This window comes from Devosia sp. Micro-HW1 (assembly GCF_056341075.1).
This window is the reverse complement of the sequence record NZ_CP094375.1, coordinates 1,034,398-1,086,320: the sequence shown is the minus strand read 5'-3', so window position 1 is coordinate 1,086,320 and position 51,923 is coordinate 1,034,398. Positions and strand designations below refer to the sequence as shown.

The 51,923-nt window shown below is 62.3% G+C and carries 68 protein-coding genes, 1 tRNA gene and 1 pseudogene (2 of these 70 only partly in view); 35 read left to right on the top strand and 35 right to left on the bottom strand.

The annotated features are described in order from the left end of the window. From MQW79_RS05010 to purQ, 8 genes are all read right to left on the bottom strand, one after another. Positions 1 to 367, bottom strand: the start of a protein-coding gene (locus tag MQW79_RS05010; protein WP_476587190.1) for an MFS transporter. It extends 863 nt beyond the left edge of the window; the window shows 367 of its 1,230 coding nt (coding positions 1-367); it begins with the start codon at positions 365 to 367; its stop codon lies off the left edge, out of view. A 280-nt stretch (positions 368 to 647) separates the two neighbouring features. Next, positions 648 to 983, bottom strand: a complete 336-nt coding sequence (gene grxD, locus MQW79_RS05005; protein ID WP_476587189.1) for a Grx4 family monothiol glutaredoxin — start codon at positions 981 to 983, stop codon at positions 648 to 650. A 192-nt stretch (positions 984 to 1,175) separates the two neighbouring features. Then, positions 1,176 to 1,805 carry an HAD family hydrolase gene (locus MQW79_RS05000; protein WP_476587188.1) on the bottom strand — a complete coding sequence of 210 codons (630 nt, stop codon included), beginning with the start codon at positions 1,803 to 1,805 and terminating at the stop codon, positions 1,176 to 1,178. Next, positions 1,802 to 2,122, bottom strand: coding sequence for a DUF6665 family protein (locus MQW79_RS04995; protein ID WP_476587187.1), 321 nt, complete (start codon positions 2,120 to 2,122; stop codon positions 1,802 to 1,804). The genes MQW79_RS05000 and MQW79_RS04995 overlap by 4 nt, the downstream gene beginning before the upstream one ends. Before the next feature lie 4 nt (positions 2,123 to 2,126). Continuing rightward, a complete protein-coding gene (locus tag MQW79_RS04990; protein ID WP_183310211.1) occupies positions 2,127 to 2,360 on the bottom strand; it encodes a BolA/IbaG family iron-sulfur metabolism protein in 234 nt (77 codons plus the stop codon). Between the two features lie 91 nt (positions 2,361 to 2,451). After that, a complete protein-coding gene (locus MQW79_RS04985; protein ID WP_476587186.1) occupies positions 2,452 to 3,054 on the bottom strand; it encodes a hypothetical protein in 603 nt (200 codons plus the stop codon). 87 nt (positions 3,055 to 3,141) lie between these two features. Then, positions 3,142 to 5,367: a phosphoribosylformylglycinamidine synthase subunit PurL gene (gene purL / locus MQW79_RS04980; protein WP_476587185.1), complete on the bottom strand. Its 2,226-nt coding sequence runs from the start codon at positions 5,365 to 5,367 to the stop codon at positions 3,142 to 3,144. A gap of 16 nt (positions 5,368 to 5,383) precedes the next feature. Further along, entirely contained in the window at positions 5,384 to 6,052 is a 669-nt protein-coding gene (gene purQ, locus MQW79_RS04975; protein WP_476587183.1) for a phosphoribosylformylglycinamidine synthase subunit PurQ, read from the bottom strand. A 174-nt stretch (positions 6,053 to 6,226) separates the two neighbouring features. Here purQ and MQW79_RS04970 point away from each other — a divergent pair, with 174 nt between their 5' ends. Beyond that, positions 6,227 to 6,382 (top strand): hypothetical protein, encoded by a 156-nt coding sequence (locus MQW79_RS04970; protein ID WP_476587182.1) that lies wholly within the window; start codon positions 6,227 to 6,229, stop codon positions 6,380 to 6,382. Between the two features lie 51 nt (positions 6,383 to 6,433). On the opposite strand, the gene MQW79_RS04965 is transcribed toward MQW79_RS04970, so the two are convergent. From MQW79_RS04965 to purC, 3 genes are all read right to left on the bottom strand, one after another. Further along, a complete protein-coding gene (locus MQW79_RS04965) occupies positions 6,434 to 7,468 on the bottom strand; it encodes an acyltransferase family protein (protein WP_476587180.1) in 1,035 nt (344 codons plus the stop codon). Positions 7,469 to 7,763: 295 nt separating this feature from the next. Continuing rightward, a complete protein-coding gene (purS, locus tag MQW79_RS04960) occupies positions 7,764 to 8,006 on the bottom strand; it encodes a phosphoribosylformylglycinamidine synthase subunit PurS (RefSeq protein ID WP_476587178.1) in 243 nt (80 codons plus the stop codon). 17 nt (positions 8,007 to 8,023) lie between these two features. Further along, complete coding sequence (purC, locus tag MQW79_RS04955) at positions 8,024 to 8,788, bottom strand: phosphoribosylaminoimidazolesuccinocarboxamide synthase (RefSeq protein WP_198875191.1); 765 nt, start codon at positions 8,786 to 8,788, stop codon at positions 8,024 to 8,026. 203 nt (positions 8,789 to 8,991) lie between these two features. Between purC and MQW79_RS04950 the strand changes: the two genes are divergently transcribed. After that, positions 8,992 to 9,315, top strand: coding sequence for a DUF1476 domain-containing protein (locus tag MQW79_RS04950; RefSeq protein WP_476587177.1), 324 nt, complete (start codon positions 8,992 to 8,994; stop codon positions 9,313 to 9,315). A 48-nt stretch (positions 9,316 to 9,363) separates the two neighbouring features. Here the strand turns inward: MQW79_RS04950 and MQW79_RS04945 are convergent, their stop codons facing one another. The 4 genes from MQW79_RS04945 to rpe all read right to left on the bottom strand — a co-directional run bounded on the left by MQW79_RS04945 (position 9,364) and on the right by rpe (position 12,535). Next, positions 9,364 to 9,777 (bottom strand): GNAT family N-acetyltransferase, encoded by a 414-nt coding sequence (locus MQW79_RS04945; RefSeq protein WP_476587176.1) that lies wholly within the window; start codon positions 9,775 to 9,777, stop codon positions 9,364 to 9,366. Continuing rightward, positions 9,777 to 10,328 carry an RBBP9/YdeN family alpha/beta hydrolase gene (locus MQW79_RS04940; protein ID WP_476587175.1) on the bottom strand — a complete coding sequence of 184 codons (552 nt, stop codon included), beginning with the start codon at positions 10,326 to 10,328 and terminating at the stop codon, positions 9,777 to 9,779. The genes MQW79_RS04945 and MQW79_RS04940 overlap by 1 nt, the downstream gene beginning before the upstream one ends. Next, positions 10,325 to 11,656, bottom strand: coding sequence for an adenylosuccinate lyase (gene purB / locus MQW79_RS04935; protein ID WP_476587174.1), 1,332 nt, complete (start codon positions 11,654 to 11,656; stop codon positions 10,325 to 10,327). The genes MQW79_RS04940 and purB overlap by 4 nt, the downstream gene beginning before the upstream one ends. A 195-nt stretch (positions 11,657 to 11,851) precedes the next feature. Next, positions 11,852 to 12,535 (bottom strand): ribulose-phosphate 3-epimerase, encoded by a 684-nt coding sequence (gene rpe / locus MQW79_RS04930; RefSeq protein ID WP_476587173.1) that lies wholly within the window; start codon positions 12,533 to 12,535, stop codon positions 11,852 to 11,854. Positions 12,536 to 13,295: 760 nt separating this feature from the next. Between rpe and MQW79_RS04925 the strand changes: the two genes are divergently transcribed. Beyond that, positions 13,296 to 14,036 carry a cytochrome c biogenesis CcdA family protein gene (locus MQW79_RS04925; protein ID WP_476587172.1) on the top strand — a complete coding sequence of 247 codons (741 nt, stop codon included), beginning with the start codon at positions 13,296 to 13,298 and terminating at the stop codon, positions 14,034 to 14,036. 164 nt (positions 14,037 to 14,200) lie between these two features. After that, positions 14,201 to 15,406 carry a GNAT family N-acetyltransferase gene (locus MQW79_RS04920; RefSeq protein WP_476587171.1) on the top strand — a complete coding sequence of 402 codons (1,206 nt, stop codon included), beginning with the start codon at positions 14,201 to 14,203 and terminating at the stop codon, positions 15,404 to 15,406. Here the strand turns inward: MQW79_RS04920 and radC are convergent. Further along, positions 15,398 to 16,123, bottom strand: a complete 726-nt coding sequence (gene radC, locus MQW79_RS04915) for a RadC family protein (RefSeq protein ID WP_476587170.1) — start codon at positions 16,121 to 16,123, stop codon at positions 15,398 to 15,400. The genes MQW79_RS04920 and radC overlap by 9 nt on opposite strands. After that, positions 16,124 to 16,957 (bottom strand): type I methionyl aminopeptidase, encoded by an 834-nt coding sequence (gene map / locus MQW79_RS04910; protein WP_476587169.1) that lies wholly within the window; start codon positions 16,955 to 16,957, stop codon positions 16,124 to 16,126. Between the two features lie 116 nt (positions 16,958 to 17,073). Here map and MQW79_RS04905 point away from each other — a divergent pair, with 116 nt between their 5' ends. The 6 genes and pseudogenes from MQW79_RS04905 to MQW79_RS04880 all read left to right on the top strand — a co-directional run bounded on the left by MQW79_RS04905 (position 17,074) and on the right by MQW79_RS04880 (position 20,546). Next, entirely contained in the window at positions 17,074 to 17,847 is a 774-nt protein-coding gene (locus tag MQW79_RS04905; RefSeq protein WP_476587168.1) for a competence/damage-inducible protein A, read from the top strand. A gap of 46 nt (positions 17,848 to 17,893) precedes the next feature. Beyond that, positions 17,894 to 18,424, top strand: a complete 531-nt coding sequence (gpt, locus tag MQW79_RS04900) for a xanthine phosphoribosyltransferase (protein WP_476588184.1) — start codon at positions 17,894 to 17,896, stop codon at positions 18,422 to 18,424. 27 nt (positions 18,425 to 18,451) lie between these two features. Further along, a pseudogene (locus MQW79_RS04895) lies at positions 18,452 to 18,814 on the top strand (phage minor head protein); the annotation flags it as partial. A 51-nt stretch (positions 18,815 to 18,865) separates the two neighbouring features. Then, positions 18,866 to 19,384 carry a hypothetical protein gene (locus MQW79_RS04890; RefSeq protein ID WP_476588270.1) on the top strand — a complete coding sequence of 173 codons (519 nt, stop codon included), beginning with the start codon at positions 18,866 to 18,868 and terminating at the stop codon, positions 19,382 to 19,384. Positions 19,385 to 19,437: 53 nt separating this feature from the next. Then, the gene (locus MQW79_RS04885; protein ID WP_476587167.1) at positions 19,438 to 19,842 is read left to right on the top strand and encodes a hypothetical protein; all 405 of its coding nucleotides are present in this window, start codon (positions 19,438 to 19,440) and stop codon (positions 19,840 to 19,842) included. Beyond that, entirely contained in the window at positions 19,839 to 20,546 is a 708-nt protein-coding gene (locus MQW79_RS04880; RefSeq protein ID WP_476587166.1) for a hypothetical protein, read from the top strand. The genes MQW79_RS04885 and MQW79_RS04880 overlap by 4 nt, the downstream gene beginning before the upstream one ends. Before the next feature lie 24 nt (positions 20,547 to 20,570). On the opposite strand, the gene MQW79_RS04875 is transcribed toward MQW79_RS04880, so the two are convergent. Both MQW79_RS04875 and MQW79_RS04870 read right to left on the bottom strand, forming a co-directional pair. Next, positions 20,571 to 21,146 carry a chemotaxis protein CheW gene (locus MQW79_RS04875; RefSeq protein WP_476587164.1) on the bottom strand — a complete coding sequence of 192 codons (576 nt, stop codon included), beginning with the start codon at positions 21,144 to 21,146 and terminating at the stop codon, positions 20,571 to 20,573. Between the two features lie 99 nt (positions 21,147 to 21,245). Next, positions 21,246 to 21,330 (bottom strand) — tRNA-Leu (locus MQW79_RS04870). A gap of 77 nt (positions 21,331 to 21,407) precedes the next feature. Between MQW79_RS04870 and MQW79_RS04865 the strand changes: the two genes are divergently transcribed. Further along, positions 21,408 to 21,788, top strand: a complete 381-nt coding sequence (locus tag MQW79_RS04865) for a RidA family protein (RefSeq protein ID WP_476587163.1) — start codon at positions 21,408 to 21,410, stop codon at positions 21,786 to 21,788. Beyond that, the gene (locus tag MQW79_RS04860; protein WP_476587162.1) at positions 21,788 to 22,072 is read left to right on the top strand and encodes an ASCH domain-containing protein; all 285 of its coding nucleotides are present in this window, start codon (positions 21,788 to 21,790) and stop codon (positions 22,070 to 22,072) included. Before MQW79_RS04865 ends, MQW79_RS04860 begins: the two co-directional genes overlap by 1 nt. Before the next feature lie 163 nt (positions 22,073 to 22,235). On the opposite strand, the gene MQW79_RS04855 is transcribed toward MQW79_RS04860, so the two are convergent. After that, on the bottom strand, positions 22,236 to 22,904 hold the full coding sequence (locus MQW79_RS04855) for an RluA family pseudouridine synthase (protein ID WP_476587161.1): 669 nt from the start codon (positions 22,902 to 22,904) through the stop codon (positions 22,236 to 22,238). Between the two features lie 78 nt (positions 22,905 to 22,982). Here MQW79_RS04855 and MQW79_RS04850 point away from each other — a divergent pair, with 78 nt between their 5' ends. The 8 genes from MQW79_RS04850 to MQW79_RS04815 all read left to right on the top strand — a co-directional run bounded on the left by MQW79_RS04850 (position 22,983) and on the right by MQW79_RS04815 (position 28,620). Then, positions 22,983 to 23,519, top strand: coding sequence for a methylated-DNA--[protein]-cysteine S-methyltransferase (locus MQW79_RS04850; RefSeq protein WP_476587159.1), 537 nt, complete (start codon positions 22,983 to 22,985; stop codon positions 23,517 to 23,519). 32 nt (positions 23,520 to 23,551) lie between these two features. Next, positions 23,552 to 24,391 carry a CHAD domain-containing protein gene (locus tag MQW79_RS04845; protein ID WP_476587158.1) on the top strand — a complete coding sequence of 280 codons (840 nt, stop codon included), beginning with the start codon at positions 23,552 to 23,554 and terminating at the stop codon, positions 24,389 to 24,391. A 3-nt stretch (positions 24,392 to 24,394) separates the two neighbouring features. Beyond that, complete coding sequence (locus tag MQW79_RS04840; RefSeq protein WP_476587157.1) at positions 24,395 to 24,880, top strand: CYTH domain-containing protein; 486 nt, start codon at positions 24,395 to 24,397, stop codon at positions 24,878 to 24,880. A gap of 37 nt (positions 24,881 to 24,917) precedes the next feature. Beyond that, positions 24,918 to 25,694, top strand: a complete 777-nt coding sequence (locus tag MQW79_RS04835) for a MerR family transcriptional regulator (protein ID WP_476587156.1) — start codon at positions 24,918 to 24,920, stop codon at positions 25,692 to 25,694. A 121-nt stretch (positions 25,695 to 25,815) separates the two neighbouring features. Then, positions 25,816 to 26,571, top strand: coding sequence for an SDR family NAD(P)-dependent oxidoreductase (locus tag MQW79_RS04830; RefSeq protein WP_476587155.1), 756 nt, complete (start codon positions 25,816 to 25,818; stop codon positions 26,569 to 26,571). A gap of 110 nt (positions 26,572 to 26,681) precedes the next feature. Next, complete coding sequence (locus MQW79_RS04825) at positions 26,682 to 27,077, top strand: DUF1622 domain-containing protein (RefSeq protein ID WP_476587154.1); 396 nt, start codon at positions 26,682 to 26,684, stop codon at positions 27,075 to 27,077. A gap of 51 nt (positions 27,078 to 27,128) precedes the next feature. Continuing rightward, positions 27,129 to 28,040: a DMT family transporter gene (locus tag MQW79_RS04820; protein ID WP_476587152.1), complete on the top strand. Its 912-nt coding sequence runs from the start codon at positions 27,129 to 27,131 to the stop codon at positions 28,038 to 28,040. 4 nt (positions 28,041 to 28,044) lie between these two features. Continuing rightward, on the top strand, positions 28,045 to 28,620 hold the full coding sequence (locus MQW79_RS04815; protein WP_476587151.1) for a hypothetical protein: 576 nt from the start codon (positions 28,045 to 28,047) through the stop codon (positions 28,618 to 28,620). Here the strand turns inward: MQW79_RS04815 and MQW79_RS04810 are convergent. Together MQW79_RS04810 and MQW79_RS04805 are read right to left on the bottom strand one after the other, a co-directional pair. After that, positions 28,604 to 29,113, bottom strand: a complete 510-nt coding sequence (locus MQW79_RS04810; protein ID WP_476587149.1) for a gluconokinase — start codon at positions 29,111 to 29,113, stop codon at positions 28,604 to 28,606. The two genes, MQW79_RS04815 and MQW79_RS04810, sit on opposite strands and share 17 nt — an antisense overlap. Before the next feature lie 22 nt (positions 29,114 to 29,135). After that, on the bottom strand, positions 29,136 to 29,909 hold the full coding sequence (locus MQW79_RS04805) for an SDR family oxidoreductase (RefSeq protein WP_476587148.1): 774 nt from the start codon (positions 29,907 to 29,909) through the stop codon (positions 29,136 to 29,138). 81 nt (positions 29,910 to 29,990) lie between these two features. Here MQW79_RS04805 and MQW79_RS04800 point away from each other — a divergent pair, with 81 nt between their 5' ends. Continuing rightward, entirely contained in the window at positions 29,991 to 30,458 is a 468-nt protein-coding gene (locus MQW79_RS04800) for an SRPBCC family protein (protein ID WP_476587147.1), read from the top strand. A 160-nt stretch (positions 30,459 to 30,618) separates the two neighbouring features. After that, a complete protein-coding gene (gndA, locus tag MQW79_RS04795; protein ID WP_476587146.1) occupies positions 30,619 to 32,037 on the top strand; it encodes an NADP-dependent phosphogluconate dehydrogenase in 1,419 nt (472 codons plus the stop codon). Between the two features lies 1 nt (position 32,038). On the opposite strand, the gene MQW79_RS04790 is transcribed toward gndA, so the two are convergent. The 6 genes from MQW79_RS04790 to MQW79_RS04765 all read right to left on the bottom strand — a co-directional run bounded on the left by MQW79_RS04790 (position 32,039) and on the right by MQW79_RS04765 (position 36,328). Beyond that, positions 32,039 to 32,503, bottom strand: coding sequence for a DUF2214 domain-containing protein (locus MQW79_RS04790; RefSeq protein WP_476587145.1), 465 nt, complete (start codon positions 32,501 to 32,503; stop codon positions 32,039 to 32,041). A gap of 3 nt (positions 32,504 to 32,506) precedes the next feature. Further along, positions 32,507 to 32,896, bottom strand: coding sequence for a DUF6152 family protein (locus tag MQW79_RS04785; RefSeq protein ID WP_476587144.1), 390 nt, complete (start codon positions 32,894 to 32,896; stop codon positions 32,507 to 32,509). A 90-nt stretch (positions 32,897 to 32,986) separates the two neighbouring features. After that, positions 32,987 to 33,475, bottom strand: coding sequence for an N-acetyltransferase family protein (locus MQW79_RS04780; protein WP_476587143.1), 489 nt, complete (start codon positions 33,473 to 33,475; stop codon positions 32,987 to 32,989). Continuing rightward, positions 33,447 to 34,784, bottom strand: a complete 1,338-nt coding sequence (locus tag MQW79_RS04775; RefSeq protein WP_476587142.1) for a TCR/Tet family MFS transporter — start codon at positions 34,782 to 34,784, stop codon at positions 33,447 to 33,449. Before MQW79_RS04775 ends, MQW79_RS04780 begins: the two co-directional genes overlap by 29 nt. A gap of 104 nt (positions 34,785 to 34,888) precedes the next feature. Then, positions 34,889 to 36,073 carry an FAD-dependent monooxygenase gene (locus tag MQW79_RS04770; RefSeq protein WP_476587141.1) on the bottom strand — a complete coding sequence of 395 codons (1,185 nt, stop codon included), beginning with the start codon at positions 36,071 to 36,073 and terminating at the stop codon, positions 34,889 to 34,891. Between the two features lie 9 nt (positions 36,074 to 36,082). Beyond that, entirely contained in the window at positions 36,083 to 36,328 is a 246-nt protein-coding gene (locus tag MQW79_RS04765; RefSeq protein WP_476588183.1) for a zinc-finger domain-containing protein, read from the bottom strand. Between the two features lie 135 nt (positions 36,329 to 36,463). On the opposite strand from MQW79_RS04765, the gene MQW79_RS04760 reads away from it, so the two are divergent. The 3 genes from MQW79_RS04760 to MQW79_RS04750 all read left to right on the top strand — a co-directional run bounded on the left by MQW79_RS04760 (position 36,464) and on the right by MQW79_RS04750 (position 38,475). Next, positions 36,464 to 37,234 (top strand): alpha/beta fold hydrolase, encoded by a 771-nt coding sequence (locus tag MQW79_RS04760; protein ID WP_476587140.1) that lies wholly within the window; start codon positions 36,464 to 36,466, stop codon positions 37,232 to 37,234. A 78-nt stretch (positions 37,235 to 37,312) separates the two neighbouring features. Continuing rightward, positions 37,313 to 38,146 (top strand): serine O-acetyltransferase, encoded by an 834-nt coding sequence (gene cysE, locus MQW79_RS04755; RefSeq protein WP_476587138.1) that lies wholly within the window; start codon positions 37,313 to 37,315, stop codon positions 38,144 to 38,146. A 110-nt stretch (positions 38,147 to 38,256) separates the two neighbouring features. After that, the gene (locus MQW79_RS04750) at positions 38,257 to 38,475 is read left to right on the top strand and encodes a DUF3126 family protein (protein ID WP_220303588.1); all 219 of its coding nucleotides are present in this window, start codon (positions 38,257 to 38,259) and stop codon (positions 38,473 to 38,475) included. Positions 38,476 to 38,504: 29 nt separating this feature from the next. On the opposite strand, the gene MQW79_RS04745 is transcribed toward MQW79_RS04750, so the two are convergent. Next, positions 38,505 to 39,185 carry a hypothetical protein gene (locus MQW79_RS04745; protein WP_476587137.1) on the bottom strand — a complete coding sequence of 227 codons (681 nt, stop codon included), beginning with the start codon at positions 39,183 to 39,185 and terminating at the stop codon, positions 38,505 to 38,507. 113 nt (positions 39,186 to 39,298) lie between these two features. On the opposite strand from MQW79_RS04745, the gene MQW79_RS04740 reads away from it, so the two are divergent. After that, on the top strand, positions 39,299 to 39,619 hold the full coding sequence (locus tag MQW79_RS04740) for a DUF6949 family protein (protein WP_476587136.1): 321 nt from the start codon (positions 39,299 to 39,301) through the stop codon (positions 39,617 to 39,619). A 107-nt stretch (positions 39,620 to 39,726) separates the two neighbouring features. Here the strand turns inward: MQW79_RS04740 and MQW79_RS04735 are convergent, their stop codons facing one another. From MQW79_RS04735 to MQW79_RS04725, 3 genes are all read right to left on the bottom strand, one after another. Next, the gene (locus tag MQW79_RS04735; RefSeq protein WP_476587135.1) at positions 39,727 to 40,350 is read right to left on the bottom strand and encodes a transglutaminase-like cysteine peptidase; all 624 of its coding nucleotides are present in this window, start codon (positions 40,348 to 40,350) and stop codon (positions 39,727 to 39,729) included. Between the two features lie 155 nt (positions 40,351 to 40,505). After that, positions 40,506 to 41,138 carry a PilZ domain-containing protein gene (locus MQW79_RS04730; RefSeq protein WP_476587134.1) on the bottom strand — a complete coding sequence of 211 codons (633 nt, stop codon included), beginning with the start codon at positions 41,136 to 41,138 and terminating at the stop codon, positions 40,506 to 40,508. A gap of 109 nt (positions 41,139 to 41,247) precedes the next feature. Beyond that, entirely contained in the window at positions 41,248 to 41,892 is a 645-nt protein-coding gene (locus MQW79_RS04725; protein WP_476587133.1) for a PAS domain-containing protein, read from the bottom strand. A 185-nt stretch (positions 41,893 to 42,077) separates the two neighbouring features. On the opposite strand from MQW79_RS04725, the gene MQW79_RS04720 reads away from it, so the two are divergent. Next, the gene (locus MQW79_RS04720; protein ID WP_476587132.1) at positions 42,078 to 42,812 is read left to right on the top strand and encodes a rhomboid family intramembrane serine protease; all 735 of its coding nucleotides are present in this window, start codon (positions 42,078 to 42,080) and stop codon (positions 42,810 to 42,812) included. A gap of 54 nt (positions 42,813 to 42,866) precedes the next feature. Here MQW79_RS04720 and hisI read toward each other — a convergent pair whose 3' ends face one another. The 3 genes from hisI to folE form a co-directional block, all read right to left on the bottom strand. Next, complete coding sequence (hisI, locus tag MQW79_RS04715; RefSeq protein WP_476587131.1) at positions 42,867 to 43,319, bottom strand: phosphoribosyl-AMP cyclohydrolase; 453 nt, start codon at positions 43,317 to 43,319, stop codon at positions 42,867 to 42,869. A 60-nt stretch (positions 43,320 to 43,379) separates the two neighbouring features. Beyond that, a complete protein-coding gene (locus tag MQW79_RS04710) occupies positions 43,380 to 44,216 on the bottom strand; it encodes a helix-turn-helix domain-containing protein (RefSeq protein WP_476587129.1) in 837 nt (278 codons plus the stop codon). Between the two features lie 181 nt (positions 44,217 to 44,397). Continuing rightward, positions 44,398 to 45,018: a GTP cyclohydrolase I FolE gene (folE, locus tag MQW79_RS04705; RefSeq protein WP_476587127.1), complete on the bottom strand. Its 621-nt coding sequence runs from the start codon at positions 45,016 to 45,018 to the stop codon at positions 44,398 to 44,400. Between the two features lie 152 nt (positions 45,019 to 45,170). On the opposite strand from folE, the gene MQW79_RS04700 reads away from it, so the two are divergent. The 8 genes from MQW79_RS04700 to MQW79_RS04665 all read left to right on the top strand — a co-directional run. Continuing rightward, complete coding sequence (locus MQW79_RS04700) at positions 45,171 to 45,623, top strand: iron-sulfur cluster assembly scaffold protein (RefSeq protein WP_476587125.1); 453 nt, start codon at positions 45,171 to 45,173, stop codon at positions 45,621 to 45,623. After that, on the top strand, positions 45,623 to 45,955 hold the full coding sequence (gene yidD / locus MQW79_RS04695; RefSeq protein WP_476587124.1) for a membrane protein insertion efficiency factor YidD: 333 nt from the start codon (positions 45,623 to 45,625) through the stop codon (positions 45,953 to 45,955). The genes MQW79_RS04700 and yidD overlap by 1 nt, the downstream gene beginning before the upstream one ends. A gap of 116 nt (positions 45,956 to 46,071) precedes the next feature. Then, the gene (thrS, locus tag MQW79_RS04690) at positions 46,072 to 48,039 is read left to right on the top strand and encodes a threonine--tRNA ligase (protein ID WP_476587122.1); all 1,968 of its coding nucleotides are present in this window, start codon (positions 46,072 to 46,074) and stop codon (positions 48,037 to 48,039) included. Next, positions 48,039 to 48,263, top strand: a complete 225-nt coding sequence (locus MQW79_RS04685) for a hypothetical protein (RefSeq protein ID WP_198875266.1) — start codon at positions 48,039 to 48,041, stop codon at positions 48,261 to 48,263. The genes thrS and MQW79_RS04685 overlap by 1 nt, the downstream gene beginning before the upstream one ends. Before the next feature lie 13 nt (positions 48,264 to 48,276). After that, positions 48,277 to 48,708, top strand: coding sequence for an alternative ribosome rescue aminoacyl-tRNA hydrolase ArfB (gene arfB, locus MQW79_RS04680; protein WP_476587121.1), 432 nt, complete (start codon positions 48,277 to 48,279; stop codon positions 48,706 to 48,708). A gap of 91 nt (positions 48,709 to 48,799) precedes the next feature. Next, the gene (locus MQW79_RS04675) at positions 48,800 to 50,143 is read left to right on the top strand and encodes a UDP-glucose dehydrogenase family protein (protein WP_476587120.1); all 1,344 of its coding nucleotides are present in this window, start codon (positions 48,800 to 48,802) and stop codon (positions 50,141 to 50,143) included. A 17-nt stretch (positions 50,144 to 50,160) separates the two neighbouring features. Continuing rightward, positions 50,161 to 51,168 (top strand): NAD-dependent epimerase/dehydratase family protein, encoded by a 1,008-nt coding sequence (locus MQW79_RS04670; RefSeq protein WP_476587119.1) that lies wholly within the window; start codon positions 50,161 to 50,163, stop codon positions 51,166 to 51,168. A gap of 1 nt (position 51,169) precedes the next feature. Beyond that, positions 51,170 to 51,923: the 5' portion of a phosphohexomutase domain-containing protein gene (locus tag MQW79_RS04665; protein WP_476587118.1), read on the top strand. The gene runs 650 nt beyond the window's last position; 754 of the gene's 1,404 nt are visible here — the first part of the coding sequence; its start codon is at positions 51,170 to 51,172; the stop codon falls past the right edge of the window.

Here is a 51,923-nt window from a genome sequence, read left to right as displayed (position 1 = left end):
AGATCGCGATGCCGACGCCGGTGACAATGCCGGCGGTGACGGCGAGCATGCTGGCCGAGGGCGAGAAGGCCATGCCGAGCACGCCCAAAGCATAGATTGCCGCACCGATAGCGATGGTCCGGCCGGTGCCGACGCGGTCGGCATAGGCGCCGGCGAAGGGCTGGGCGATGCCCCAAACCAGGTTCTGGATCGCCATGGCCATGCCCCAGCCTTCGCGCGTCAGGCCCAGGTCGGCTGACATGGGCAACGTAAAAAGGCCGAAGCTGGTTCGCACGCCGTTGCCGATGGCCGCTATGAGGCAACCCGCAATGATCAGGGCCAGCAGGGGAACAGCGCGGCGGGCGGGAGCAGCAACGGCAATGGTCATGGCAGAGTCTCAGCGGGACGTGCCCGCAATCTACGCCCGGCTCACCATCACGCAAAGCGATAATAGGTGATGAGGCTGATCAGAATTGGTGATGGGCAAAGCACCACCACCACCGCGTCATTCCCGCGAAAGCGGGAACCCCTGTTCCCTATGCGACACCGCCAACGGAGATTCCGGCTTTCGCGGGGATTTCCGTGCTTGGTAAAAGCAACTGCGAAAAAAGGAGAAGGCCCAGTCGGTTGAGACTGGGCCTTCCAAAACTGATTCACGCGCGAGACGCTCAGGCGCTCTGCTTGACCGCCACGCCAGCCTGCTCGAAATGGGTCTTGAGTTCGCCGGACTGGAACATTTCGCGCACGATGTCAGCGCCGCCGATGAATTCGCCCTTCACGTAGAGCTGGGGAATGGTCGGCCAGTTGGTATAGGCCTTGATGCCATCGCGCAGTTCTTCGCTTTCGAGAACATTGGCGCTGGAATAGTCGACGCCGAGATAGTTCAGGATCTGAACGACCTGGCCGGAAAAGCCACACTGCGGGAAATCCGGCGAGCCCTTCATGAAGAGGAACACGTCGTTGTTCTTCACCTTGTCGTCGATGAAGGCGTTGATATCGGTCATGGGAGGAGCCTTTCAATAAGTCCGGGTTCAAGGGCCGGCTTGAATTTGCCTTTAGATAAGACAGGAAATGGGCGCTGTCGAGGCCAGCATCGTCAGGTTGCGATGGATTACTGTGTGGCTCTGCACCGGTGGCGGTGAACGTGCCGGCGTCGCAGGCCTGCTCGCGAGCGACCATAGCGCCGGACCTTCGCGTCAGGCGAGACGGGACGCGATCCAGGGGTGGTCGAAGAACTGCAGGTTGGTGTCGAATAGCACAGCTTCCCAACCGGCCTTGTGCGCCACATCAATGACCTTGGCCGTATCATCGAAGAAGAGCGGCTTGCCGTCGAATGTGCCCATGCGCTCTTCGGCAAAGGCAAAGAAGCCCTTGTGCGCCTTGGTCATGCCGATGCGGGCCGAATAGAAGATGTCCTCGAATATCTCGCCCAGCCCCAGTGTCTGCCACAGCCATTGTGCCCGCATGTGATCCTGATTGGTGGCAATGAAGAGGCGTACATCGTCACGTAATTTCAGACGGCGGAGGGCCTCAATAAGTTCGGTGTTGAGGTGGCTGTCATTGGCCAGCCAATAATGGGCAAAGGCCATGCTGGACCCACGATAGCCCAAGCCCGGCAGCCGCCTGTCCAGCGCTTCGATCAGCGACGTCTTTCCAGTGACGACGCGTGTGATGAAGATGTCGAAGATGAATTCCTCGCGGAAGCGGTCGGGATCGACACCCAGGTCCGCCAGCAGGTTTTCGTCCCAGCGCCGTTGCCGCTCGGGGCGCGCGTGATAGCCGTGGACAAGGACGCCGTCGACGTCGAAGACAATTGCTCGTGTCATGGGCGCTTTGCGGGCGAGGCCCCCAGTCCGTTCAACACGTCCTGTGGAATCCCGAGGTCGCGGATAACGTCGGCATGCCCGCGGAAACCGAGCAGGTCGCGCTGGACAAAATAGGACCAGACAGCCTGCTGGGCCTCGGCGAGCCAATGTGGACGATTGGCGCCTGTTTTCAGTTCCGCGAGCGACTTGATGACGCGACGTTCCGCAGCGCCGAGCGAATTGGCCTGCTCGGCCAGAATTTCATGTTCAATGGCAGCTGTGCCGGCCTCGGGCCGCACCATGCGGATCAGGTCGAGCGAGTCTCGGAGACCCGACATGCCTTCAGTCCGGAACGCTGGTCTGGAGAGCGAGTGCGTGCAGGGCGCCGCCCATGTCACCCTGCAGGCTGTCATAGACCAGCTTGTGCTGCTGCACGCGCGTCTTGCCGCGGAACTGTTCGGATTTTACCGAGGCGGCCCAATGGTCGCCGTCGCCGGCCAGATCACGAATCTCGATTTCGGCATCGGGCAGGGCGGCCTTGATGCGGCGCTCGATCTCGCTTGCGTCCATGGCCATGTCTTGTCTCCCGATTATCTCAACTGCCGCCCGGACGGCGCCCGGGCGATCTCCTTGATATGGCACGTGGATGAGGCCGCTTCAACCGGCCCTATTGGGCAGGCGCGGTCTCTTCTTCGGTGGCCACTTCGGCACCGATGCAGCAATCCGCATCCGATCGTGTCGCGAAGTTGGCAATGATGAAGTCCACCAGCGGGCGGGCATTTTCTGCCTGTTCGGTGGCGTAGTAGCAGTCGAGCGTGTAGCCGCGACCGTTGGTGACCGCTTCGGTATGCACCAGCGTCAGCGGCATGCCCATGCTCGATTCCGGGCTGCTGCCTTCATAGATGAGAGCGGTCGCGTCCTGATAGGGCGTGGTGCCCTTGGCGCTGAGGGCGAAGCCCGGCATGACTTCGGCCCAGGAGGCGGCGACAGCAGCGTCATCCAGGGCACCGACTGCACTGTCCGCCGTCCAGCTCGTATCCTCGACGGGCACCACGCGCATGTCGCACTGCAACGGCGCTTCGGGGTGGCTGATCGAAGCGCTGACCGGCTCGACACCACTGCTGGTCACGGCCATCGGAGCCGGAAAGATCAGCGTGTATGGGCTGTCGGGCAGGATGGAGCGGGTCAGGTTGACGCTTTGGGCCGAGGCCATGGTCGGGCTGACGACAAGGCTCAGGCCGGCCAGTACTGCGACCAGGGTTTGCTTCATCATCTGCTCCTGTGAAAATGCCGTTCTTCGAGCAGCAAGGCGGCTCAAAGAACGGCAATCATATGGCAGTGGCGTCGAAATGCCAGACTAGCCGTTCATATAGCTGGGGAACCAGCGTTCATGGGCAACCTTGAGAGCCGCAACGGACACGGGGGTCGCGGTACCCAGGGTCAGGGTCGTGCCGCCGGTCGTGCCGATCCATGGGGCAAAAATGCCCAGCGCCTCGGCCTCTTTCCAGAGGGCGGCGATCTCGTCGCCCTGCGGGTCGAGGTTGAGCGTCACGAGATAGCGGCCCTGGTCTTCACCGAAGAAGGTCAGGATCGGGTCATTGCCTTCGACGTCGGTGACGGTGGCGCCGATGTCACCGGCCATGGCCATTTCGGCCAGGCCGACCCCGAGGCCGCCATCGCTGAGGTCGTGGCAGGCGCTGACGACACCCGAACGGATGAGCTTGCGCACGAAGTCGCCGGTCTTGCGCTCGGCGGCAAGGTCCACATGCGGGGCATCGCCATCACGGCGGCCAAAGAGGTCGCGCAGGTAGATGGACTGGCCGAGATGCGTACCGCGCTCGGCGGGTCCGCCAATGAGCAGGATAGGCTGGTTCTCGGCGACAAAGCCGATACCCACGCTCCTGGTCCATTCAGGCAGCAGGCCGACGCCGCCAATGGTCGGTGTCGGCAGGATGCCACGGCCATTGGTTTCGTTGTAGAGGCTGACATTGCCCGAGACGATCGGGAAATCCAGCGCGCGGCAGGCGTCGCCGATGCCTTCCACGGCCTTGACGAACTGCCCCATGATTTCAGGACGTTCTGGATTGCCGAAGTTGAGGTTGTCGGTGGCGGCCAGCGGCTCGGCTCCAACAGCGGTCAGGTTGCGCCAGGCTTCGGCCACGGCCTGCTTGCCGCCCTCATAGGGATTGGCTTCGCAATAGCGCGGATTGACGTCGGAAGTGAAGGCCAGCCCCTTGGTCTCATGACCCTCGACGCGGATAACGCCGGCATCGCCGCCGGGGCGCTGCATGGTATTGCCCTGGATCAGCGTATCGTACTGCTCATAGACCCAGCGACGCGACGAGCACTGATGCCCGCCGACCAGCGCCATCAGCGCCTCGGCCACATCCTTCTGCGGCACGTCGGACTTGACCAGAGCGGCGGGAGCCTTGGGTTCGGTCCAGGGGCGGTCATATTCGGGGGCTTCGTCGCCCAGTTCCTTGATCGGCAGATTGGCGACTTCCTGGCCCTGCCAGAGCACGCGGAAACGCAGGTCGTCGGTGGTGTGGCCGACCGTGGCGAAGTCGAGCTCCCACTTTTCGAAGACCTTGCGGGCAACCGCTTCCTTGTCGGGATGCAGCACCATGAGCATGCGCTCCTGGCTTTCGCTGAGCATCATCTCATAGGCGGTCATGTGGGTTTCGCGCACCGGCACCTTGTCGAGATCGAGCTCGATGCCGAGATCGCCCTTGGCACCCATTTCCACGGCAGAACAGGTGAGGCCCGCGGCACCCATGTCCTGGATGGCGATGACGGCGCCGGTGGCCATCAGCTCAAGGCAGGCTTCGAGCAGGCGCTTTTCGGTGAAGGGGTCGCCGACCTGCACGGTCGGGCGCTTTTCCTCGATGTCGTCACCGAATTCGGCAGAGGCCATGGTCGCGCCGCCGACGCCGTCGCGGCCGGTCTTGGCGCCGAGATAGACGACGGGCAGGCCGACGCCTTCCGCCTTGGAGTAGAAGATCTTGTCGGTGTCCGCGAGGCCTGCCGCAAAGGCGTTGACCAGATTATTGCCGTTGTAGCGGGCGTCGAATTCGACCTCGCCGCCAACCGTCGGCACGCCGAAGGAGTTGCCGTAGCCACCAACACCGGCCACGACGCCGTTAACCAGATGGCGGGTCTTTTCATGGCTCGGATCGCCAAAACGCAAGGCGTTCATGGCTGCAACCGGACGGGCGCCCATGGTGAACACGTCGCGCAGGATGCCGCCGACACCCGTCGCCGCACCCTGATAGGGCTCGATATAGGATGGGTGGTTGTGCGACTCCATCTTGAAGACAATCGCCTGGCCATCGCCGATGTCGACGACGCCGGCATTTTCACCCGGGCCCTGGATGACGCGCGGACCCTTGGTGGGCAACGTGCGCAGCCACTTCTTCGAGCTTTTGTACGAGCAATGCTCGTTCCACATCGCCGAAAAGATGCCCAGTTCCGTATAGGTCGGCTCGCGGCCGATCAGGTCGAGGATCTTCTGATATTCGTCAGGCTTGAGGCCGTGGCTGGCGACCAGATCGGGGGTGATGGCGGGTTCGTTGCGAAGAGTCATCAGTGATCTGGTCCGATTAGGCGACTTGCTGGAGGGCCGTGGCGAAGAGGGCGCGTCCGTCTTCCCCGCCGTGGGCGGCCTCGATGAGGTTTTCCGGGTGCGGCATCAGGCCCAGAACGTTCTTGCCCTCGTTGAACACGCCGGCAATGTCGTTGAGCGAGCCATTGGGGTTGGTACCCTCGGCATAGCGGAACGCCACCCGGCCTTCGCCTTCTATGCGCTTGAGTGTTTCGGCATCGGCAAAGTAGTTGCCGTCATGGTGGGCGACGGGGCTGCGGATAATCTGCCCCTTGGCATAGCCACGGGTGAAGTCCGTCTCGGCGTTGACGACCTCGAGCTTGACTTCGCGGCACACGAATTTCAGCGAGGTATTGCGCATCAATGCGCCAGGGAGCAGGCCCGCTTCGATGAGGATCTGGAAGCCGTTGCAGACGCCGAGCACTTTGACGCCCCTGGCGGCGCGTTCCCGGACCTTGTCCATTATGGGCGAGCGGGCGGCGATGGCGCCGCAACGCAGGTAGTCGCCGTAGGAGAAGCCCCCGGGAATGACGATGAGATCCGAGTCGGGAATGTCGGCATCCTGGTGCCAGACGACGGCCGGTTTGGCGCCCCCGATCTTGGTCAGTGCCGCGATCATATCGCGGTCACGATTGAGGCCCGGAAACACGATGACGGCGGCCTTCATCGGTCAATCCTTCTGTCTGTCAGGGATGCGCGAGGCCCTTGTGGTGAGTCTTGCTCGAAAAGGCAAGGCCCTGCGTTTTCATGCGTGCGAATTGCCCCTCTAATGTGGCGTAAAGTTGGAACTGTGACCGCCAGCGCGCCGTTGCGATTACAGCAATCTGAAAGGGAGGAGACCATGCAGCAGCAGACGCCCACCGGCGACAAGCCACTGACGGTTCGAGGACTTGATGGCAAGCCTCATCTGGTCACCGACATGAAGCCCCGCCAGCCGTCGGTCAAGCTACCCCGCGTCCGGCCGATCGTGCCCATGATATTCCGCCTTCCCGATTGATCGGGCCAGGCCGCCAGTAGAGAAGGGCCAGTCGGTTGACTGGCCCTTCTATCATTCAGCGGGGGCGGCCATTGGTGGTGTATGCTTCCTTGTGCCCGGGAGATGCGCCCAGGAGGGGCGCTCGAAGAGAAACTTTCCAAATCCCAATTTCTGGACGCACCACCACAGGACCAGCGGCGCCGTGATGGCGACGGCCATGGTCAGGAGGCTGAGGAGATTGGGCTCATCGATGCCCAGCCTGAGCAGGATCGTGCGTGCTACGCCCATGGGCAGGACAAAAGCCACGTAAATCACAAGTGACTTCGACCCCATCCAACGCAGCCAGTCCATGAAGGGAAGGCGCGTAAAGAGAGCGGCGATCATGCAAATCGCGGCAGAACCCGCGAGGGCGAGGAGTAGGTGCAGGCCGGGCAGGGCGCCCCAACCCATCTGGATGTGGACCGGATCCATGCGGAAGCCCGGCGAGAAGACCATGGCGGCATTGATCACGGCCCAGGCGGCCAACACCGCCAGTGCCGGAGCCACCCGGTCAGCCGACCAGGCCGCGAGCCGAAACAGCTGCGGGGCGAAGATGGCGCCGGCATAGAAATAAACGAAGTACTCCGCGAACTGGTCGATGAGGTAGCTGCCGGTGTGGATGCTGGCCATCTGCAGCACCGCCGAAACCGCCAGAACGGCCCAGCTCGGCGCCTTGATGTCATGAAGGAATTTGCTGGCGAGACCGAAGATGGCCAGCATGTAGATGAACCAGAGGACGCCATAGGGTTCTACGATGGCCCAGGCCAGCGAGCTAGCTGCTCCGCCAAAATCGCGGGCAATCAGCGCTTCCTTGAAGACAATGTGGATGACCGCCCAGAGCACGTAGAAATAAGCGTAGTGGATCACCCTCCGGTCAGCATAGGCCTTCCAGGGGCGATCGATGACCTGATTGAGAAACAGGCCGGACAGGAGGAAGAACTCCGGCATGCGGAACGGCATGGCGAAAGCAATCGTCCAATGCAGCAAGCCGGTCTGGCCAGTGTCTTCGCCAACGCTGGCAGCGCAATACATGGTGACGACGAGAAAGATGGACAGGCCTTTCGCCATGTCCACCCAATCCAGCCGTGTCCGGTCCAAAGCCATTTCCAAGCCTCCGCGTGTTAGGCGGAGAGCATAGGCGCACAGTCCTTAGCGGACCCTCAAATACGAGAGCCAGCCTTCAGGGAAAGCGCTGAATGGTAAGGATTTGGCTAAGGTCGATCAGACCGGAACCGATGCGTAAGCCGCGAAAAGCAGGCCCATCGAGGCGAAGAACATGACGGAAAGAGCGATCTGGGTCTTGCGCATAGTCATATGGTCCTGCGCCAGGATTTGGCGCGAAAAGAGTTATAGCCCGAAGGCGTTAATTTGAGATTTCGACGGAGTAGTTTTCGATCACGGTGTTGGCGAGGAGCTTCTCGCACATCGCATTGATCTGGGAACGTGCAGCTTCCGCATCGGTTCCAGCCACTTCGAAATCGAATACCTTTCCCTGTCGCACGCCGGCAACACCGGAGAAGCCGAGGCTGGCCAGCGAACCTTCGATGGCCTGCCCCTGGGGGTCGAGAACGCCGTTCTTGAGCGTGACGATGACGCGCGCTTTCATAGCAGCTTTCCCTGAAATTACTGGACGAGACGCGGACCAGTGGTCAGCGCATTGTCGTTTTCGACGAGGATGCCGAGGCGCTGGGCGACCTCGCGGTAGTTTTCGACGAGGCCGCCGAGGCCCTCGCGGAAACGATCCTTGTCCATCTTGTTGCGGGTCTTGATGTCCCACAGGCGGCAATTGTCCGGGCTGATCTCGTCGGCCAGCACGATGCGCATCAGATCGCCTTCATAGAGGCGGCCGCATTCGATCTTGAAGTCCACCAGCTGGATGCCGACACCCATGAAGAGGCCGGTGAGGAAGTCGTTGATGCGGACGGCGAGGCTCATGATGTCGTCGAGTTCGGCTGGCGTAGCCCAGCCGAAGGCGGTGATGTGCTCTTCGGACACCATCGGGTCGCCCAGTGCGTCGTCCTTGTAGCAGAACTCGATGATCGAGCGGGGCAGGCGCGTGCCTGGCTCGAGGCCGAGGCGCTTGACCAGCGAACCGGCCGCCACGTTGCGCACGATCACTTCGAGCGGGACGATCTCGACTTCCTTGATCAGCTGCTCGCGCATGTTGACGCGACGGATGAAATGGGTCGGGATGCCCAGGTCGTTGAGCTTGGTGAAGATGAACTCGGAAATCCGGTTGTTCAGCACGCCCTTGCCGTCGATCACTTCGTGCTTGGCGCCGTTGCCGGCGGTAGCATCGTCCTTGAAGTACTGCACCAGCGTGCCCGGCTCGGGACCCTCGAACAGGATCTTGGCCTTGCCTTCATAGATTTTGCGTCGACGGTTCATGGCGAATCCGGGCCTTGCGAAGGGGTGGAAGGATTGGCCGCTTCATGCGCCAGAACGGGACAGAAAAGCAAGGGCTTTCGTCCCCCTTCCCCTGCGGGGCATGCCGTCGCAGGCACGCACGTGCCGTTGATTTGCAGCGGCGAACCGCCTATGTCCTCTGGCGAAAGCCGAAAGCTCGGCCAGACAGCCAATTGGGAGTGACCATGAGCGGGTTCGACGAACGCAAGAAGGGCCAGGAAGCCAAGTTCGCATTCGATGCGGAAAAGAAGTTCAGGGCCGAAGCGCGCCGCAACAAGCTGCTGGGTCTGTGGGCCGCCGAACTGCTTGGCCTCGATGGCGAAGCTGCCAAGGACTATGCCACTGAAGTCGTGGCTTCCGACTTCCAGGAAGCCGGCGATGAAGACGTCTTCCGCAAGGTTTCGGGCGACCTCAAGGCCAAGGGCGTGGCCGTTTCCGACGAAGCGGTCCGCGAGAAGATGCTGAGCCTCATCGCCGTGGCCAGCGAGCAGATTGCCGCTGAGGACTGAGTTCAGTCAGCGATTTCTCAAGAGGGCCGGCCTTGTGCCGGCCCTTTTCTATCGGCGCACCCGCATCGCCATGCCAATCGAGACGGGCATGACCGGCTCAAAGCCGTATTTTGCGTAGAGATGTTTAGCATCGCCGTCCGCGATCAGGCTGACATAGGCGCCTTCGGGGGCGCTGGCGTTGAGCTGATCCATCAGCGCCGCCATGATGGCTTTGCCGAGGCCCTTGCCCTGGTGGGCAGGTTCAAGCGCAATGTCGACGATCTGGAAGGCGGTTCCGCCGTCGCCGATGATCCGGCCCATGCCAATGGCTGTTTCACCATGCATCACGGTCACGCCGAACCAGCTGTTAGGCAGGCCGATTTCGGCCTGCTCACGCGTTTTGGGGCTGAGGCCCGAGGCGACGCGCAGGCGGAGATAGTCGTCGATGCCGGGGACTCCGGCGGCGAGGTGATAATCGTCCATTAGAGTCGCTGCATCAGCCGCGTGAACATCAGCAGCCCTTCGGGCCAGGGGCCGTGCCCGGAATGGACATTGATATGCCCGGCATTGCCGGCCTGGTGGAAATCCGAGCCCCAGGCGCCGGCATAGTCGGCCGCGCATTCGAGCGAACAGAACGGGTCGCTGTCGGAGATCACCAGCAGCGAGGGAAAGGGCAGGGGATCGCGCGGCACGGTGCCAAAGGCGCGGGCTTCTTCGGGCACGTCCTTGTTGCTCTCGATGTCTGGTGGCGAGACAAGAAAGGCACCCCGCACCTTGCCCTCAGGGAAGCGCGCCGCCGCCTGCACCAAAGCGATGCAGGCCAGCGAATGGGCCACCAGCACGACCGGCCGTTCGGCCAGTTCGACCGCCTTGACCAGGGTGTCGGTCCAGTCTTCCGGGTCGGGATCGTCCCATTCGGCCTGTTCGACAATGGCGGCCGTGGACATTTTTTCGGCCCAGCGCAGTTGCCAGTGGCCCTCGCCGGAGCCGCCGAGCCCCGGCAGGATCAGGATGTCGGCGTCAGCGATCCTCATTCGGCGAACACGCGGGCAAAGATCGTATCGACATGCTTCAAATGATAGGCGTCATCGAACATGGCGTCGATTTGCGCATCATCAAGAGTCACTTCCGGGTCGTCCTTGAGGTTCTGCGCAAAGAGGCCCGCACGATCCCCCCGGTGTTCCCAGACCTTCATGGCATTGCGCTGCACGGCGGCATAGCTGTCCTCGCGGCTATAGCCGGCCTGGGTCAACGCCAGCAGCACGCGCTGCGAATTGTGCAGGCCCCCGAGCAGGTCGAGATTCTTGCGCATGTTCTCGGGATAGACCACCAGCTTGTCGATGACGCCGGTCAGGCGCGCCAGCGCAAAGTCCAGCGTGATGGTCGCGTCCGGCCCGATCATGCGTTCGACCGAGGAGTGCGAAATGTCGCGCTCGTGCCAGAGCGCCACGTTCTCCAACGCCGGCACCACCATGCCGCGCACGAGGCGGGCAAGGCCGGTGAGGTTTTCGGTCAGCACCGGGTTGCGCTTGTGCGGCATGGCCGAGCTGCCCTTCTGCCCGGGCGAGAAGAATTCCTCGGCTTCGAGCACTTCGGTGCGCTGCAGGTGGCGGATTTCCACCGCGACGCGCTCGATGGACGAGGCGATGACGCCCAGTGTCGCAAAGTACATGGCGTGGCGGTCGCGCGGGATGACCTGCGTCGAAACTGGCTCGATGGAGAGCCCCAGCTTTTCGGCGACATATTCTTCCACCAACGGGTCGATATTGGCGAAAGTGCCTATGGCGCCCGAAATCGCCGCGGTGGCAATCTCGTCGCGCGCCGCGACGAGGCGGGCCCGGTTGCGGCTGAATTCGGCATAGGCTTCGGCCAGCTTGACGCCAAAGGTGGTCGGCTCGGCATGGATGCCATGACTGCGGCCGATGGTGATCGTGTCCTTGTGCTCATAGGCGCGCTTCTTGAGTGCAGCCAGCAGAGCGTCGATATCGGCCAGCAGGATATCGGCGGCGTTCTTCAATTGCACCGACAGCGTGGTGTCGAGAATGTCCGACGAGGTCATGCCCTGGTGCACGAAGCGCGCTTCGGGGCCGACGATCTCGGAAAGATGCGTGAGGAAGGCGATGACGTCATGCTTGGTGGTGCGCTCGATCTCGTCGATGCGGGCGACGTCGAAGCCATAGTCGCCGCGCTCGGCCTTGCGGGCATTCATCACGGCCCAGATCTTGTCGGCGCTTTCCTTGGGCACGACGCCCAGTTCGGCCAGCTTGCTGGTGGCATGGGCCTCGATTTCGAACCAGATGGCGAACCGGCTCTCGGCCGACCAGTTGGCAACCATTTCAGGACGGGAATAGCGCGGAATCATGGGCTTAGCCTTGGTAAGTCAGAGTTTGATTCAGGGGCGACCGTTGGCCTGCCGACCCCCACCTAACCTCCTCCTGAAGAAGGGGGAGGGACTGGATCGAGTTTGTCCTCGTTCCATCAAAGAGCCGCCGGACCTGCTCCTCCCCCTGTTTCAGGGGGAGGCCGGGTGGGGGTGCCTTCGCACCAGCATACGCCCCTAAACCACCATCCCCGTCGCTGCCTCGCGGATGGCCTTGATCCGTCCGGCATAGGTCTTCGGGTCATTGCCCGCATAGACCGACGAGCCGGCCACCAGCACATTGGCGCCGGCCGCGACGATCTCGCGGGCATTGTCGGCAGTGACCCCGCCATCGACTTCAAGATCGATGTCCCGCGAGCCGATTAGCGCCTTGGCCTGGCGAATCTTCTCGATGCTGCCGGGAATAAAACTCTGCCCGCCAAAGCCTGGATTGACGCTCATGATCAGCACCAGGTCGACGTCGCCGATGACGTGCTCCAGCACCGATACCGGCGTCGCCGGATTGAGCGCCACGCCCGCCTTCTTGCCCAGCGCCCGGATCGCCTGCAGCGAGCGGTGGAGGTGCGGCCCAGCCTCGGAATGGACGGTAATGATATCGGCGCCAGCCTTGGCAAAGTCGGCCAGATACGGGTCGGCCGGCGCGATCATCAGGTGCACGTCGAACACCTTGTCGGTGACGCCACGGATGGCTTTCATGACAGGCGCGCCGAAGGAGATATTGGGCACGAAATGCCCGTCCATCACGTCGACATGAATATAGTCCGCGCCCCCCTCCACGATCGCCTTCACCTCATCGCCAAGCCGCGAAAAATCGGCCGACAGGATGGAGGGCGCTATGCGCAGGGGACGAGCGGTGGTCATGGGCACCTCGGCCAAAACGGGGTCGCCGGTGCTGTAGCGTGGGAATGGGGCAGGGGCAAGGGGCGGCTCCGCCCACAGGCCGAATTGCCGGGATTTGGGCATTCGGAGACTGGTGTTTCCCCGGGATCGTCGATTTCACCACCGGCGAGAATGGGGTCCGAAAGCAGTCCTGTCGATTTGCCTTCGATCCTGTAGCCTCACAGGCAACAACGGACCCCCGGGAAAAGTAATCCCCGTCCCAAAATCCGCCCCCATACTCCCTCCCATTCCCGTCACACACGCGGCCCCGACGCAGGGTCGGGCGGGGAGGATCGGATGGAGAGGGCGCTCTCCTGCGTGGGTAGAAAACTTCGGCGCTGTCTGGCGCCAGCCGAATGGCAACCCTCTAAAGGAGGGCCCGGACGGTTGGGGCCAAATAGAGGGCAGCACCGATGCGCTGGCAGCCGGACCCCAAAGGTACCGCCTGTGTTCCGGGCCCCCTAAGCAAGCCGATGTCGTGACGAACGGCCAGTGGCTCGTTACTTTGAACGTTCGTTTTGGGCCACTGGCCGTTCGTTACCGTGCAAGCGCGACGCCGAAAGGCCGGGCGCTTCTTGTCGTGCCCGAAAAGCTTCGAGCCCTCAGGACCAGACGCGCCAGTGGCGCGGCTGGAGGCGAGATGGCTTGCACGCCCTCACTTCCCCGCGATGCGGCCAAGCGGCTCATTGCCTTATCGCCGCGCCGCGCTAAACAGGTGCGCAGCAACAAGGAGCTTTCCGACGTGGAGTTTTCCCTGCCTCTGGTGATCGGCGCGGGCGTGCTGAGTTTTCTCAGCCCCTGCGTCCTGCCGCTGGTGCCGCCCTATCTCACCTATATGAGCGGGGCGAGCTATGACCAGTTGCGCGCCGAGGCGGTGTCGGGCTCGCCGGGGCGGCTGACCGGCCGGGTGGCGCTGACCTCCATCTTCTTCATCCTCGGCTTTTCGGTCGTCTTCATTACCCTGGGCGCCACGGCCACGGCCTTTGGCCAGGTGTTCCGGCAGCTCCTGCCGATCCTCACGCCCATTGCCGGCATCGTCATCATTGCCATGGGCCTGCATTTCCTTGGCGTTTTCCGCATCGGTATTCTCGATCGCCAGCTGCGCTCCAATGGTCCGGGTCAGGCGTCGGGGCCAGTGGGCGGCTTCCTGCTCGGGCTCGCCTTTGCCATTGGCTGGACGCCCTGTATCGGCCCGGTGCTGGCGGCGATCCTGTCCGTGGCGGCCAGCCGCGAGACGGCGTGGGAGGGGGCCTCGCTTCTCGGACTCTATTCGCTGGGCCTGGGGATACCGTTCTTTCTCGCCGGCATTGCGATTGGACCGTTCCTGACCTTCTTCAATGGCTTCAAGAAGCATCTCGGCACCGTGGAGAAAATCATGGGTGGCCTTCTGGTCTTTACCGGTATCCTGTTCCTCACCGGCAATTTCACCCGCATCTCCTACTGGTTTCTCGAGACATTCCCGGTTCTGGCCAATTTCGGCTGAGGACCGTTGCGTAGCCTGAAGTTAACCCTCTTCACGCATTGGTGAGAGCGTTGGGCTTTTTGCGAGCCGTGTTCAGGTCCGGTTTACTCCTGGGGGGCAGACTGGCGGCATTTCGGGGAACCACGGCAAATCCATTGAGCGCGCATAGCCAGGCCACCGCCCGTGTGGTGGAGCAGATCATAGCGGAGACAAGCGACCCGGTTGTCGTCGCTGTTGGCGCGCGTTACGCCTTCAGCGTCGAGGTCTTTCACGACATTGCCGACGTCGAATCCCTGTGGCGGCGCCTGACCGCGTCGGGGATCGAGTCGCCGGGGCAAAGCTTTGATTTCATCAGGCTCTGGGTGGCGGACCGAAAGATCCGCCCGGCCGACCAGCACTATGTCGTCGGATCGATCAATGGCGAGCCAGTGGCCATCCTGCCGCTGCACCGCAAGCGGGTGCATGGGATACGCCTTTTCACATGGTTTCCCGGCGCCCACGCCGGCTGCTACGGACCCGTTGCCGATAGCGCGACACTGAGCGCGCTGGGGCCCGCGGGGCGTACCGAACTCTGGCGGGCCATGACGAGCGCGCTCAAGGGAGCGGAGCTGGCCTATCTGCGCTCCGTCCCGGCCTGGATTGGCGACAAGATCGATCTTTTCGGGGAACTGGGCGCGCATCTGGCCGTCGAAACCCTCTTTCGCGCTCAGTTTTCATCCTGGGAGCAGTGTGACAGCGAGCAGCGCAGCCGTTCGCGCCGAAAGCATGACCGGCAGCAGGGGGACCGCCTGGCCGCCCTCGGCGCGGTGACGTTCGAAGAAATCGTCGATCCGGTGGAAGCGCATACGGCTGTGGACATCATGTTCTCGCAGCGCTCGGCACGCTTCCGCACGCAAGGTATTCGCGATGCCTTTGTCGCGGATCATCTGATGGGCTTTTATCACAATGCACTCGACCCGAATTCGGGTGTGGATGTGCGCCTGCACGTATTGCGGCTCGACGGCGCCATCGTCGCGGTTCGCTACAATGTCGTGCATGGTGACCGGATGTTCTGCCTTATTTCCTCGATGAGCGATTGCGAGCGTGTGCAAGGCGGCTCGCCGGGCAAACAGTGCTTGCTGCGGGTCATGCAGACGGTCTTCGATGGTGGAATGGCCGTTTTCGACATGGGCAGCGGCTTCACGGATGAAAAGCGACATTGGTGCAATGTGCAGGTGCCGCTGCGCCACCACTATGTGAGCCTCACGCCGTTGGGCACGCTCGTCGCCACGGGCCACAGCGCCTACCAGCGAGTGCGCGCCTGGGCCAAGGGCAATGACTCGATCAAGTCACTGCGCCGGCTCTTGCAACACCTCAAGGATCGCCGCTCGGGCGCCCCAGCCTCAGAATAGCTTTAGCCCGCGCAGCGATGCGTGGCCGGATTTGCCGATGATGATGTGATCGTGCAGCACGATCCCCAGCGGCTTGGCGACGTCAGCGATCTCCTTGGTCATGCGAATATCGGCAGAGGAGGGTGTTGGATCGCCCGAGGGGTGATTGTGCACAAGGATCAGTGCAGTCGCCGACAGCTCCAGAGAACGCTTGATGACCTCGCGCGGATAGACCGGCGTGTGATCGACTGTGCCAGTCTGCTGTACCTCATCGGCGATCAGCCGGTTCTTCTTGTCCAGGAACAGGATGCGGAACTGCTCGATGCTCTCGAATGCCATCTGGCTATGGCAATAGTCGATCAGCTGTGTCCAGGAAGACAAGATTGGCTTGTCATTGTTGATCCGGTCGCGGCCGAAACGGGCAGCGACGGCCTGGATGACCTTGAGATGAGCAACGGATGTTGGCCCCAGACCTTCGATGGCCTCGAGGCGAGCCTGGCTGGCGTTGAAAACGCCCGAGAATGAGCCGAATTCTCGCAGCAGGGTCTTAGCGAGGGCCTTGGTGTCCTTGCGCGGAACGACCAGCTGCAGCGCCAGTTCGAGGAGCTCATAGTCTTCCAGCGCATCGCCGCCGATTTTCAGGAACCGGTCTCGGACACGCTGGCGATGCCCGGCATGGTCATCGGCTACGGGAGCCGGAAAGCTGGCCTCGGCGAGTTCGTCGGGGCCATCGCTCATTTATGCCGCCCGCTTGGCCAGGGGGTTGAAGAGGTCGCCGGGCGACAGCGTAAAGATTTCGCAGCCTGTCTCGGTGATGCCGATGGAATGCTCGCATTGCGAGGAGAGCGTTCGGTCGCGGGTGACGGCAGTCCAGCCATCCGACAGGATTTTCACATGCGGCCGGCCTAGATTGACCATGGGCTCGATGGTGAAGATCATGCCGGGCTTGAGTGGCACACCGGCGCCAGCCGTGCCGAAATGCAGGATATTGGGCTCGTCGTGAAATAGCCGTCCAAGGCCATGGCCGACAAAGTCGCGCACCACGCTCATGCGCTCGGCCTCGACGACGGTCTGGATGGCAGCGCCGATATCACCCGTGGTATTGCCGGGCTTGGCGGCTTCAATGCCGGCCGCAAGGCTTTCATAGGTCACTTCGATCAGCCGCTCGGCCTTGCGCGAAATTTCGCCCACCGGATACATGCGGCTCGAATCCCCATGCCAGCCATCGACGACGAGGGTCAGGTCGACATTGACAATGTCGCCGTCCCGCAGTGGGCGTTCGTCGGGAATGCCATGGCAGACGACATGGTTGATCGAGGTGCAGACCGAGTGACGGTAGCCCTTGTAGAAGATCGTCGCTGGCACAGCGCCGTTGTCACGGGCGAATTCGTAGGCCACGCGGTCGATGGTGGAGGTCGGGACCCCCGCTTCCACGAAGGGGGTGATTTCGTCGAGCGCCCGCGCCGTCAGCGCGCCGGCGCGACGCATGCCTTCAAAACCTTCCGCGCCATGCAACGGGATGACGCCGGGGGTCCGGCGGGCTTTGGTGGCGGCGTCGACATAGGTAATCATGCAATGGTCTCCTGAAGCTGTAAAATAGGAGCTTAAACCGGGCTTGGGAAGGCCAGAGGGGCGTTGACTTGGTCTTCCTGCGCGGGCATCCACATCTGCCTCAAGGGAAAAGAGACATGACCCAGCACGAGACGCGCGTAACCGCCGGGATGATTGTCATCGGCGACGAAATCCTCTCCGGCCGTACCAAGGACGTCAATATCGGCGCCGTGGCCGATTTCTGCACCGATCTGGGCATCGACCTCATGGAAGTGCGGGTGGTCACCGACGAGCAGGACGCCATTGTCGAGGCGGTAAATGCCCTACGTGCCCGATATACTTATGTTTTCACCTCGGGGGGCATCGGCCCCACCCATGATGACATAACAGCCGACGCCATTGCCGCTGCCTTCGGCGTGGCGCTGCCGATCAACGATCAGGCCCGGGCCATGCTCGAAGCGCGCTGGAAGCAGACCGGCACCGAGGTCAACGAGGCGCGTCTGCGCATGGCCCGCATCCCTGTTGGCGCTGACCTGATCGTCAATTCAGTGTCCGCCGCGCCGGGCTTCCGCATCGGCAATGTGCATGTCATGGCCGGCGTCCCGGTGATCATGCGCGCCATGCTTGAGGCCTTGGCACCGACGCTTAAGGGCGGCAAGAAAGTTTCTTCCGTCGCGATCCCTGCGGCGGTGGGCGAGGGGACCCTGGGTGGGCCGCTTGGTGTCCTGCAGGCCGAATTCCCGGATGTGAAAATGGGTTCATACCCACAGATGGGCAAGGACCGGGTGATGGTCGAACTGGTGCTGCGCTCCTCGGACGAAGCGCGGCTGGCCGAGGCGGCCGAAAAGGTCCGCGCCATGGTGGCAGCTGCTCACGAAAAGGCCGGTATCGCTCCGCCTGATGCGGAATGATTGGCCTTTTGGCTTCGCTTTGCTAAGCAGCATCTCAAAGACATGAATTTTGGGCTCGGCCCCGCCAGGAGACAGATCCGTGAGCAATCCCAACCAGAAGTCGTTTCCCGTCACCTGGGATCAGTTCCACCGCGACAGCCGCGCTTTGGCCTGGCGCCTTGCCAGCATCGGCCCGTTCGATGCTGTGGTGGCGATTGCCCGCGGCGGACTCGTGCCAGCTGCCATCGTGGCGCGCGAGCTCAATATCCGCACCGTCGAGACCGTCGCGGCCAAGAGCTATGACCACCAGAACCAGAGCGGCATCAAGATCTTGAAGGAAATCAGCCAGCCTGTTCTCGACCTGGTCAAGAATGGCGGCAAGGTTCTGATCGTCGACGATCTCGTGGATACCGGCAATACTGCCCGCGTGGTCCGCGAAATGCTCCCCGGCGCCCATTTTGCCACTGTCTATGCCAAGCCCAAGGGCCGGGACATGGTCGATACCTTCATCACCGAAGTCAGCCAGGACACCTGGATCTTCTTCCCCTGGGACCTCGACGTCGCCTACGTCGCCCCGATCTCCGGCGGCACGGACTGACAGTATTTATCCCCGCCATCTGACACCGTGAGACCCTGCTTTCGCATTCACGCGAGGGCAGGGCATGGTCAAGTTGTCGGCAAGACTGGAAAGCGGACGCAAGGCGCTCGGCACCTTGGTCAGGCTCAAGGCGTTCGAGAGTTATGTCAGACGCGGACGTGTGCCCCGGAACCTGGCTCGGCTCTCGGCCATCGCGGCCGACGAGCTGAATTCCTTGAATTTTCCGCTGGCCTGTCGACGAAGGCGCTGAGCAACGGCAAGGCAACAACCCACTACACGTGGCGCACGGCCCGCGACGACAGGGTTCGCCACGCGCATGCGGCGCTAGAGGGCAAGGTTTTCTCCTGGACTTCGCCGCCCGAAAGCGGCCATCCCGGCGCCGCGCATAACTGCCGCTGCTGGGCAGAGCCATACTACGGCGCCCCGGCGGTTCCCGACTCAATGCTGCAACTTGCCCGAAATCGGCAGATACTGTCCGACCCACAGCAGCGCATCGCCACCATCGAGACGCTGACCCGGCCAGACGGCAGCATCGCGGCGTCCACCGTCGCCATGATGGATGGCACCAGCATCAACTCCGTCTTCCAGGGGTCGAGTGTTTCGCAGCTGGTGTCCTTTCCGGATGGGGTGGACTATCAGTCCCTGAGGTTCGGCACGACCCGGGACATAACGGTTCGGCAAGGCGGCGAGACGGTCTTGCGGGTGGCCCAACTTCGCCTCTTCGCGCCTGGGGCTCTACCGCCCCTGGTCTCGGCGCCGACCCCGGCGCATCGACCCCTGGAACTGACCGGGCCGCCCGTGGCGGAGGTCACTGCAGCACCTTACGCATTGCTGATCCGCGGGGCGCTGGAGCTTTACAACACTGCGGTCGCTGCGCCGAGCCGATGGGGGTGGGCGATGGCGACCTTCCTGTCATGGCAATTAAGATATGGCAGGGTGTTGGGTCAGATGGATCGGTAGTAGTAACCAAGGAAGTGCTGAGTTCAGAGCAAGTGTCGCAAACGTGCAAGAGATTGCCCGAAGTGCAGAGTTGGGCCAGTGACGCCGCGGCAACGCTCGCACATTTGAGATCGCAAGTCAGCGCTCAAGATTTTGGGACGAAGCTCCACACCCTCATTCATTACATGATCCTTGCGCTAAAGGCCCAATTCCCTCTTGAATACATGGATGTATCGTCTGAGCTGTCGATCACGCGAGACGGTATTACCAACGACGATGTTGGTGGTCCGCACTACGGGACAGCCGGAACGGTGCGCCTGGACGTCGTCGAAAAGGTTAACTCGAATACAGCCTGTCTCTACGACTTCAAGTCCGGCAGAACCGGATTGTCAAACAGCCGCGCTGAAGACTTCATACGGCGTGCCTCCCATATTTCCGACGTCGAATACGTCATCGTGATTCCGATTCAGATCCCATGAGCACTGCCCAAGAAGTAAGGACATTTGCCAAACCCTTTGTGCAAGGGCACTACGGACTGGTCTTGATAAAGCGCGATGTCGTCAGGACTCCGGTAACTCACTGTCTCGCAGGGGTTCATTTCCGTGGATCTCCTCATCGTGGCGAGATCGCTCCCAGATGGTACCTGTCGTTCCTATTCGCCCCGCCACCTCTTTCTCGCGGCGGCTTCGCCGGAGCGATGGATCGCGCTTGGGGAATATTGGGTAGCCAAGGCCTGGAGGAACGTGTCTTTGGCGAGATGGAGCGAGTATTTGCCGAGGTCATTCCGCCCCAAACGTCCTTGGCAACCGCGCTCAACATACACGAACACGCGTCGGGTGGTCTCGGGGAAATGCGGCCGGAAAGTCGTGCTCTCCTAAATGCTGCACTTGGCGAGTTCGAGCTAGCAGAGGCCGGCCTGCATGTCGAAATTGAGCGTCAGCGACAACTGTTGGAGCGAGAGCTGTCACGCATGGCGCATCGGACCACGAAACCGTCCCTGCGGGCTGTTCAGGCGGAGGGGGAGGCAAACGTCGCCAATCTCGAGCTTCTCTTCGCAGCTTTGAAGCAGGGAAGGCCGGACGCAGTCGCGTCAATCTTGCATCAATGGGAGGCGATTGCTGTCCAAGCCTGGGGCGTCGAACGGTATTGGCAGCCCTCGCCCTTTCCTTTTGAGCTTACCTGACAACTCGGGCCCCGCCGCTCACGGCTAGGCGCTAGCCTCGACCTCGTCGAGGAACACGAATTCGGTGTCGTCTTCCAGAGTGGCTGCATTCATCGGGTCGGCTAGCGCAGTATCTTCAACCGGGTTTTCGCCAATCTCCACCGCCTGCGTGCGCACTGTTTCCTCGTCGAGAATGGCCACGAGACTGTCGCCCTGGCGGGCGATACCCGCGAGGAAGCGGGCTGCCGAACCTTCAATCTGCGGCACGTCCAGCATGTCGTCGGCCTTGACCTCGATGATGTCGGACACGCCGTCGACCAGCAAGCCCATGTCATGGCCGCCCACCTTGAGCACCAGGATCACCTGGCCCTCATGCTGGGCGCGCGGTTCGGCTGAGCAGCCGATGCGGAGGGCGAGGTCATGAATGGGCACGACGCGGCCCCGGATATCGATGACGCCGAGGACATCGGGCTTTTGCGCGGGCAGGGGTGTCACCGGAGTCCAGTTGCGGATTTCCCGCATGGACATGATGTCGACGCCGAAATTCTGCCCGGCACATGTAAAGGTGATGAACTGCCGCGGCTCGGTGCTGATCCCCGGCGGGCTTTCGAATTCGTCCATTTCCATCGCCAAAGCCGACATAGCTACGCCTCTCGATACGCACACGCCCGAAGGGGCAAGTGATCATTGTCGGGAAAAGGTTGTCGCAAGGTTAGGGAATGGTGCGGGCGGCGGGAATCGAACCCGCAAGGCTATCGCCGAGGGATTTTAAGTCCCTTGTGTCTACCAATTCCACCACGCCCGCTTGGCTCGGCTGCCCGTGTTTGTCACAAGCTCTGCGGCAAGACAATTCCGCCAAGACGATTCTTCCCCGGAGGCCAGATGATCGAACGCATCGAAACCGGCATAGCCCCATCTTCCGCGCCCATCAGCGATGCCGTGCGCGCCGGCAAGCATGTGTGGCTTGTGGCCATTGCCGAGGACCCTATCACCGGCGACATCGTCGAAGGTGGCATCGAAGCGCAGACGCGGCGTTGCATCCAGAACCTCGAAATCGGGGTCCAGGCCGCAGGCGGGACGCTCCGCAACCTGGTGATGGTGCAGATATTCCTCACCGACAGCGCCGACGCAGCCGGGATGAATGCGGTTTATCGGGAATATTTTACCGAGCAGCCCTATCCGGTCCGCGCCACGGTCGTGGTCAAGGAATTGCTGGCCAAGGGCCTCAAAATCGAAATGACAGCCACGGCGGTACTGGACTGATGCTGCTCAAGCGCGACCTTCTCGAACTTATCAAGGCTGGCAAGGTGGACCTCATCTTCCGGCGCTGGAACCGGCCGACGGTGAAACCCGGCGGCACGCTCAAGACCAAGGTGGGCCTGCTGGCTATCAAATCGGTCACCGATACGACGCCCGACGCCGTAACCGATGCGGAGGCCCAGCGCGCCGGGTTCACCGATGTGGCCGATTTCCGGCGCTGGCTCGATACGATGAAAGAGGGCAGTCTCTTCCAGCGCATCGAGGTGGGCTTTATGGGGGAAGGGTAGAGCGTCTAGCGGCATTTCCACCCGCACAGAGGGCCCTCGGACTTGATCCGAGGGCCATTGGCATCAAACACAGCTTTGAGTTGGTGGCAGCAGGTCCTCGGGTCAGGCCCGAGAACGACTCAGTGGATGCGGAGAGAGTTCTCACCCACCGAAACCGCATCCGCTAGAACGGCGTTGGCGCCACGAAGGTCGTGAACACGTCAGTGGTGGGGTGGGTGAATCCCAGTTCGGCGGCATGTAATTGCAGCCGATCAGCCGCAGCAAGCGCCTCGCCCTCGGCATAAAATGCATCGCCCAGAATTACATGGCCGATGGCCTTCATGTGAACCCTCAATTGATGTGTCCGCCCGGTCAGCGGCACCAGCCGCACGCGTGTCGCGTTCTCTTCGCGTTCGATGACATGCCATTCCGTTTGCGCTGCGCGGCCGTGTTCGTGGTCCACCTTCTGGCGTGGCTTGTTGAGCCAGTCAGTCCCCAATGGCAGATCGATGAGGCCCGAGTCCTCCGCGATAATGCCGGAAACCCGCGCAATGTAGCTCTTGGTCGTCTTTCTGTGTTCGAACTGGCTGCCGATCCGGCCATGGGCACGCTTGTTGAGTGCCAGCACCAGGACACCCGATGTATCCTTGTCGAGGCGGTGACACATTCCGGCGGTCGGATAGGTCTGACGCGCCCTGTGCTCGATGCAGTCCCAGAGGCTTGGGTCCTTGCCCGGCACGCTGAGCAGGCCCGACTGCTTGTTAACGACCAGGATGTCGTCATCGACGTGGAGCACGTCGAGATACGGTTCCATAGGCGGAAAATAGTCTTTGAGCGTGGGCATTGGCGGCATGGCATGCCCTCTAGCAGAACCGGGCGGGTTTGACCAAGGTTCTTGGCATTGCCATGGCACAGGGCCTATCCTTGCCCGATGGAGACCACCACTTTCGACACTGCACTGGGGCGTTTCGGCATCGGCTGGACCGACAAGGGATTGGTGCGCCTGCTGCTGCCCGGAGATGATCCATCGACTTTGCTTGAGCGGCTCAATCGCGGGGAAGCCCATGCCGGCGAGCCGACGCGCGAGATGAGCGCCCTCATGGATCGCATTGAGGACTATGCTGAAGGCGAGCGCGTGGATTTTTCAAAGGTGCCGCTCGATCTCTCGGGCGCGCCGGCTTTTCATCGTCGCGCGTATGCTCTGCTGCTGGCGGTGGGCTGGGGGCAGACGGTCACCTATGGAGACCTGGCGCGGCAGTTGGGAGACGTGGGCCTTGCCCGCGCCGTCGGTCAGGCCATGGGCGCCAATCCCATCCCGCTGGTCATTCCGTGTCATCGGGTATTGGCGAGCGATGGCAAGCCGGGTGGCTTTTCCGCACCGGGTGGCGCGGCGTCGAAACTGCAGATGCTGGCGCTGGAGGGGGTGTCTGTTGGCGCTCCGGCGGGGCAGATGAGCTTCGGGTTCTAGCGGTGGGGTATGCCTTCAAAAAAGCCGGTCGGGTGGGTGATCAGGTCCGCGCCATCGCGACCGAGCAGATCGACGGGGCGCTGGAGGCCATGCAGGCGAATAGCGACTTCGACACAAAGGTCCATTCTCTGCGAAAGACCTGCAAGAAGGTGCGTGCCCTGCTCAGGCTGGTGCGACCGCACTTTGGCGGATATGCGGACGAAAACGCCGCAATCCGCGCCATTGCCGAACAGTTCTCAGTCGCCAGGGATGCTGCTGTGATGGTTCAGTCTCTCTCGGGTCTGTTGCAAGCCGATGCCGCAGAGGGGGAGCGACTGGCATTGCGCCGGCTCGAGGAGCGGGCCGGGCATCTGCGGCTCCAGATGGGCGAAGCGGCGCTGCTGGCCAACACTGCCGAACAGCTCGAAGCGCTCCGGCAGCGCGTTGCAGAGTGGACGTTCAGTGCTTCGGGTGTGGATGTGGTCCTGCCCGGGCTGAAGACGACCTATGCGAAATTTCGCCGCGGTTTCGATGCCGCCCGGCAAAACCCTGATGGGGAGGTGATTCATGACTGGCGCAAGGCGGCCAAGGCGCACTGGTATCACGTCAGGCTCTGGCGGAAGTCAGCGCCCGCAATGCTTGGAGGGGTGGTGATGGATCTTGGCGTTCTGGGCGAGAAGCTTGGAGATCATCACAATCTCGCTGTCCTGGCAGAGGCGCTGGGATCGACGGCCACGGCCAGTGGGGATGGTCTCGATGCGCTGCGAACTTCCATCGCGCAGCGGCAGGATGCGCTGGCCGCAGAGAGCTTTGCCATGGCAAGGCAATTCATCGTTGAAAAACCGGCGGTGCTGGCCGAGCGTTATCGCCGGTACTGGCAGCTTCTGGAGTAGCGGATGGCGATCGAGATCGAGCGGAAGTTTCTGGTGGTTGGCGATGGCTGGAAAGCTGCGGCGACGCGTAGCACAGCCTTGCGGCAGGGGTATCTGTCGACCAGTGCCAAGGCCACGGTCCGCATCCGCATTTTCGATGATGTGCTGGCAGTGCTGACGTTGAAGGGGCCCACTGACGGCATATCGCGCGCCGAGTTCGAGTACGAGGTGCCGCTCGACGACGCCCGACAGCTGCTGGAAATGGCGCGCCCCCATGTCGTGGAAAAGCGGCGATACTTCGTCCCGCAGGGCGGTCTCACCTGGGAGGTCGACGTCTTCGAGGGCGCTCACCATGGGCTGGTCATGGCCGAGGTGGAACTGTCCGACGTTGACCAGGCGGTGGACCTGCCGGACTGGGCCGGGGCCGAGGTTAGCCACGATGACCGCTATGCCAATGCCAGCCTGTCGCGCAATGCCGGCGTGCCGGCTGTTGACCCTGACGCGGCGTGAGGGACTAAAGCCTCAACTCGCGGAGGATGCGAGTGCAATGAAGACCTATACTGTCAATGAGTTGGCCCGTTTGGCCGGCGTTTCGGTGCGGACCCTGCACCACTATGACGAAATCGGCCTGCTCAAGCCCGCATTCACCGGCGAGAACCGCTATCGCTATTATGGCGAGGACGAATTGCTGCGTCTGCAGCAGATCCTTATCCATCGCGAACTGGATATTCCCCTGGTGGAGATCGGCGCCATCCTTGATGCGCCCGAATTCAACCGGCTCGACACGCTGCAAAAGCAACGCGAGCGGCTGGAGGAACAGGCCAAGCATTACGCCGGCATGGTCCGGACGATCGACCGCACGATCGCCCGTCTCAAAGGAGAACGCAAAATGAGTGACGCCGATCTCTATTCCGGGATTGTCTCACCCGAAAAGCAGGCTGAGTATGAGGCCTGGCTGGTAGAGCGCTATGGTCCCGATATTGAAGGGGAAATTACCCACAGTCGCAAGGCTCTGGCCAGTATGTCCGACGCCGAAAAGGCGCAAATGATGGACGAGCTGCGTGCGGTGGAGGAGGGGCTGGCAGAAGGGCTGCGCCGCGGACTGCCGCCCCAGGCTGCCGCTCTGGATAAGATGTTGGAACGGCACAGGAACTGGGTGGCGGCGAGCTGGGGGAGGGAGTGTGCGCCGGAAGCCTATGCCGGGTTGGCGGATGTCTATGAGCATCCCGATTTTCGCAAACGCTATGAGAAAATCGAGCCCGGATTTGCCGACTACCTTGTAACTGCAATGCGTTCCTGGGCGCGGCGGCAAAACCCGGACTAGGTCCTGGACCCCCGGGATGAACGATGTCTGAACAGATTGTTCGATCCTGCGTTCGACCTTGGTCATGGCGTCGTCGCCATGGGACCCCAATATCAGGGGGAGACAACCCAAGGAGATTGAAATGACCAAGGATTTCGCCGGCAAGGTAGCATTCGTGACCGGAGCGGCATCGGGGATTGGCGAAGCTGTGGCCCGCCAGCTGGCGGCGCGCGGCGCCAAGGTTGTAGTCGCCGATCTCAAGCTGGAGCCGGCCGAGAAGCTGGTTGCTGAAATCAAGGCCGATGGTGGCGAGGCCGCCGCCGTCGCCGTCGATGTCAGCCAGATCGATCAGGTGGAAAAGGCTATCGCCTTTACTACCGACACTTTCGGGCGGCTGGACCTGGCGGTCAACAATGCAGGCATTGGCGGCAAGGCGGCCAAGGCCGGCGACTACACGTTCGAAGACTGGCACAAGGTCATCGACGTCAACCTCAACTCCGTCTTCTATTCGATGAAGTATGAAATCGCGGCCATGCTCAAGACCGGCGGCGGCGCCATCGTCAACATGGCGTCGATCCTGGGCACCAATGGTTTTGCCAATGCACCGGCCTATGTTTCGGCCAAGCATGGCGTTGTGGGCCTCACGAAGGCCGCCGCCATCGACTATGCCAAGGACGGCATTCGCATCACGGCCGTTGGACCGGGCTTCATCGAGACCCCGCTTCTGGGCAAGTCCCTCCCCACGGAAGCCCTCGATGGCCTGCGCACACTGCACCCGGTCGGGCGCCTCGGCCAGTCCGAAGAGGTGGCAGCGCTTACGCTTTTCCTCCTCTCGGACGCAGCCTCCTTTATCACGGGCAGCTACCACCTGGTCGACGGCGGCTACGCCGCGCAATAGGCGCTGCCGCCGGACCTATCCGCGCCTATCACCCTTTGGATCGTTCACTGCGCTCGTGCGTTGAAAAAGCGCGGCGAGCGCCAGTGCATCTGGCGGTTGAGGAGGGCACGATGGAAGTCGAGTTGCTGCATGTCATCGTCAGGGCTATCGAGTGGTTTGGGATTGTCATTATTGTGGCGGGGCTGGCGTGGAGTACCGTCCGGTTCGCGCGCAATCTGAGCCGTCTCGACGCTGATGAGCGATTTCGTACCTATAGGGCTGATGTCGGGCGCGGTATCATGCTTGGCCTCGAAGTGCTCGTCGCTGCCGATATTATCAACACTGTGGCGCTCGAACCCACTCTGGACAACATGCTGGTCCTGGCGGGGATCGTCATTATCCGGACCTTCCTCAGCTTCTCGCTGGACGTTGAGGTGACCGGGCACTGGCCATGGCAGGGTCATGAGGTGGAGCGAGAACGAGCTACGAAATCGCCTCCGACGAAGCGGCGCCCATCTGCTGATTGACCCGACGGCAATTTCTGTTGCCTCTTGGGCATTTGCCTTCAATAGAGGGGCATGCCCATCCAGAACTCACGACTCGCACTAGTACTCGCGACCGGCGGACTTGTTTGCCTCATCGCCATGTCTGCCGTCATCCACCGGGCGGCCGCCAGCGCCACGCTGGGTCAGTTGATCTTCTGGCGAAGCGCGGTGGCCCTGCCACCCATCATCGCCTATCTCGCGCTGCGCGGGCAGCTGGGCGCGTCGCTTCGCACGCGGCGTCCCGGCAAGCATCTGCTGCGCGGGATATTGGGGTCCCTGGTCATGGCGCTCAATTTCACGGCGCTGGCCTACCTTTCCGTTGGCGTGACGACGGCGCTGACCTACCTCACCCCCATCCTTTCAATGTTTGCGGCCATGACGCTGCTGCGGGAGCGGGTATCCGCGCTGGCGATATCGGGGGTCCTGCTGGGTTTTGCCGGGGTGCTCATCATGCTGTTCCCGTCGCTGATCGGCGCTGAAATGCGCGACGGCGCCCTGATCGGCATTGCTGCCGGGATTGGCATGGCGGCGATCAATGCGCTTTCGCGCGTGCAGGTGAAGGATCTGACGAAAACCGATCCGCCTGCCAGCATCGCGCTGTCCTTCGGGGTGATCAGTACGCTCCTGGGTGCTGCCACCATTGTGCTGGGCTGGGCGCCGCTCGACAATTCGGCCTACCTGCTGCTGGTGGCGGCGGGTCTGCTGGGTGGGTTTGGTCATATCATGATGATGGAAGCGGTGGCGCGGGCGCCGGTCTCACTGCTGGCCGGATATGAGTATACTGGCATCCTCTGGGCCTTCCTGTTCGACGCCGTGCTGCTGGGCGTGGCGCTCGATACCTGGTCGGTGACGGGGGCATTGGTGGTCGTCTGCGCGGCCGCGCTCGTGGCTTATGGCCAAGGACACTTCGCGGCCAAGCCGGCTGTGGCGCTTGAACAGGGATGACGAGATGCTGATTTCAGCCGAAGATTTCGAAGCGATCAAGTCCGGGCGGGTGGATACGGCGTTCCGGCGCTGGGTTCGGCCCACGGTCAAGGCGGGGGGTACGCTGACCAATTCCTGGGGTGTTCTCGCCATCGATGCGATTGATGTCATCGCCTTGGACGCGGTCAGCGCCGAGGATCTGGCGCGAGCCGGTTTTGACGATCGAGCAGAGCTCGATGCGGTGCTGGGCAATCGACAGGGGTCGCTGCACCGCATCCGCCTGCACTATGTCGGCGACGACCCGCGCGCCGCCCTGCGCGATAGCGCGGCCATTTCGGAAGCCGAAGCGGCCGAAATGGCGCAGACGCTGAGCCGGATGGATGGAGCGACACCCTGGATCCGCGCTACCCTGGAGCTGATTGGCGAGCGGCCGGGCCATCCGGCGCAGGAGCTGGCCGAGGCCCTTGGTCGCGACAAGGTCAAGTTCAAGAACAATGTGCGGCGCCTGAAAGCGCTGGGCCTGACCGAAAGTCTCGACGTGGGATACCGGCTGTCACCGCGCGGCCGGGCCTGGCTCGAACGGCCTATTGCCAGCGCTTGAAGCTCTTGAGGTGGTCGAGCTTGCCGGTCACCGTCGTCACGATGCGATTGACCGGGTCGGTCACGGGGACCACCAGCACATTCTCGGTTGCCGGATCGGGCACTTCGAGCGTAGCGAACTGGCTGTCGAGCAGGCTGGTGGGCATGTATTCATGGCTGCGCCTGGCCATGCGCTCACCGATCACTTCGCGGCTGCCATGGAGATAGACGAACAGCACCGGCTCGCCGGCCTTTGCGGTGATGAAGTCGCGATAGGCGCGCTTGAGGGCTGAACAAGCGCCCACGGCCACCCCCTTTTTCGTCGAAGCGTCCTTCAGCGCGGCCGTCAGTGCCTCCAGCCACGGCCAGCGGTCGTCATCGGTCAGGGGCGTGCCGGCCCGCATTTTCTCGACATTGGCCTCGGGGTGATACTGGTCGCCATCGAGGAAGGGCGCGTGCAGGGCCCTGCCCAGCGCGGCGCCAATTGTGGATTTGCCCGAAGAACTTACGCCCATCACGATAATGAGGCGGGGGTGTTCAGACCGTAGCTGTGAGGGCGCCGTCGACATAGAGGATGTGTCCATTCACAAAACGGGAGGCGTCGGAGGCAAGAAACACGACCGGGCCGCCCAGTTCTTCCGGTTGTGCCCAGCGCCCCATGGGCGTGCGCGCTTCGACCCAGGCGTTGAATTTTTCGTCCTTCACCAGGGCTTCGTTGAGTTCGGTGACAAAGTAGCCGGGGGCAATGCCATTGACGTTGAGGCCATGCCGCGCCCAATCCACCGCCATGCCGCGCGTCAGGTTAGCCACGGCGGCCTTGCTGGCAGCGTAGGGCGCGATGGAATAGCGCGCGAAGGATGACATCAGCGAGCAGATGTTAATGATCTTGCCCCGTCCGCGCGAAATCATGTTCCGCGCCACCGGCTGGCTCACGTTGAAGACCGAGGTGACATTGGTCTCGATCAGCTGGTCGAACTTTTCCGGCGGAAACGCTTCCAGCGCGCTGCGGAACTGCATGCCGGCATTGTTGACCAGGATGTCGATGGAGCCGATCTCGGCCTCGATATGGGCGATGGCATCGCCGACGCTATCGCGGCTGGTGACGTCGAAGGCGACTGCCGAGACATCCGCGCCGGTTTCGGCGAGGTCTGCTGCCGCGGCACCGAGGGCAACGCTGTCCCGCGCATTGAGCACGACGGAGGCGCCGGCATCGGCAAGCGCCCGGGCCATGGCAAGGCCAAGGCCGCGGCTCGATCCGGTCACAAGAGCGCGCCGCCCGGTGAGGTTGAAAGGCGAAGCTTTGGTATTCATCCTTGGCGTGACCTCTCCTCTGTGGCACCGTCCAAGGTGTTAGTGGAGCACGGCCTTGTATGCAAGGCGGAGGGGGAAACCATGGTGCTGGACTACAAGACGTCGATTGTCATCGATCTGCCGCGAGCCAAAGTCATTGAGCTCTTCGATGACCCGGCCAACATGCCTAAATGGCAGAAGGGGCTTGAAAGCTTCGAACACATTTCGGGAGCGGCGGGGCAGCCCGGCGCCAAGTCGAAGCTGATCTACCAGACGGGCAAGCGCCGCATGGAGATGATCGAGACCATCACTCGCCGCGACCTGCCCGATGCCTTCGATGGCACCTATGATGTAGAGGGCGTCCATAACATCGTCGAAAACCGATTCATCGAGCAGGGGCCCGACAAGACCCTGTGGGAGACGCGTAACGTCTTCGAAATGAAGGGTATCATGATGAGCCTAATGGGTTGGCTGATGCCTGGCATGTTCAAGAAGCAGACACGGAAATTTGCCGAGGACTTCAAAGCCTTCGCGGAGCGGGGCGTGGACGTTCGATCCGTGCAGTCTTGAACTTCCATACAAGATGGGATATCTGGCCGGAAAATGTGCATTCCGCCCTTCCTTCGGGCGGCGGATTGTGGTCATTTCGCGCCGCGTGCCGTGCCCACGGGCGCGGGTAGCTGCCCAGCGCATGGGATGAACTGGCAAAAGCTTTAGAAGGACTGTTTGTATGTCGACAGCAGATATCGGCCTTATCGGCCTGGCGGTCATGGGTTCCAACCTCGCCCTCAATATCGCCGAGAAGGGCTACACTGTTGCCGTTCATAATCGCTCGCCGGGCCGCGTCGACGAGCACATGGCCGACGCCAAGGCACAAGGCCTGGATGGCAACACGATCCCGAAATATGACCTGGCCGACTTCGTGCAGACCGTGAAGGCGCCGCGCTCGATCATCATCATGGTCAAGGCCGGCAAGCCGGTCGACGACATGATCGAGCAGCTGCTGCCGCATCTGGAACCGGGCGACGCCATCATCGAATGCGGCAACTCGCTCTATACCGACACGCAGCGCCGCTTCGACTATCTGAAGCCCAAGAATATCGGCTATCTCGGCGTCGGCGTGTCCGGCGGCGAAGAGGGCGCGCGGCACGGTCCGTCGATCATGGTCGGCGGCTCCAAGGAGCAGTGGCATAATGCGGAAGCCGTGCTGACCGCAATTGCCGCCCAGTTCAACGGCGAAAGCTGCTGCGCCTATCTCGGCGAAGGTGGCGCCGGCCATTTCGTCAAGATGATCCACAACGGCATCGAATATGGCGACATGCAGATGATCGCCGAAATCTACGGCGTGATGCGCGACGGCCTGGGCATGTCCCCCAAGGAATGTGCCAATGTCTTCAAGGAATGGAACAAGGGTCCGCTCAATTCCTACCTGATCGAAATCACTGGCCACGTGCTCGACGCCGTGGACGACCAGACCGGCAAGCCGCTGGTCGAGCTGATCCTCGACAAGGCCGGCCAGAAGGGCACCGGCGTCTGGTCCGCTATCGTCGCCCAGCAGATGGGTGTGCCCGCCACCGCCATCGAAGGCGCAGTCGCCGCCCGCTCGATCTCGTCGCGCAAGGATGAGCGCGTGGCCGCCGAAGCCATCTATGGCAAGCCGAACCGCGCCAAGACCGACGTGACCCTGGCAGACCTCGAAAAGGCGCTGCTGGCCGGCAAGATCGTCAGCTACGCCCAGGGCTTTGCCGTCATCAACAAGGCTTCGGAAGAGTTCGGCTGGTCGCTGCCGCTGGCCACGATCGCCAAGATCTGGCGCGCCGGTTGCATTATCCGCTCGCGCTTCCTCGACCAGATGGCTTCCGCCTATTCCAAGGGCGAGGCGGTCAACCTGCTGGTGGTGCCCGACTTCGTCGAGATCATGAAGGACAGCCATCCCAGCCTGCGCAAGGTGATCGCTGCCGCTGCTGTCGGTGAATTCCCGATGATCTGTCTCTCGGCGTCGTTGAGCTATTTCGATAGCTACCGCCAGGCACAGGGCACGGCCAACCTCACGCAGGGCCAGCGCGACTTCTTCGGCGCCCATGGTTTTGAAATCGAAGGCCGCGGCACGGACCTGCACGGCACCTGGCCGTCGACGCTGGGCAAGTAAACTAGACGAACCCGATCCAGCGGCCCGCCACCAGTGCCGCGATCCAGAGAATGGAAGACGCCGCCGCCTGCCCGCGCAGGTGAGCGGCGACTTCATTTCCGGCGATGGCACTGCGCCACGAGGCGCTCCACGCGACGCCGATAGCATTGGCGAGAGCCAGAGCGAGGATGACAAGCTTGGTGAGGAAAGCCGGATTCGTGACGTAGTTGGCAGGCTGCACGGTGAACAGGGCAAAGCCGGTGGATACGGCAAGGACAACGCCGAGCATGGCTGTGTTGGCAAGGAATGGGCCGATGGCCGGAAGCGGGATCTGGCGGGCGAGGCCAAGCAAACGGGCATCCAGGGCCAGGATCGGTCCCAGGATGAGTGATATGCCCAGGATGTGGGTTGCGTTGACGAGCAGGTAGAGCGTCGACGATCCCCGCAGGGCGACTGCGCCGGGCCAGTTCTGCAGTGCCTCCCACATGCCCTAGGAGGGGATGCGTTCGGGATAAATTTCGTAGACCGTGCCTTCGATGGTGATGCGTACGGCTTTCATGCGCGTCGAGCCATCGGCATCGCGATTGCCGAGCACGACAATTTCCTGGCCCACTTCGGCTGCGCCCACGACAAAGCCCGCACGCTCGGTGGCCGATGGATTGCCCAGTTCGACCGTCCAGATTTCGCCTTCGGCGTCGACCTCGATAATCGGATGCGGGGGGGCGATGGTGATGCTGGAAATGGTGCCCGTGAGCTCAATCATGCCGGCCTCTGCCCAGCTCCAGCCATGGTGGGCGAGAGCTGCGCCGGTGGCGCCCGCGACCCCGAAGGCAAGCACGGTCGCCATAAGCGCCCGTCGGCCAATGGAATGGAAGTGCATGTTGGTTCTCCTTGCGTGATGCCTGGACAACCACAGCTTCCTCATGTCGATCCCTCCCGCACAGTCACGAAGTTGCGAGGGGCGCCAGGCTCAGAGGGTCTGGAACATCACGAAGGCGTCGACGTAGCCGTGAGTGGGGTGGTGAAACGCCTTGGGCAGGGTGCCGACAATGTCAAAGCCGAGCTTTTGCCACAGACGCACCGCGCCTTCATTGGTCGAAACGACATGATTGAACTGCATGGCCTTGAAGCCGCGTTCGCGGGCGCGAACGAGGGAATGCTGGCACATGGCGCCGGCAATGCCTTTGCCGCGCGCTTCAGGCGCGGTCACATAGCCGCAATTGGCCACGTGAGCGCCGCCGCCATGGCGGTTCGCCATCAGATAGTAGGTACCAAGCACGGCGCCATCGAAAACGGCGACGAACACTTCGTGGGCAGGCATCATCCAGAAGCTGCGGATAGCCTCATCATCGAGGTCGCGGTCCACGGCATAGGTTTCGCCGGCGGCAAAGACGGGCTTCAGCATGGCCAGGATGGACGGCCAGTCAGCGTCAGTGGCGCGGCGGATAGCGAGGCTCATCATTGTCTTCCAGCGGCGCCACGCGGACCTGTCCCGGCGGCGGAATTTCGGGAGCCTGCGGATGGTCGGCAATGCTGGGCCGGCGGCCAAGCTCGAAGCGCCAGGCGGCGACAGCAAAGACGACCAGCGCCAGCACCACGGCGATCGAGCAGGCGATGAAGGGCGCGCCGGGGAAATAGTGGCCGGAGGCCGGGGCACTCGTATAGTAGGAGAAGATCTGCGTGGCGCCGAGCGGGCCGATAATGGTGGCCAGCGAGCTCGCAGCATTCACCGCGCCCTGCAGTTCCCCCTGGCTGTTGTCGGGCACCTGGCGCGACAGGATGCCGTTGATGGCAGGAGGCGCCAGACCGCTGATCGTGCCCACGGCAATGAAGAGGTAGAGCTGGTAGACATCGGCCGAGAAGGCGATGCCGACAAAGGCGATGGCGGCGGCCGTCAGCCCCAACATGCCCACCGCCGGCTCGCCGATGCGCTTGGAGAGGGGACCGGCAATGACGGCCTGGCTGATGGCAAAGCCCACGGCAAAGCCGCCCAGTGTGCGGCCAATGGTGGAAGACGAGAAATCGAACACTTCCACGGTGAAGTAGCTGAAGACGGTGGGCAGCGCCTGGGTCGCAAGCTGCAGGAAGAAAAGCACCGCCAGCAACCACAGCACCGAGGAATACTGGCGCAGGCCCATGACGGCGCCCAGCGGGTTGGCGCGGCGGATGCTGAACTTGCGCCTGTTGGCCTTGGGCAGGCTCTCGGGCAGGACGAAGAGGCCGAAGAGGAAATTGGCAAAGGCCAGGCCCGCCGCGGCGAAGAAGGGGACGCGCGGGCCAAATTCACCCAGTTCGCCGCCGATGACGGGGCCGATGATGAAGCCCAGGCCAAAGGCTGCGCCGATGAGGCCAAACCGGTGGGTACGCTTGTGGGGCGGGGTAATGTCGGCGACATAGGCCGTGGCCGTCGCCAGGGCCGCGCCGGCAATGCCGGCGATGATGCGGCCGACGAAGAGGTACCAGACGAACGGCGCGATCGACATCATCAGGTAGTCGAAGGTGAGTCCCAGCAGGGAGATCAACAAGACGGGTCGCCGGCCGAAGCGGTCGGACAGGTTGCCGAGCACCGGGGAAAACACGAATTGCATGAAGGCATAGGCAAAGACGAGGTAGCCGCCGATGACCGCTGCCTCAGCCACACTGCCGCCGGTCAGGTCCTCGAGCAGTTCGGGCAGCACCGGCACGATGATCCCCACGCCGATCATGTCGATCAGAATGGTGATCAGGATGCAGGTGAGCGTCAGTCTGGAACGAGTCGCAGCTTGCATGCGGTGGCTATTACCTTTTGTTCGTCCCACCGGGAAGGTGCGATGCAATTGACACGGCCCGCCTCGCCAAGGCAAGGGCCGCGCCTTGCCCATAGGAGCAAGAGTTACTCCGACGCGACAGCGCCTCCGCCTGCATCGTGGGCATAGACCCAGTCGAGGCGGTCAAGGTGTGCCCGGGGTCCCTGAAGACCCATGACCGTGTCTCGGGCCATGCTCAGGGGCCAGGGCAGGTGGAAGATACGGCCATTCTGGGCCGAGAGTGCGGCAACGCGCCTTGTGCGTGACTGACGCTCAAGGGCGTATCGGGAAAAGGCCATTTCAGCGGAATCAGTTCCCACCAGCAGCGGGGCAAGCGTTGCGGCATCCTCGATGCCCATGGCTGCGCCCTGAGCCTGGAACGGCACCATGGCATGGGCCGCGTCGCCGATGAGGCCGATATTGCCTCGGTGCCAGATCGGGGTCTCCACCGTGTACATGGGCCAGGCGGTCCAGCTATTGCCGGCCGCCGCGAGGATGGCTTCGACGCGCGGGCCAAGACGGGCCGGACGCGGCTGTTCGTCGGGAGTGGGGGACTTGCCCGGCATGAAGAGGGCAAGGTTCACTTGTCCGCGATGGGGCAGGGGATAGCAGACGAGGTGGAAGCCGGTGCCGAAGAAAACCGACACGCGATCGGTCGCGATCTGGCCGGAAATCAGATCAAGAGGGACCAGTGTCCGCCAAGCGATGCGGTTGCGGTATTCGGCTCTTGGGCCATCGAGAAGGGTGGTGCGTGTGCGCGAATGGACGCCGTCGGCACCGATAAAGGCGTCGCCCCGGCTGGTCCGTGTAAGGCCGTTGGCCTCATCGATGGCCACGGTGACGCCGCGTGCATGGGTGGCCACATCCCAGTGGCGGACCCCGAACAGGATGTCGATACTGGCGAAGCGCCGACAGGCCTTGTAGAGCGCATCGGCCAGGTCGGCGCGATGCATGACCATGTAAGGGGCGCCGAAGCGCTCCCGCATGACCTGGCCAAGCTCCATGCTCAGAAGGGGCGACTGGCCGCCCTGCGGATAGACATCGAGAGCCTGCGGCTCGAGGCCGATCCGGTCGAGGGCTGCGCTGAGACCCAGACGATCAAGGCATTTGCGTGCATTGGGGCTGATCTGGAGGCCAGCGCCGAATTCCTGCACCTCATCGCGACGCTCGAGCAACACAACGGTCGCGCCGAACTTGGCCAGCGCGAGCGCCAGCGTCATGCCGGCAATGCCGGCGCCTGCAATGACGTAGTGGCGGCCCGTACCGGGCATTGCTTCGCCTCAGGCGGCGTTGACCTGGAAAATCGCGGAGGCGGGGTTGGCGTGCCCGGCGCCAAGCTCGGCCTTGTAGACATAGAGGGTCGAGCAATAGGGGCAGACGATTTCGCTATCCTTGCCCATGTCGAGGTAGACATGGGGATGATCAAACGGGGGCAGGGCGCCGACGCACTGGAATTCCTTGGACCCGATCTCGATGCTGCGCAGGCCTTGGGTATTGTGGAAATGCGGGGTCGAGCCGTGGGCCATGGTGGAAAACCTGGGTAGCGTTTGATTTGGCGCGACCATATCCAATGCCCCTCCCCAAGAAAAGGGCAAACGGGTGCTTGATTTTGTTGCCCGAAGCCGCAAAACCCGCCCGAGCGCCGCAAAAAGGAACGCCCCATGCCCAGCTTCACAAGCGCCGGTCTGTCACTTGCCTACGAGGTCGCCGGGGAGGGGGCTCCTGTGCTGCTTGTCCACGGCTTTGCCTCCAGCGGCAAGGTCAACTGGATCGATACCGGCTGGGTGGAGACACTGGTCGGCGCAGGATACCAGGCGATCACGCTGGACAATCGGGGGCACGGGCAATCGGCCAAGCCGCATGATCCGGAGCAGTATTATCCTTCGCAAATGGCGGAAGATGCCATTGCCCTGCTCGACCATCTGGGAATCGAGCGTGCCGCCGTCATCGGCTATTCGATGGGTGCGCGTATTGCGGCCTTCATGGCCTATTCCCATCCTGAGCGGCTGGCGGCGGTGATCTTTGGCGGCATGGGAATGAACCTCATCAATGGCCTCACCGATGGCAATGACATCATTGCCGGACTGCGCGCGCCCTCGCTGGACGACCTGCGCCACCCGACGGCCCGCCAGTTCCGCATTTTTGCCGATCACACGGGTTCGGACCGTGAGGCTCTGGCCGCTTGCATGGAGACTTCGCGCCAACCGATGGCGCGGGCAGATGTGCGGCGCATCGATGTGCCGGTGCTGGTGGCTGTCGGCGAGGCAGACGAGATGGCCGGGCCGCCCGAGGCCCTGGCGGAACTCCTGCCCCATGGCGAGGCCCTCGTCATTCCAAAGCGAGACCATATGCGCGCCACCGGCGACAAGGTGTTCAAGGCTGCGGCGCTAGAGTTTTTGGGCAAGACGTACTCCAGCGTAGCCGTTTCGTGAACCAATGACTTCGCTTTGGCTTTGAAAGGTGAAACGAAGTGGCTTATATCGTCACTTCTCGATGAAGCGGAGTGCCCAATGAGCGGCAATATCAAGAAGTCGGCGCAGATCCAGGCAGTCGACCCCGTCTGGGAAGCGGTCCGCAGTGGTGCCCAGCAGATTCTGGAGACCGAACCGTCCCTTGGCAATCTCGTGCTCTCCACCATCCTCAATCATGATACGTTCGAGGACGCGCTGGCGCATCGCATTGCATCGCGCCTCGACCATGAGGACGTTTCGGCCGACATGATCCGGCAGGGATTTGCCGAGACCCTGCGCGACAATCCGGGCATTGGCGAAGCGGCGCGCGTCGATCTGGCAGCGACGCTGGAGCGCGATCCGGCTTGTCACCGTGCCATCGAGCCGCTGCTCTATTTCAAGGGCTACCAGGCGATCCAGACGCACCGCTTTGCCCATGCCATGCACAAGGCAGGGCGCCGTGATTTTGCCCTTTACCTGCAGAGCCGGTCGAGCCAGGTGTTCCAGGTGGACATCAATCCGGCCGTGCCTTTGGGCAAGGGCATCATGCTTGATCATGGCACCGGGCTCGTGATTGGCGAGACTGCCGTGGTCGGCGACAATGTCTCGCTGCTGCAGAATGTGACCCTGGGCGGCACCGGCAAGGCCGATCAGGATCGCCACCCAAAAATCGGCAATGGCGTGCTCATTGGCGCTGGCGCCAAGGTGCTGGGCAATATCGTTGTCGGCGACTGCTCGCGGATCGGGGCAGGCTCAGTGGTGCTCAAGGAAGTGCCGCCGCGCGTGACCGTGGCCGGCGTGCCCGCCAAGATCATCGGCGAAGCCGGGTGTGCGCAGCCAGCGCTGGTCATGGACCAGATGGTCCTAGTCTACGATCGGGACAGCGAACGCTGAGGCAAGGCCTCGTCAAAGGTTGTTCCCGCTAAATTGGGTGGGGCAGGGGTTGCCAGCAGCGGGGTAGGGACTATTTTGCCCGCTCAACGCAATCAGCAGGATGTGTTCCCGTGAACCACCCCGAAATCATCAAGCTGCAGAAGTTTCTGCAGCGTACCTTCAACAACCGCAATATCGATGTTCGTCCGCGCGCCAAGCTCAACGACTCGGTGGAAGTGTTCATCGGCGAAGAGTCGATCGGACTGATCCATCTCGATGACGAAGACGGCGACAAGTCCTACATGTTCTCGATGTCGATCCTCGACATCGACCTCGACGATATCGACTGAGGTCGAAGGCTCTTCAGCGCAGTAATGCGCTAGAGCGCGCCGATCTGGCCCAGCCAAGGGGCCAGTTCCTCGTCGAAGCGCCGCCAGTTGGCCAGCACTTCGACATCGAAGCCCAGAACGACTGCCAGCCCATTGGCAAGGTGGATCGTCCTCAGGCACCTGTCCGGCCGCGTCGGTTCGGGCGCTGCCGCACATTTGGCGACAAAGGGGGCGGGCGACAGCGGGTCATACCAGACCGTCTCGCCTGCAAAACCCTCGCTCGCAAGCAATGGCTTGCCCACAAGTCCAGGCACCCCGGCGACAGTTTCATCAACAAACTGATGCAGATACACCGCGTCGAGCAGGGCACTGCTGGCGCGCGCGCCGCTGCGTGGCAGCAGGGTCACGTCGACCGCTACCGGTGGATGGTCTGCCTCAAGGGCAAGTCGGAACGACAGGTCCACCTGGCTGGCGAAGCCTGGCCTGATGTCCTCACCAAAGCGGAACCAGGTCTCGGGGATGGACAGGTCAACACCGGCCACGGTCCGAAGGACCGGGTTTTCATCAGATAACTGAGGAAGTACAGGGCGGGCGTTTCGGCCGGCCTGATCGATCATGTAGGCGATGCCGACGGCCCCCAGAAGCACGAGCGCGACAATGCCGGCCAGGTTGTAGGCAAGCTGGGCAGGGCCGGAATCAGGCTGTTGAGCGGGCGTCGTTGGTACCGACATGCCGAAATTAACCAGAATTCTCGCTTCGGGGTGACAGCCATTAAGGTAATCAATATGATTAACAAAAGGTAAAGATTTGATCTGCGCACGCTAAGACACGGGGACAGCGAGTCATGACCAGAGAACTCCTGCTTGCAGCATTCATCATGGGTGTTGGTCTGTGCGTGGCAGGTGCAGGCACCCACCTCTATCAATGGATTACCAAGCAGCAGGCCGCGTTGCGCTATGACGGCAGCACATACCTGGCGTCGCTCGGCCACCTTGCTGTGAGCTTCATCTGCGGCCCGTATATCCTGCTGCAGGTTGGCTGGAAGCATGAAGAAGACGGCACCATTTCAATGACGTCGGTGCTGCTCTCGGCGCTGATCTCTTTCGGATGGGCGTTCGTGACCGGCCTTTTGTTTCTTAGCTCCTATGTGGCCCTCCGCTTCTAGTCGCGGGGATAGTATGAATACAGAAAAGCCGGCACCGCTTGCGCGAGGCCGGCTTTTCTCTTCAGACCCCTATCAGGGATAGGCTTGGGGCGGGGTCCGGAAACTGGTCAGCTGGCGGCGGCCAACACGATGGTGCGATCGTCGATCATGTCGACCCACTGGCCGGGATGGGCCTGAGACTGGCGCTTGACGAACTTGTAGGGGGTCTCGCTCCACAGGCGGATCGAACCCTCCTGATTGTCGAGCACGAGGTCACCGCGGTCGGTGCGGGCCAGAAGAACGGCGTGACCATTGCCATTGGCTTCCTTGACGACGGCAATCATCAGGGTCGAGGGATGCCAGCCGGCATTGATGAGGTCGCGGCGCTTGGCCAGCGCGAAATCTTCGCAATCGCCGTAGCCATTGGGATAGGTCCAGAACTCGGCGACCTTGTAGAGGTCCTGATCGGTGACCGGGACGACGTTCTGATTGTAGTAGGTGTTGACCGAGACGAGCTGTTGCCAGCTGCTATCGTCCAGCGCCATGGCCGGGACAACCCGATCATTGGGACGGCATTCGATGGGATTGCTGTTGCAGAATTCGAGGTGCCCGACCGGAATGGACGTGGTGCCGGCGGAAGTCTGGACAAAGGCGACATTGGTGAGGTCCAATGCCGCGGCGGGTGCGACGGGGGCGAGCGCCAGAAGCGCAGTAATCAGCCCGGCCAGCAGTCGCTTTGTATTGAATGACATAGTGTAGTCTCCCTGATGGAGACCACACTAGAAGCGGCCGATTGCCCCGATCCGAAAACTGCCACGCAGTTTTTATGCGTGTTTTATCGATGCGTTTGACGCGCCGTTTACCATGCCGTGGAGGACGAATTTGTTAGCAGACTGTTGGCGTCAGCTCAGTTCATGCGAAGATTTTGCTGGACGACTGTCAGCATTTCCTGGGCGGCGGCAAATTCGACCGCAACGCCATTCTGGAAATGGCGGACGACGCGGGCGCGCATGCGGCCCAGCGTGATCGGCGTGCCCATGGCAGGGCGAACGTCGAGTTCGACCGCTGCGCCCGAAAGCGAGATGTCGATGATCTTGCAATTGTAGCGCCGGCCATCGTCGAGCACGACGGTGGAGTGGCGGATGTCGGGGACGACGCGCTCATGGCGGCGGTCCTCGGGCAGGTTGAGCAGATCCTTGTTGGCCAGCCAGGTGAGCTGGGCCGCCATCTTGTCGCGTTTGCGGGGGGAGGCGGCAATATCCATGATGAAGCCGCCGTCGACCTGCGACAGGATGGTGCCCTCGATGCGGCCGAGGTGATCAAGATAGGCGATGATGCGTTCGCCCACGATCCCCGGTACGGGCGCGATGACCACGGCGTCGCCGGGGGACATGGACAGAACCTGGCACGGAAATTCGCGCCGGTCGGCGAGCATGTATCGGCCGAGAATCGATACATTGACGCGCTGAAAACGCCGCTCGGCCGCCCCATTGGTCAGCCCGCGGACAGCTTGCGTCGCAGAAATATCGTCACTCAGCATGCGTCAGCCTGTTCCACGCACTGGGGAAATCCACAGCAACGTTAGCGGGTCTTGGTTAACGCATGATGATGCCGGGCACGGCGATACCGATAAAATGCCCGGCTTTCAGTTAGTTGCGACCGCCGTCGATGACAGCCAGATGCGCATAGCGACGGGCGGTGCGGCCATAGACGGTGGTGGGCAGGGCCGAATGCGAAGCCGGTGCGAATTCGACATCGTTGACTACGCTGGCCAACACTTCCTGCGCGGGTTCCTCGGCGGAAATCTCGTCGGGCCAGATCAGGCGGAGGCCGGTGATGCGTTGCTCGAGAACCGGCTGAACGCCCAGCCAATAGGGCTCGTCGAGAGCCGACATGGCGCCCAGAATGCGCGTATGGGTGGAGCCATTGTGGCGCAGCGGCATCAGGATGGTCTCGAAAGTGACCTTGGTCTGGAGCGCGGTCGTGCCCTGGAACGTTACCAGCGCAACGGCATGGTCTTCGGTGACGGCGCGGAGGAGGGTTTCCATCGCGTCATTGTCACGGTCGTGCCAGAGGGCGGAGAAGGAACGGCCCTTCAGTTCACGGCAATAGCTGGTGCACAGATGCGAGCCGGCGAGACGGAAGGAAAACTTGTCCTGACCATCCAGTTCGAGGATGAACGTGTTGGCAAGTGCCTCGCGGATGCGGGTCGGGTCGATGTCGCGGCGGTCTGGTGCGCTGCGCGAGCCGCGAATCGTGTTCCAATAGCTATAGAGGGTTTTGGTGCTCGGCATCTGCATCGTTCAGGTCCGCATCTGGAATCGACAGGGCGTTCCGTGATTGGGTCCGCCGCGCCCCTGACAATCGCAAAATGCGACCCCGAACGCCCGCTTAAAGAAGAGTTAAGGTTAACGCCTGTGGCCAAATGTGGAAAAGCTGAAGCAGGCCCGCGCCGCGCCACGGATTGAGGACGACTGTCATGAGTGAACTCCCTCAAACGCCCGCTCAGCCGGAGCCTCCCCGGCATGAGCCAATTTTCCTGCTGCCCACGGCGATCACTCTCCTGGCGGGCGTTCTGGTGGCGATTCACCTCGCATCAACTTTGATTCTTAACCCGGACGGGCAGTATGAGCTGCTCTACTGGTTTGCGTTCCAGCCCTATCGAATCGTGGTGGCGCTGATCGATCCGAGCCTGGCTGTTCCGCTGATCTGGACGCCATTCTCCCATGCCTTCCTGCATGCCGGGTGGGACCACCTGCTGATCAACCTTGCCTGGATGGTGATCTTTGCGACCCCGGTCGTGCGCCGTTACGGGGGAGGGCCGATGCTGGCGCTGTTCCTGCTTTCGGCAGCGGGTGGTGCTGCGCTATTTGCGGCGACGACCCTCTATAGCCAGATTTACCTTGTCGGCGCATCTGGCGGGGTTGCCGGCCTGACCGGGGCTGCCATCAGGTTCATGTTCCAGCCCGTCCTCGTCAGCCAGGATCCTGAAACCGGAGAACGGGTGGTGCTGGGGCGAAGGCTGGCGAGCATCGGCGAGGTGTTCGCCAATCCGCGGTCGCGCTGGTTCACGCTGATCTGGCTGATCCTGAATGCTGCCGTGCCGATCGTGCCGATGATCACAGGAACGAGCCTGGCCATTGCATGGCAGGCGCATCTGGGCGGCTTTGCCACAGGATTCCTGCTGGTGGGCCTGTTCGAGCGGAAGGTGTAGCCTGTTCAAATTCTTGCACGCAACGGCGAAGGCCGTGGCCGTTCCACGAACGGCCTAATGGCCGTAGACGGCCTTGGGATCGAAGAGGCGGGGCAGGCCGGTATCTTCGAGCCGGACTTCGCCGCCAGCGACGACTATGCGGCGATAGAAGCAGCTCTTGCGGCCAGTGTGGCATGCGGCGCCGCGACCCGTCTGGCGCACGATCATGACAATGCAGTCCTGATCGCAATCGGTGCGCAACTCTACGACTTCCTGCAGTTCGCCCGAGGTCTCACCCTTTTTCCAGATGGCCTTGCGGGAGCGTGACCAATAGTGGGCGATGCCGGTCTCAAGGGTCAGCGACAGGGTCTCTGCGTTCATATGGGCCACCATGAGCACGGCATTGGTTTCCGATTCCATGGTGATGACCGTGATGAGGCCATGCGCGTCGAAACGGGGGGCGAAGGCCGTGCCTTCCTCGAGGGCGTCGTGGTCCAGAGCTTTTGGATCGGTGAAGGTCAGGGTCATGATGCGCGCGTCCTGCTAAGTCAGCAGGCTCTAGCGCGCATCTCGCTGCAAAGCCAGTCCTCAGGCCTTGAGGCCGTACCAGACTTCAATATCGCCGGCGCCGGTGCGGGCATCGAAGCTGGGTCCATAATATTCGATGAAGCTATGGACGGCCTCGCTAGGTTCGTAGCCGTTGGTGCTGAGCCATAGTTCGGAGGCGCCAATGGTCTGGCGAATGGCCGAGACGTGTCCGGGATGGGTGAAGCGGGCCCAGCGCAGGGCGGGAACAGTCACTGCGGTCAGTTCGGGCGGGAGGTCGGTGCCGGGGCGAATTTCCACGGCAACGAGGTAGTCGAACAGGCCGTCATCGGTGATCTCCCCGACCAGGCCATAGGCGGCCCCGGCAATGGCGCCATCGACATTGCCGATATAGGGCTGGAAGCGCCGCCACTGTTCGGGAATGCCGACAGGCATGCTCATCCTGTGGCGCTCGGCAATGCCGGCGAAATGCAGCTCCGGCCGGTTTTCGAAGCGGGGCGGGGCGATGGGGGCAGATGTGGTCGTATCCATTCTGAGAGGCTCCACGAGCGTTAGTCCTTCGAGACTGCGCCGGTCGCGGACCATTTGCGGGGTAGAACCGAACTGGTCGCGAAAGGCGCGGGTGAATGCCTCATGGGAACCGTAGCCGCTCTCCAGCGCCACCGACAGGATGTCGGGGGCGCCGGCCGCCAGAAGGCGCGCTGCTTCGCTCAGGCGTCGTGCCCGCAGATAACCGGTGACGGAATAACCGGTGACCAGCGGGAAGACTCTTGAGAGATAGCTTTTGGACCGCCCGGTGACCGATGCCAGTTCTTCAAGGTCCAGCGGCTCGCGCGAGCGGCTTTCAAGAACCCAGAGCATTTCAGCGATGACAGACATGGCGACGATCCCGTTGTGAGGCGGCTAGTCTATGCCATGATCGCGGCATCCGCATTTGATCGTGCTTGCTCTGCGATGCTGATTATTTCAGCGCGCAAGACCCAGGAAAGGTCAACTGCCCGGTCGGACCGGGCAATGACAAGGGGGAGAATGCTGTGCTCCGCGTGACGGCGGCCGCCGGCTAGCGGTGGCCGACCATGGCGAAGAAGCGGTCCTGCTCGACGCGGTCTTCGGCGAAGACCCCGGTGAAGCGATGGGTGACGGTCTTGACGTCATGTGCCTTCACGCCGCGCATGGTCATGCACATGTGCTCGGCTTCGAGCATCACCGCCGCGCCGCGGGGGCCGAGGTTTTCGTTGATGGCGTCGATGATCTGCGCGGTCATGGTTTCCTGCGTCTGCAGGCGACGGGCATAGACCTCCACGAGGCGCGCCAGCTTGGAAAGGCCGACCACGCCATCATGGGGCAGGTAGGCGATATGGGCCTGGCCGAAGAAGGGCACCATGTGGTGCTCGCAATGGGCGTAGAAGGGGATGCCCTTGACCAGGACGAGATCGTCGTAACCCCCGACTTCCTTGAAAGTCTTGGAGAGAACCTCGCTCGCATCCTGATCGTAGCCGGCGAAAAGCTCGCCATAGGCCTTGGTGACACGGGCGGGAGTTTCCAGCAGGCCCTCGCGGGTCGGGTCGTCGCCGGCCCAGGCGATCAGCGTGCGCACGGCCGCTTCTGCCTCTTCACGGCTGGGGCGGGTGACGGGGGCGCTGGCGACTGACGTCGTCAGTGACTTAACTCGTGCATCCATTTGGGTCCGGCTCCTTGCATGGCGACAGTCATCTAATACGCGACGAACGGCGTGTCAGATTTCGACAGGAGCACAAACTCCTGACAGTCGTATGGAGACCCCCTATATAGAAGTGGAACGAGACCGGAACAAGAAACAGATTTGTCGCGATCATGGGACTGAGCGATCTCTATTCCGAACGGATACTGGACCTGGCTGGCAATGCCCGCCAGCCGGGAAGGCTCAGTGCGCCCGACGCGAGCGCCCGAAAGGTCAGCCGTGTCTGCGGTTCCTCGATCGAGGTGGACGTGGTCATCAGGAACGGAATCATCGCCGATTATGGCCACGACATCTCCGCCTGTGCTCTGGGCCAGACCTCGGCAGCGGTTGTGGCGCGCGAAATTGTCGGCACGCCGGTCAGCGAGTTCCTGGCCGTGCGTCAGACCATGCATGACATGCTCAAGGCCAATGGCGCTCCGCCCACGGGGAAATGGGAAGACCTCAAATATCTCGAACCGGTGCGGGACTATCCCAATCGGCACATTTCGACCCTGCTGGTGTTCGATGCGCTGGCCGTTGCAATCGAAAAGTTTGAATCTTCCCAGATGCTTGCGGCGGAACGGTAATGGAGCGATTCATCGACCTCATGTGGCGAGTTATCGATCTGCCTTTCAAGGTGGTCGCGGTCTTTCTGATCACAGTCTACCGCTATACGCTCTCGGCTTTCACCGGGCGCAGCTGCCGGCACCTGCCAACCTGTTCGGAATTTACCCGTGACGCAATTTGGCAATTCGGCTTCTGGCCGGGCGGCTGGATGGGGGCGGCGCGGCTTTGGCGGTGCCGTCCGGGTGGAAGCCATGGTTATGACCCTGTACCCGAGACGTTGCCGGAGGAAGGCCGGTGGTATCTGCCCTGGCGCTATGGACGGTGGCAGGGCGACAAGCATGAGCATGCCTGAGGATCGCTGCCAGGCGGCCGGTCGCCACGTAGTGGCTGGAATTCCCGTTCATTCATGCTAAGCAGCGGCCCTGCGCCATTTCCGGCGCGACCAATTGATTTCAATGGAGACTTCAAATGTCGATCAAGGTGACGTTCCCCGATGGTGCTGCTCGCGAATACTCGCGCGGCACTACCGGCACCGAGATCGTGGAGGGTATCTCCAAGTCGCTCGCCAAGAAGACGGTGGCGATGAAGTGGAACGGCGTGCTGTCTGACCTCAGCGACGCGCTCGAAGCCGATGGCGCAATCGAGTTCGTGACGCGCGATAGCGGTTCGAAAGATGTGCTGGAGCTGATCCGGCACGATGCCGCACACGTGCTGGCCGAGGCCGTGCAGGAACTGTGGCCCGACACGCAGGTGACGATCGGCCCGGTGATCGAGAACGGCTTCTACTACGACTTCTATCGTGATGCGGGGCCGTTCACGGAAGACGAGCTGCGCATCATCGAAAAGAAGATGAGCGAGATCGTCGAGCGCGGCGCTGCCTTCACCAAGGAAGTGTGGACCCGCGACCAGGCCAAGGACTTCTTCCGCGCCAAGGGCGAAGACTTCAAGGTCGAGCTGGTGGACGCCATCCCGGCGGATCAGTCGCTCAAGATGTACAAGCAGGGGCAGTGGATCGACCTTTGCCGCGGCCCGCACATGCGGACCGTGAAGGATGTCGGCCAGGCCTTCAAGCTGACCAAGGTGGCCGGCGCCTATTGGCGCGGCGACAGCAATCGCGAGGTGCTGAGCCGCATCTACGGTACGGCCTTTGCCACGAAGGAAGAGCTCGACGCCTATCTTCACATGATGGAAGAGGCCGAAAAACGCGATCACCGCAAGCTTGGGCGCGAGATGGATCTGTTCCACATGCAGGAGGAAGCCCCGGGTCAGGTCTTCTGGCACCCGAAGGGCTGGAGCATCTATGTGGCGCTGCAGGACTATATGCGCCGCAAGCAGCGTGCCGACGGCTATGTCGAGGTGAACACGCCGCAGGTCGTCAGCCGCAAGTTGTGGGAAGCCTCGGGCCACTGGGACAATTACCAGGAGAACATGTTCATCGTCGAAGTGGACGAGGAGCATGCCAAGACCAAGACGGTGAATGCGCTCAAACCCATGAACTGCCCTTGCCACGTGCAGGTGTTCAACCATGGGCTCAAGTCCTACCGCGACCTGCCGCTTCGCATGGCCGAGTTCGGCTCCTGCAACCGCTATGAACCATCGGGCGCGCTGCACGGGATCATGCGCGTGCGTGGCTTCACCCAGGATGACGCGCATATTTTCTGCACCGAAGAGCAGATCGAAGCCGAAACGAAGAAATTCATCGACCTGCTGGCCGGCGTCTATGCTGATCTGGGCTTCACGGAGTGGCGCATCAAGCTCTCTACGCGTCCGGAAAAGCGCATCGGTTCGGAAGAGAGCTGGGATCGGGCCGAGGCCGCGCTGGGGAATGCCTGCAAGGCGGCGGGGCACGACTACACCATTTTTCCCGGCGAGGGCGCCTTTTATGGCCCCAAGCTCGAATTCGTACTGACTGACGCCATTGGCCGTGACTGGCAGTGCGGCACGCTGCAGGTTGACCCCAACCTGCCAGAGCGGCTCGACGCGGAATATGTGGGCGCCGACGGCGCCAAGCATCGACCGATCATGCTTCACCGGGCCGTACTGGGCAGCTTCGAGCGGTTCATCGGCATCCTGATCGAAAATAGCTCGGGGAAGCTCCCTTTCTGGCTGGCGCCGACCCAGGTTGTCGTCGCGACCATCGTGTCTGAAGCCGACGAGTATGCCGAAAAGCTGCTGCGGCAGCTGCGCGATGCGGGCATTCGCGCCGAACTCGACACACGCAACGAAAAGATCAACTACAAGGTGCGCGAGCATTCGGTTGGCAAGGTGCCGCTGATGTTCGTGGTCGGCAAGCGTGAGGCCGAGGAAGGCAATGTGTCCATCCGTCGTCTGGGAACTGAAGGCCAGCAGGTCGTGCCGTTCATGGATGCGCTGGTGGATCTGATGGCCGAGGCGACGCCGCCGGACCTCAGGGACAAGGCTCAGAAGGTCGCCTGATGCCGCAGCGTCCGTCCAACCGCGAAATGAAGGCGCTTTATCATCTGGGCGAAGACAATGTGCTTGGCCCGGATGACTTCAAGGATGTCGGCGAAAAGACCTTTGCCGGCATGCTGAAGAAGAAGTGGATCGAAGAGGCCGGGCCGGGAAAATACCGGACCACGGAAAAGGGCCGCATCATCCACGACGAGGAAGTGTACTTCACCGGCCGCTCCAAGCGCTGAACGGGAGGGTGGCATGGCTGATCCCATCCAGATCACCCGAACCGTCTCGATCGATCCGGCCGAGCTTGAGGAAAGCTTCGTGCGCAGTTCCGGCCCCGGTGGCCAGAACGTCAACAAAGTTGCGAGCGCGGTGCAGCTGCGCTTCAACCTCATGAATTCCCCCAATATTCCTGAACCAATGAAGCGGCGGGTGGCAGCGCTGGCGGGCAGCCGCATGACCAAGGATGGGGTGATCGTCATCACCTCCAATTCCCATCGTGACCAGCCGCTCAACAGGACTGAGGCACAAGCCAGGCTCGTGGCACTGCTGCGCGAGGGGGCCTTTGTGCCCAAGGCGCGGATCGCCACGCGACCAACCCTGGCGTCCAAGAAGCGCCGGCTGGATGGCAAAGCGGTGCGCTCCGGCGTCAAGCGGATGCGGGAGCGGCCGAGCGGCGAGGATTGAGCGCAACCTGGCCAGCGCCGCAGTTCATGGGCGAGTTTTGATCGGCCACCAGTGTAGGGTTGCGCGCAACGCGGGAACGGAGATCGATCCGGTGAAGATTGCAGTTGTGGGTTCGGGTTATGTCGGCCTCGTGACGGGCGTCTGCCTTGCCGATTTCGGGCATGACGTTGTCTGCATCGACAAGGACGAAGGCAAGATTGCCGCGCTGGCACGCGGCGAGCTGCCGATTTTCGAGCCGGGCCTTGCAGAACTTGTCAGGGCCAATGTGGATGGCGGCAGGCTTTCCTTTGCGAGCGAACTTGCCGACCCCGTCGCAGCGGCCGAAGTCGTGTTCATCGCCGTGGGCACGCCCAGTCGCCGGGGGGACGGCCATGCCGATCTCAGCCATGTCTATGCGGCGGCACAAGAGATCGCCGGCTCGCTGTCCGGGTTTACCGTTGTGGCCACCAAATCCACTGCGCCGGTGGGTACGGGTGACGAAGTTGCGCGGATCATCGGCGCCGCCAATCCGACGGCTGAAGTGGCTGTCGTGTCCAACCCCGAGTTTCTCCGCGAGGGCGCGGCCATCGAGGACTTCAAGCGGCCCGACCGTATCGTCATCGGCACGGATGATGAACGGGCGCGGCAGGTCATGACCGATGTCTATCGCCCGCTCTATCTCAATCAGGCGCCGCTGCTGTTCACCGACCGGCGAACGGCGGAGCTGATCAAATATGCCGCCAATGCCTTCCTCGCCATGAAGATCACCTTCATCAATGAGATCGCCGATCTCTGCGAGGCGACCGGGGCCGATGTCCAGGAAGTGGCCCGCGGTATCGGGCTGGATAACCGTATCGGGGCCAAGTTCCTGCATGCCGGGCCCGGCTATGGCGGGTCGTGCTTTCCCAAGGACACGACGGCACTGGTCAAGATCGGCCAGGACTTCGGCAGCCCGATGCGGCTGGTGGAAACAACCGTGTCCATCAACGAGCAGCGCAAGCGCGCCATGGCGCGCAAGGTGATCGCTGCCTGTGGTGGCGATGTGCGTGGCCGCACGATCGGCGTGCTGGGCCTGACCTTCAAGCCCAATACCGACGACATGCGGGAAGCGCCGTCGCTCGACATCATCAGGGGCCTGCAGGATCGCGGCGCCAGGATCGTGGCCTTCGACCCGCAGGGCATGAAGGCGGCGCGCGACCTGACAGAGGGCGTGACCTTTGCCGACAATGCCTATGACGTCGCGCCCGGCGCCGATGCCCTCGTGCTGATTACCGAATGGAACGAATTCCGGTCCCTTGATCTCGCAAGGCTTCGCTCGGTGATGACGACGCCCGTCTTCGTTGACCTGCGCAACGTCTATCGGCCACATGAAATGCGGCGCCACGGCTTCAGTTATGTCAGTATCGGACGGTCCGGCATGGACCGGAGCGATCGGGCAACGGACGCGGCAGAGTAGACAGCGGAGCAGGGGCCTTGAGGATACTGGTTACCGGCGCGGCTGGGTTCATCGGCTTTCATCTGAGCCGGAAATTGCTCGACGATGGCCATGACGTGTTCGGCCTCGACGCTCTGACGCACTATTACGACCCTAAGCTCAAGCAGGCCCGGCTGGATATCCTGCAGCAAAATGAGCGGTTCAGTTTCGGCCGCGTCGACCTGACGGATGCGCGGTCGCTTTCCGGCTTCGTTGCCGATGCGGGGGCCGAGGTGGTGTATCACCTCGCCGCGCAGCCAGGTGTCCGCTACAGTATCGAAAATCCGCAGAGCTATGTGCAGTCCAACATTGTCGGTACGGCCAACCTGCTCGAGGCCATGCGCCAGCACGTGCCCCGGCACCTGATCGCCGCCTCGACCAGTTCGGTCTACGGGGGCAATACCAAGATGCCCTATGCGGAGACGGACCGGGCCGACGCGCCGCTCTCGCTTTATGCTGCCACAAAGAAAGCCGGCGAGGCGCTGGTCCATTCCTATGCGAGCCTGTGGTCGATCCCTTCGACCTGTGTGCGGTTCTTCACGGTTTATGGGCCCTATGGGCGGCCGGACATGGCGCTGATCAAGTTTGCGCGTGCCATTGCCGCTGGCGAGCCGATTGAGGTCTATGGCGATGGCCAGATGCGGCGTGACTTCACCTATGTCGATGATCTGGTGGATGTGATGATTGCCCTGATGGACAAGGTTCCAGTTGTCGGGGAGGCCTTGCCCGGCGACAGCCTATCGCCGGTGGCGCCGTTCCGTGCGCTCAATATCGGCGGTGGGCGTCCGGTGGAGCTGATGGATTTCATCGCGTCCATCGAGCGCGCCCTGGGCAGGAAGGCCCGGATCAACATGCTGCCGATGCAGCCTGGCGATGTGGTTGCAACCGAGGCGGACACGAGCCTGCTCAAGGCGCTCGTGGGTGCGGTGCCTACGACCCCACTGGACGAGGGTATAGATCGGTTTGTGGCCTGGTTCCTGGACTACCAGGAGCAGACAAAGAGTTAGCATGGCCGCAGCAAGCCTCACGTTCGGAACGAGCGGCCTGCGCGGACTGGCCATCGCGCTGGAAGGGCAGGCGGCCCGACAGTATGTGGCGGCCTTCATTCGGCATCTTGAGGCTGGCCCGGGCGCGCCAGAGCAGGTTTTCCTGGCACGGGACTTTCGCCCTTCGAGCCTGGCCATCCTGAACGACTGCGCCATTGCCATCACAGCGGCGGGGCTTCAGCCGGTCGATTGTGGTGCCCTGCCGACCCCGGCACTGGCGCTGCATGCCATTGCGGCCGGAGCCGCTGCCATCATGGTGACGGGGAGCCACATCCCCGTTGATCGCAACGGGTTGAAGTTCTATTCGCCCGCGGGGGAAATCAGCAAGGCGGACGAGGAGGGCATTCTCGCGGCTCTCGACAGCGCGCTGATCGAAGATCGACCCGTCGCGCTGCTCGACGGGGCGGCCGCAGCTCGCGAGCGCTATCTGGCGCGATTTGTGGATGTGCTGGAGCCCAAGGCCTTGAAGGGCTGGCGGGTAGGGGTGTTCGAGCATTCCACGGTTTCGCGGGACCTGCTCGGCGAGGTGCTTTGCCGCCATGGCGCCGAAACGGTCAGCCTGGGGCGGATCGAGGGATTTGTGCCTGTCGATACAGAAGCCTTCGGTGATGCGGTCTTCGCGCCCCTACCGGGCTGGATCGGTGACCATGGGCTCAATACCATCGTGTCCGCCGATGGGGATGGAGATCGCCCCTTCGTGGTGGACGACAAAGGGC

Excerpts from the sequence above, each read along its gene's own strand:
- MQW79_RS04800 (WP_476587147.1), top strand. The coding sequence starts at position 29,991 with ATGGTGCTGGACTACAAGACGTCGATTGTCATCGATCTGCCGCGAGCC.
- MQW79_RS04710 (WP_476587129.1), bottom strand. The coding sequence starts at position 44,216 with ATGTCTGTCATCGCTGAAATGCTCTGGGTTCTTGAAAGCCGCTCGCGC.
- MQW79_RS04730 (WP_476587134.1), bottom strand. The coding sequence starts at position 41,138 with ATGCTGAGTGACGATATTTCTGCGACGCAAGCTGTCCGCGGGCTGACC.
- MQW79_RS04965 (WP_476587180.1), bottom strand. The coding sequence starts at position 7,468 with ATGGCGAAAGGCCTGTCCATCTTTCTCGTCGTCACCATGTATTGCGCT.
- purS (WP_476587178.1), bottom strand. The coding sequence starts at position 8,006 with ATGAAAGCGCGCGTCATCGTCACGCTCAAGAACGGCGTTCTCGACCCC.
- hisI (WP_476587131.1), bottom strand. The coding sequence starts at position 43,319 with ATGACCCTGACCTTCACCGATCCAAAAGCTCTGGACCACGACGCCCTC.
- purL (WP_476587185.1), bottom strand. The coding sequence starts at position 5,367 with ATGACTCTTCGCAACGAACCCGCCATCACCCCCGATCTGGTCGCCAGC.
- purQ (WP_476587183.1), bottom strand. The coding sequence starts at position 6,052 with ATGAAGGCCGCCGTCATCGTGTTTCCGGGCCTCAATCGTGACCGCGAT.
- gndA (WP_476587146.1), top strand. The coding sequence starts at position 30,619 with ATGTCGACAGCAGATATCGGCCTTATCGGCCTGGCGGTCATGGGTTCC.
- MQW79_RS04815 (WP_476587151.1), top strand. The coding sequence starts at position 28,045 with ATGCTGATTTCAGCCGAAGATTTCGAAGCGATCAAGTCCGGGCGGGTG.
- MQW79_RS04820 (WP_476587152.1), top strand. The coding sequence starts at position 27,129 with ATGCCCATCCAGAACTCACGACTCGCACTAGTACTCGCGACCGGCGGA.
- MQW79_RS04855 (WP_476587161.1), bottom strand. The coding sequence starts at position 22,904 with ATGCCGCCAATGCCCACGCTCAAAGACTATTTTCCGCCTATGGAACCG.
- yidD (WP_476587124.1), top strand. The coding sequence starts at position 45,623 with ATGGAGCGATTCATCGACCTCATGTGGCGAGTTATCGATCTGCCTTTC.
- purB (WP_476587174.1), bottom strand. The coding sequence starts at position 11,656 with ATGATTCCGCGCTATTCCCGTCCTGAAATGGTTGCCAACTGGTCGGCC.
- MQW79_RS04940 (WP_476587175.1), bottom strand. The coding sequence starts at position 10,328 with ATGAGGATCGCTGACGCCGACATCCTGATCCTGCCGGGGCTCGGCGGC.
- MQW79_RS04865 (WP_476587163.1), top strand. The coding sequence starts at position 21,408 with ATGATCGAACGCATCGAAACCGGCATAGCCCCATCTTCCGCGCCCATC.
- MQW79_RS04780 (WP_476587143.1), bottom strand. The coding sequence starts at position 33,475 with ATGAGCCTCGCTATCCGCCGCGCCACTGACGCTGACTGGCCGTCCATC.
- MQW79_RS04720 (WP_476587132.1), top strand. The coding sequence starts at position 42,078 with ATGAGTGAACTCCCTCAAACGCCCGCTCAGCCGGAGCCTCCCCGGCAT.
- MQW79_RS04735 (WP_476587135.1), bottom strand. The coding sequence starts at position 40,350 with ATGTCATTCAATACAAAGCGACTGCTGGCCGGGCTGATTACTGCGCTT.
- MQW79_RS04790 (WP_476587145.1), bottom strand. The coding sequence starts at position 32,503 with ATGTGGGAGGCACTGCAGAACTGGCCCGGCGCAGTCGCCCTGCGGGGA.
- MQW79_RS04970 (WP_476587182.1), top strand. The coding sequence starts at position 6,227 with ATGCAGCAGCAGACGCCCACCGGCGACAAGCCACTGACGGTTCGAGGA.
- MQW79_RS04805 (WP_476587148.1), bottom strand. The coding sequence starts at position 29,909 with ATGAATACCAAAGCTTCGCCTTTCAACCTCACCGGGCGGCGCGCTCTT.
- MQW79_RS04740 (WP_476587136.1), top strand. The coding sequence starts at position 39,299 with ATGACCAGAGAACTCCTGCTTGCAGCATTCATCATGGGTGTTGGTCTG.
- MQW79_RS04770 (WP_476587141.1), bottom strand. The coding sequence starts at position 36,073 with ATGCCCGGTACGGGCCGCCACTACGTCATTGCAGGCGCCGGCATTGCC.
- MQW79_RS04775 (WP_476587142.1), bottom strand. The coding sequence starts at position 34,784 with ATGCAAGCTGCGACTCGTTCCAGACTGACGCTCACCTGCATCCTGATC.
- MQW79_RS04875 (WP_476587164.1), bottom strand. The coding sequence starts at position 21,146 with ATGGACGAATTCGAAAGCCCGCCGGGGATCAGCACCGAGCCGCGGCAG.
- MQW79_RS04950 (WP_476587177.1), top strand. The coding sequence starts at position 8,992 with ATGAGCGGGTTCGACGAACGCAAGAAGGGCCAGGAAGCCAAGTTCGCA.
- cysE (WP_476587138.1), top strand. The coding sequence starts at position 37,313 with ATGAGCGGCAATATCAAGAAGTCGGCGCAGATCCAGGCAGTCGACCCC.
- MQW79_RS04760 (WP_476587140.1), top strand. The coding sequence starts at position 36,464 with ATGCCCAGCTTCACAAGCGCCGGTCTGTCACTTGCCTACGAGGTCGCC.
- radC (WP_476587170.1), bottom strand. The coding sequence starts at position 16,123 with ATGAGCGATGGCCCCGACGAACTCGCCGAGGCCAGCTTTCCGGCTCCC.
- MQW79_RS04835 (WP_476587156.1), top strand. The coding sequence starts at position 24,918 with ATGAAGACCTATACTGTCAATGAGTTGGCCCGTTTGGCCGGCGTTTCG.
- MQW79_RS04685 (WP_198875266.1), top strand. The coding sequence starts at position 48,039 with ATGCCGCAGCGTCCGTCCAACCGCGAAATGAAGGCGCTTTATCATCTG.
- MQW79_RS04785 (WP_476587144.1), bottom strand. The coding sequence starts at position 32,896 with ATGCACTTCCATTCCATTGGCCGACGGGCGCTTATGGCGACCGTGCTT.
- MQW79_RS04850 (WP_476587159.1), top strand. The coding sequence starts at position 22,983 with ATGGAGACCACCACTTTCGACACTGCACTGGGGCGTTTCGGCATCGGC.
- MQW79_RS04905 (WP_476587168.1), top strand. The coding sequence starts at position 17,074 with ATGACCCAGCACGAGACGCGCGTAACCGCCGGGATGATTGTCATCGGC.
- map (WP_476587169.1), bottom strand. The coding sequence starts at position 16,957 with ATGATTACCTATGTCGACGCCGCCACCAAAGCCCGCCGGACCCCCGGC.
- purC (WP_198875191.1), bottom strand. The coding sequence starts at position 8,788 with ATGAACCGTCGACGCAAAATCTATGAAGGCAAGGCCAAGATCCTGTTC.
- thrS (WP_476587122.1), top strand. The coding sequence starts at position 46,072 with ATGTCGATCAAGGTGACGTTCCCCGATGGTGCTGCTCGCGAATACTCG.
- folE (WP_476587127.1), bottom strand. The coding sequence starts at position 45,018 with ATGGATGCACGAGTTAAGTCACTGACGACGTCAGTCGCCAGCGCCCCC.
- MQW79_RS04725 (WP_476587133.1), bottom strand. The coding sequence starts at position 41,892 with ATGCCGAGCACCAAAACCCTCTATAGCTATTGGAACACGATTCGCGGC.
- MQW79_RS04860 (WP_476587162.1), top strand. The coding sequence starts at position 21,788 with ATGCTGCTCAAGCGCGACCTTCTCGAACTTATCAAGGCTGGCAAGGTG.
- MQW79_RS04945 (WP_476587176.1), bottom strand. The coding sequence starts at position 9,777 with ATGGACGATTATCACCTCGCCGCCGGAGTCCCCGGCATCGACGACTAT.
- MQW79_RS04700 (WP_476587125.1), top strand. The coding sequence starts at position 45,171 with ATGGGACTGAGCGATCTCTATTCCGAACGGATACTGGACCTGGCTGGC.
- grxD (WP_476587189.1), bottom strand. The coding sequence starts at position 983 with ATGACCGATATCAACGCCTTCATCGACGACAAGGTGAAGAACAACGAC.
- MQW79_RS04890 (WP_476588270.1), top strand. The coding sequence starts at position 18,866 with ATGCTGCAACTTGCCCGAAATCGGCAGATACTGTCCGACCCACAGCAG.
- MQW79_RS04990 (WP_183310211.1), bottom strand. The coding sequence starts at position 2,360 with ATGGCCATGGACGCAAGCGAGATCGAGCGCCGCATCAAGGCCGCCCTG.
- MQW79_RS04995 (WP_476587187.1), bottom strand. The coding sequence starts at position 2,122 with ATGTCGGGTCTCCGAGACTCGCTCGACCTGATCCGCATGGTGCGGCCC.
- MQW79_RS04840 (WP_476587157.1), top strand. The coding sequence starts at position 24,395 with ATGGCGATCGAGATCGAGCGGAAGTTTCTGGTGGTTGGCGATGGCTGG.
- MQW79_RS04765 (WP_476588183.1), bottom strand. The coding sequence starts at position 36,328 with ATGGCCCACGGCTCGACCCCGCATTTCCACAATACCCAAGGCCTGCGC.
- MQW79_RS04825 (WP_476587154.1), top strand. The coding sequence starts at position 26,682 with ATGGAAGTCGAGTTGCTGCATGTCATCGTCAGGGCTATCGAGTGGTTT.
- rpe (WP_476587173.1), bottom strand. The coding sequence starts at position 12,535 with ATGACCACCGCTCGTCCCCTGCGCATAGCGCCCTCCATCCTGTCGGCC.
- MQW79_RS04745 (WP_476587137.1), bottom strand. The coding sequence starts at position 39,185 with ATGTCGGTACCAACGACGCCCGCTCAACAGCCTGATTCCGGCCCTGCC.
- MQW79_RS04830 (WP_476587155.1), top strand. The coding sequence starts at position 25,816 with ATGACCAAGGATTTCGCCGGCAAGGTAGCATTCGTGACCGGAGCGGCA.
- MQW79_RS05000 (WP_476587188.1), bottom strand. The coding sequence starts at position 1,805 with ATGACACGAGCAATTGTCTTCGACGTCGACGGCGTCCTTGTCCACGGC.
- MQW79_RS04810 (WP_476587149.1), bottom strand. The coding sequence starts at position 29,113 with ATGGGCGTAAGTTCTTCGGGCAAATCCACAATTGGCGCCGCGCTGGGC.
- MQW79_RS04880 (WP_476587166.1), top strand. The coding sequence starts at position 19,839 with ATGAGCACTGCCCAAGAAGTAAGGACATTTGCCAAACCCTTTGTGCAA.
- arfB (WP_476587121.1), top strand. The coding sequence starts at position 48,277 with ATGGCTGATCCCATCCAGATCACCCGAACCGTCTCGATCGATCCGGCC.
- MQW79_RS04985 (WP_476587186.1), bottom strand. The coding sequence starts at position 3,054 with ATGAAGCAAACCCTGGTCGCAGTACTGGCCGGCCTGAGCCTTGTCGTC.